The sequence below is a fragment of the Candidatus Flexicrinis affinis genome, assembly GCA_016716525.1.
Classification (GTDB): domain Bacteria; phylum Chloroflexota; class Anaerolineae; order Aggregatilineales; family Phototrophicaceae; genus Flexicrinis; species Flexicrinis affinis.
Genome location: JADJWE010000007.1, coordinates 57,672 through 115,342, shown reverse-complemented (window position 1 = coordinate 115,342; position 57,671 = coordinate 57,672). Strand labels below are relative to the sequence as shown.

The 57,671-nt window shown below is 63.3% G+C and carries 52 protein-coding genes (2 of these 52 cut by a window edge); 22 read left to right on the top strand and 30 right to left on the bottom strand.

All coding sequences use genetic code 11. From position 1 onward, the window contains the following. The 3 genes from IPM16_18075 to IPM16_18065 form a co-directional block, all read left to right on the top strand. Positions 1–955: the 3' portion of a copper oxidase gene (locus IPM16_18075; GenBank protein ID MBK9125008.1), read on the top strand. 83 nt of this gene lie to the left of the window's left edge; 955 of the gene's 1,038 nt are visible here — the last part of the coding sequence; the start codon falls outside the window, past its left edge; it ends in the stop codon at positions 953–955. A 149-nt stretch (positions 956–1,104) separates the two neighbouring features. Beyond that, positions 1,105–2,571, top strand: a complete 1,467-nt coding sequence (locus IPM16_18070) for an SH3 domain-containing protein (GenBank protein MBK9125007.1) — start codon at positions 1,105–1,107, stop codon at positions 2,569–2,571. Positions 2,572–2,629: 58 nt separating this feature from the next. After that, positions 2,630–3,622, top strand: coding sequence for an aldo/keto reductase (locus IPM16_18065; protein ID MBK9125006.1), 993 nt, complete (start codon positions 2,630–2,632; stop codon positions 3,620–3,622). Between the two features lie 375 nt (positions 3,623–3,997). Here the strand turns inward: IPM16_18065 and IPM16_18060 are convergent, their stop codons facing one another. The 5 genes from IPM16_18060 to IPM16_18040 form a co-directional block, all read right to left on the bottom strand. Beyond that, positions 3,998–5,134 (bottom strand): META domain-containing protein, encoded by a 1,137-nt coding sequence (locus IPM16_18060; GenBank protein ID MBK9125005.1) that lies wholly within the window; start codon positions 5,132–5,134, stop codon positions 3,998–4,000. Positions 5,135–5,159: 25 nt separating this feature from the next. Then, positions 5,160–6,131 carry a nitronate monooxygenase gene (locus IPM16_18055; GenBank protein ID MBK9125004.1) on the bottom strand — a complete coding sequence of 324 codons (972 nt, stop codon included), beginning with the start codon at positions 6,129–6,131 and terminating at the stop codon, positions 5,160–5,162. A 100-nt stretch (positions 6,132–6,231) separates the two neighbouring features. Beyond that, positions 6,232–7,668, bottom strand: coding sequence for an aminotransferase class V-fold PLP-dependent enzyme (locus tag IPM16_18050; GenBank protein MBK9125003.1), 1,437 nt, complete (start codon positions 7,666–7,668; stop codon positions 6,232–6,234). 85 nt (positions 7,669–7,753) lie between these two features. Then, a complete protein-coding gene (gene dnaX / locus IPM16_18045; protein MBK9125002.1) occupies positions 7,754–9,322 on the bottom strand; it encodes a DNA polymerase III subunit gamma/tau in 1,569 nt (522 codons plus the stop codon). 108 nt (positions 9,323–9,430) lie between these two features. Next, entirely contained in the window at positions 9,431–9,859 is a 429-nt protein-coding gene (locus IPM16_18040) for a flavodoxin domain-containing protein (GenBank protein MBK9125001.1), read from the bottom strand. Positions 9,860–10,015: 156 nt separating this feature from the next. Here IPM16_18040 and IPM16_18035 point away from each other — a divergent pair, with 156 nt between their 5' ends. From IPM16_18035 to IPM16_18020, 4 genes are all read left to right on the top strand, one after another. Further along, entirely contained in the window at positions 10,016–10,492 is a 477-nt protein-coding gene (locus tag IPM16_18035; protein MBK9125000.1) for a CoA-binding protein, read from the top strand. A 393-nt stretch (positions 10,493–10,885) separates the two neighbouring features. Beyond that, positions 10,886–11,641 (top strand): arsenite methyltransferase, encoded by a 756-nt coding sequence (gene arsM, locus IPM16_18030; protein ID MBK9124999.1) that lies wholly within the window; start codon positions 10,886–10,888, stop codon positions 11,639–11,641. 276 nt (positions 11,642–11,917) lie between these two features. Beyond that, a complete protein-coding gene (locus tag IPM16_18025) occupies positions 11,918–12,457 on the top strand; it encodes a cupin domain-containing protein (protein MBK9124998.1) in 540 nt (179 codons plus the stop codon). A gap of 133 nt (positions 12,458–12,590) precedes the next feature. Further along, positions 12,591–13,079, top strand: coding sequence for a hypothetical protein (locus IPM16_18020; protein ID MBK9124997.1), 489 nt, complete (start codon positions 12,591–12,593; stop codon positions 13,077–13,079). A 61-nt stretch (positions 13,080–13,140) separates the two neighbouring features. Here the strand turns inward: IPM16_18020 and IPM16_18015 are convergent, their stop codons facing one another. Then, entirely contained in the window at positions 13,141–15,774 is a 2,634-nt protein-coding gene (locus IPM16_18015; protein ID MBK9124996.1) for an AAA family ATPase, read from the bottom strand. 233 nt (positions 15,775–16,007) lie between these two features. Next, complete coding sequence (locus IPM16_18010; protein MBK9124995.1) at positions 16,008–16,412, bottom strand: GNAT family N-acetyltransferase; 405 nt, start codon at positions 16,410–16,412, stop codon at positions 16,008–16,010. Between the two features lie 229 nt (positions 16,413–16,641). Between IPM16_18010 and IPM16_18005 the strand changes: the two genes are divergently transcribed. Together IPM16_18005 and IPM16_18000 are read left to right on the top strand one after the other, a co-directional pair. Then, positions 16,642–17,580, top strand: coding sequence for a S1 RNA-binding domain-containing protein (locus IPM16_18005; GenBank protein MBK9124994.1), 939 nt, complete (start codon positions 16,642–16,644; stop codon positions 17,578–17,580). Positions 17,581–17,668: 88 nt separating this feature from the next. After that, positions 17,669–18,232: a DUF2179 domain-containing protein gene (locus IPM16_18000; GenBank protein ID MBK9124993.1), complete on the top strand. Its 564-nt coding sequence runs from the start codon at positions 17,669–17,671 to the stop codon at positions 18,230–18,232. Between the two features lie 6 nt (positions 18,233–18,238). Here IPM16_18000 and IPM16_17995 read toward each other — a convergent pair whose 3' ends face one another. Together IPM16_17995 and IPM16_17990 are read right to left on the bottom strand one after the other, a co-directional pair. Continuing rightward, positions 18,239–19,438, bottom strand: coding sequence for a glycosyltransferase family 4 protein (locus IPM16_17995; GenBank protein MBK9124992.1), 1,200 nt, complete (start codon positions 19,436–19,438; stop codon positions 18,239–18,241). A gap of 81 nt (positions 19,439–19,519) precedes the next feature. After that, the gene (locus tag IPM16_17990; protein ID MBK9124991.1) at positions 19,520–20,116 is read right to left on the bottom strand and encodes a nitroreductase family deazaflavin-dependent oxidoreductase; all 597 of its coding nucleotides are present in this window, start codon (positions 20,114–20,116) and stop codon (positions 19,520–19,522) included. 328 nt (positions 20,117–20,444) lie between these two features. On the opposite strand from IPM16_17990, the gene folE reads away from it, so the two are divergent. Further along, positions 20,445–21,197: a GTP cyclohydrolase I FolE gene (folE, locus tag IPM16_17985; GenBank protein MBK9124990.1), complete on the top strand. Its 753-nt coding sequence runs from the start codon at positions 20,445–20,447 to the stop codon at positions 21,195–21,197. A 182-nt stretch (positions 21,198–21,379) separates the two neighbouring features. On the opposite strand, the gene cax is transcribed toward folE, so the two are convergent. From cax to IPM16_17970, 3 genes are all read right to left on the bottom strand, one after another. Next, positions 21,380–22,468 (bottom strand): calcium/proton exchanger, encoded by a 1,089-nt coding sequence (gene cax / locus IPM16_17980; protein ID MBK9124989.1) that lies wholly within the window; start codon positions 22,466–22,468, stop codon positions 21,380–21,382. Between the two features lie 92 nt (positions 22,469–22,560). Further along, positions 22,561–25,482 carry a VWA domain-containing protein gene (locus tag IPM16_17975; GenBank protein ID MBK9124988.1) on the bottom strand — a complete coding sequence of 974 codons (2,922 nt, stop codon included), beginning with the start codon at positions 25,480–25,482 and terminating at the stop codon, positions 22,561–22,563. Between the two features lie 121 nt (positions 25,483–25,603). After that, complete coding sequence (locus IPM16_17970; GenBank protein ID MBK9124987.1) at positions 25,604–25,804, bottom strand: hypothetical protein; 201 nt, start codon at positions 25,802–25,804, stop codon at positions 25,604–25,606. Between the two features lie 241 nt (positions 25,805–26,045). On the opposite strand from IPM16_17970, the gene IPM16_17965 reads away from it, so the two are divergent. After that, positions 26,046–26,633, top strand: coding sequence for a histidine phosphatase family protein (locus tag IPM16_17965; GenBank protein ID MBK9124986.1), 588 nt, complete (start codon positions 26,046–26,048; stop codon positions 26,631–26,633). Positions 26,634–26,637: 4 nt separating this feature from the next. Here IPM16_17965 and IPM16_17960 read toward each other — a convergent pair whose 3' ends face one another. From IPM16_17960 to IPM16_17940, 5 genes are read right to left on the bottom strand one after another with little or no spacing between them, the layout of a single operon-like run. Then, a complete protein-coding gene (locus IPM16_17960) occupies positions 26,638–28,233 on the bottom strand; it encodes a phosphoglycerate dehydrogenase (GenBank protein ID MBK9124985.1) in 1,596 nt (531 codons plus the stop codon). Then, entirely contained in the window at positions 28,230–28,904 is a 675-nt protein-coding gene (locus IPM16_17955) for an HAD family phosphatase (GenBank protein ID MBK9124984.1), read from the bottom strand. Before IPM16_17955 ends, IPM16_17960 begins: the two co-directional genes overlap by 4 nt. Positions 28,905–28,940: 36 nt before the next feature. Then, positions 28,941–29,792, bottom strand: coding sequence for an HAD-IB family phosphatase (locus tag IPM16_17950; protein MBK9124983.1), 852 nt, complete (start codon positions 29,790–29,792; stop codon positions 28,941–28,943). A 58-nt stretch (positions 29,793–29,850) separates the two neighbouring features. Next, the gene (locus IPM16_17945; protein ID MBK9124982.1) at positions 29,851–30,753 is read right to left on the bottom strand and encodes a tetratricopeptide repeat protein; all 903 of its coding nucleotides are present in this window, start codon (positions 30,751–30,753) and stop codon (positions 29,851–29,853) included. Further along, a complete protein-coding gene (locus tag IPM16_17940; protein ID MBK9124981.1) occupies positions 30,753–31,397 on the bottom strand; it encodes a response regulator in 645 nt (214 codons plus the stop codon). The genes IPM16_17945 and IPM16_17940 overlap by 1 nt, the downstream gene beginning before the upstream one ends. A 193-nt stretch (positions 31,398–31,590) precedes the next feature. Between IPM16_17940 and IPM16_17935 the strand changes: the two genes are divergently transcribed. Continuing rightward, positions 31,591–34,161, top strand: a complete 2,571-nt coding sequence (locus IPM16_17935) for an ABC transporter permease (protein MBK9124980.1) — start codon at positions 31,591–31,593, stop codon at positions 34,159–34,161. Positions 34,162–34,222: 61 nt separating this feature from the next. On the opposite strand, the gene IPM16_17930 is transcribed toward IPM16_17935, so the two are convergent. Next, a complete protein-coding gene (locus tag IPM16_17930) occupies positions 34,223–35,398 on the bottom strand; it encodes a hypothetical protein (protein ID MBK9124979.1) in 1,176 nt (391 codons plus the stop codon). Continuing rightward, positions 35,283–36,284, bottom strand: a complete 1,002-nt coding sequence (locus IPM16_17925) for a hypothetical protein (GenBank protein ID MBK9124978.1) — start codon at positions 36,282–36,284, stop codon at positions 35,283–35,285. The genes IPM16_17930 and IPM16_17925 overlap by 116 nt, the downstream gene beginning before the upstream one ends. Positions 36,285–36,434: 150 nt before the next feature. On the opposite strand from IPM16_17925, the gene IPM16_17920 reads away from it, so the two are divergent. From IPM16_17920 to IPM16_17885, 8 genes are all read left to right on the top strand, one after another. Next, positions 36,435–37,451 carry a DNA polymerase III subunit delta' gene (locus IPM16_17920; GenBank protein MBK9124977.1) on the top strand — a complete coding sequence of 339 codons (1,017 nt, stop codon included), beginning with the start codon at positions 36,435–36,437 and terminating at the stop codon, positions 37,449–37,451. 87 nt (positions 37,452–37,538) lie between these two features. Continuing rightward, positions 37,539–38,096 carry an elongation factor P gene (gene efp, locus IPM16_17915; protein ID MBK9124976.1) on the top strand — a complete coding sequence of 186 codons (558 nt, stop codon included), beginning with the start codon at positions 37,539–37,541 and terminating at the stop codon, positions 38,094–38,096. A gap of 96 nt (positions 38,097–38,192) precedes the next feature. Continuing rightward, a complete protein-coding gene (locus IPM16_17910) occupies positions 38,193–39,512 on the top strand; it encodes a pyridoxal phosphate-dependent aminotransferase (protein ID MBK9124975.1) in 1,320 nt (439 codons plus the stop codon). A 91-nt stretch (positions 39,513–39,603) separates the two neighbouring features. Then, positions 39,604–40,188 (top strand): DJ-1/PfpI family protein, encoded by a 585-nt coding sequence (locus IPM16_17905; protein ID MBK9124974.1) that lies wholly within the window; start codon positions 39,604–39,606, stop codon positions 40,186–40,188. Between the two features lie 50 nt (positions 40,189–40,238). After that, entirely contained in the window at positions 40,239–40,841 is a 603-nt protein-coding gene (locus tag IPM16_17900) for a DJ-1/PfpI family protein (protein ID MBK9124973.1), read from the top strand. Positions 40,842–40,936: 95 nt separating this feature from the next. Next, a complete protein-coding gene (locus IPM16_17895) occupies positions 40,937–41,212 on the top strand; it encodes a hypothetical protein (GenBank protein ID MBK9124972.1) in 276 nt (91 codons plus the stop codon). A gap of 13 nt (positions 41,213–41,225) precedes the next feature. Further along, positions 41,226–42,848 carry a gamma-glutamyltransferase family protein gene (locus IPM16_17890; GenBank protein ID MBK9124971.1) on the top strand — a complete coding sequence of 541 codons (1,623 nt, stop codon included), beginning with the start codon at positions 41,226–41,228 and terminating at the stop codon, positions 42,846–42,848. Positions 42,849–42,881: 33 nt separating this feature from the next. Further along, entirely contained in the window at positions 42,882–43,526 is a 645-nt protein-coding gene (locus IPM16_17885; GenBank protein MBK9124970.1) for a uracil-DNA glycosylase, read from the top strand. A 139-nt stretch (positions 43,527–43,665) separates the two neighbouring features. On the opposite strand, the gene IPM16_17880 is transcribed toward IPM16_17885, so the two are convergent. Further along, a complete protein-coding gene (locus IPM16_17880; GenBank protein ID MBK9124969.1) occupies positions 43,666–43,953 on the bottom strand; it encodes a hypothetical protein in 288 nt (95 codons plus the stop codon). 106 nt (positions 43,954–44,059) lie between these two features. Continuing rightward, complete coding sequence (locus IPM16_17875; protein MBK9124968.1) at positions 44,060–44,860, bottom strand: FHA domain-containing protein; 801 nt, start codon at positions 44,858–44,860, stop codon at positions 44,060–44,062. 214 nt (positions 44,861–45,074) lie between these two features. Here IPM16_17875 and IPM16_17870 point away from each other — a divergent pair, with 214 nt between their 5' ends. Next, positions 45,075–45,755, top strand: coding sequence for a hypothetical protein (locus IPM16_17870; protein MBK9124967.1), 681 nt, complete (start codon positions 45,075–45,077; stop codon positions 45,753–45,755). Here the strand turns inward: IPM16_17870 and IPM16_17865 are convergent. The 7 genes from IPM16_17865 to IPM16_17835 all read right to left on the bottom strand — a co-directional run bounded on the left by IPM16_17865 (position 45,742) and on the right by IPM16_17835 (position 54,320). Continuing rightward, entirely contained in the window at positions 45,742–46,824 is a 1,083-nt protein-coding gene (locus IPM16_17865) for a molybdopterin-dependent oxidoreductase (protein MBK9124966.1), read from the bottom strand. The genes IPM16_17870 and IPM16_17865 overlap by 14 nt on opposite strands. Further along, positions 46,824–47,303 (bottom strand): maleylpyruvate isomerase N-terminal domain-containing protein, encoded by a 480-nt coding sequence (locus IPM16_17860; protein ID MBK9124965.1) that lies wholly within the window; start codon positions 47,301–47,303, stop codon positions 46,824–46,826. Before IPM16_17860 ends, IPM16_17865 begins: the two co-directional genes overlap by 1 nt. Before the next feature lie 35 nt (positions 47,304–47,338). Then, the gene (locus IPM16_17855; GenBank protein ID MBK9124964.1) at positions 47,339–48,409 is read right to left on the bottom strand and encodes a glucose-1-phosphate thymidylyltransferase; all 1,071 of its coding nucleotides are present in this window, start codon (positions 48,407–48,409) and stop codon (positions 47,339–47,341) included. A 124-nt stretch (positions 48,410–48,533) separates the two neighbouring features. Continuing rightward, positions 48,534–49,208: a queuosine precursor transporter gene (locus IPM16_17850; GenBank protein ID MBK9124963.1), complete on the bottom strand. Its 675-nt coding sequence runs from the start codon at positions 49,206–49,208 to the stop codon at positions 48,534–48,536. Positions 49,209–49,362: 154 nt separating this feature from the next. Further along, entirely contained in the window at positions 49,363–51,174 is a 1,812-nt protein-coding gene (locus IPM16_17845) for a methionine--tRNA ligase (GenBank protein ID MBK9124962.1), read from the bottom strand. A 1,229-nt stretch (positions 51,175–52,403) separates the two neighbouring features. Continuing rightward, on the bottom strand, positions 52,404–52,961 hold the full coding sequence (locus IPM16_17840; GenBank protein ID MBK9124961.1) for a hypothetical protein: 558 nt from the start codon (positions 52,959–52,961) through the stop codon (positions 52,404–52,406). Positions 52,962–52,964: 3 nt separating this feature from the next. Then, a complete protein-coding gene (locus IPM16_17835; protein ID MBK9124960.1) occupies positions 52,965–54,320 on the bottom strand; it encodes a hypothetical protein in 1,356 nt (451 codons plus the stop codon). Between the two features lie 203 nt (positions 54,321–54,523). Between IPM16_17835 and IPM16_17830 the strand changes: the two genes are divergently transcribed. Beyond that, a complete protein-coding gene (locus IPM16_17830; GenBank protein MBK9124959.1) occupies positions 54,524–56,230 on the top strand; it encodes an ABC-F family ATP-binding cassette domain-containing protein in 1,707 nt (568 codons plus the stop codon). On the opposite strand, the gene IPM16_17825 is transcribed toward IPM16_17830, so the two are convergent. Further along, positions 56,231–57,133, bottom strand: coding sequence for a cation transporter (locus IPM16_17825; protein ID MBK9124958.1), 903 nt, complete (start codon positions 57,131–57,133; stop codon positions 56,231–56,233). A 40-nt stretch (positions 57,134–57,173) separates the two neighbouring features. Further along, a protein-coding gene (locus IPM16_17820; GenBank protein MBK9124957.1) for an HAD-IC family P-type ATPase crosses the window boundary here: on the bottom strand, positions 57,174–57,671 show its 3' portion. 714 nt of this gene lie beyond the right edge of the window; 498 of the gene's 1,212 nt are visible here — the last part of the coding sequence; its start codon lies off the right edge, out of view — the gene reads right to left on this strand; its stop codon occupies positions 57,174–57,176.

Genomic DNA, 57,671 nt, shown 5'->3' with positions numbered 1-57,671 from the left:
CGGACGCACCGACACCAGCTATGCCCAGACCGACCCGACCCCGGCCGGAGCGCCACTGACTCAAGAACAGCTCGACGCCGTAACCGAGATGGACAACCTGCACGCCGAAGGCGTACAGATCTTCCTCGACAATATCGGCAAGGATGAGCTGTACTGGCACCGTCCGCTTGAATTCACGATGGACGGCGACACCAAGGTCTTCGAGCTGACCTGCCAGATGGTCGATTGGGAGACGCGCGAGGGCGTCGTGTTCCCCGCCATGTCCTATAACGGTATCGTCCCCGGCCCGGAGATCCGCGTGACCGAGGGCGACAACGTCCGCGTGCTCGTGCACAACCAACTTCCGGAAAGCACTTCGGTCCACTGGCACGGCGTGATCGTCCCCAACAACATGGACGGCGTGCCGTTCGTCACTCAGCCTCCGATTAAGCCCGGCGAGACGTTCACGTACGAATTCATCGCCAAGCCGGCCGGATCGCACATGTATCATTCGCACCACAACGCGGCCGAGCAGGTCACCCGCGGTTTGTTGGGCGCATTCATCATCGAACCTGCTGACAAGTCGCGCGAGCCGCAGGTCGACGCCGACTACACGATGATCCTCAACGACTCGTCGCTGGGCTTCACCCTCAACGGCAAAGAGTTCCCGTACACGCAGCCGATTCTGGCGCGCAAGGGCGACAAGATCCGCGTGCGTTACATGAACGAAGGCCTGATGATCCACCCCATGCATCTGCACGGCATTCCGCAGTTGGTGGTCGCCAAGGACGGGTGGAACCTGCCGGTGCCGTACATGGCCGATACGGTCAATATCGCCCCCGGCGAACGGTACGACGTCATCATCGACTGCACTGAACCCGGATTGTGGGCGTTCCACTGCCACATTTTGACCCACGCCGAATCGCGCCATGGCATGTTCGGCATGGTGACCGTGCTGGGTGTCGAGGACGTCTAAGCCGGTTTCGTCTTTCTCACGACAACGCAAATGCCGCAGGCCCCGACGCGCCTGCGGCGTTTTCTTTTGGTGAAGTGCGGTCCCCGGATTTTGCGAACCTATCGTATATTCAGGATATGGAGTCTTTGCCAACACCCAAGGGGCGATTCGTGTTTCCAAAACGACTTGTTGCGATCATGCTGCTTTTTGTCCTGCTCGTGCCGGCGGCCGCTCAAACCGCCACAACGTCGCCGATCCTGACGATCGACGGCGACCTGTACCGGATTGACGGCAGCGCGGTGATCGCGTTGACCAACTCCGGCTACGTCACCGATGCGGTGCTTTCGCCGGACGGCCGGCTCGTCGCGTATGCTGACATCCCGCAGGTCGTGCGCGACGTGTACGAGCGCGGCGGCGGCATGAGCGGCCCGCAGCCCAACGACATCCACGTGCTTGACCTCGAAGCCGGTCAGGTACGCGTGCTCACGCTGCAGCCCGATCCAGCCTATTACGCCGACGAGAGTCAGCCGGACAACGTCTTCGCGCGGTCGGCCCCCGTGTGGTCGCCGGACGGCACAGGGCTGGCGTGGACGAATTATGCGTTCGACCTCGGCGCCGTTACACTCGGGACGTACAACCTGTTCACCGGCGAACTGCGCGAGCTGCCGCTCGACCTGCCGGAGTTGTACGGAATCCCCGGCCCGCTGCGCGTGTTGTGGCTCACCTCCGGCTTCGTCATACCCGCCTACGTCATCGATCAAGCGACCGGTCTCGAACGGCTTCAGATTCGGGTCTATTCGCCCGAAGACGGCAGCCTGATAACGGCCCACGACATCGAACCGGCTAGTGCCGAGCCGCCGTTTGTCGATCTGTTTGTCACGCAGGGCGACGCAGACTATTACGCACAGTACCGTGCGGACAGCGGGTCATGGCTGCTGACCGACATCGGCAGCGGCGAACGGTTCACGACCGCATTCAGCCCCATGCTGGTCAGCCGGGTACAGCCGGAGACGTCCGTGCGCTTTGCGCTTGGCGAATTGGTGCCGTACGAGAGACCGCTCGCCGGCCAGTCGACCACGCACTTCGAAGCGGCGATCTACGATGCGAATGGCGGGATCGTCGTCGGGTCGTACGACATCCTGTTCCCGGACACCGAAATGTCCAACGTGGTATCCGTGTCGCCGGACGGGCAGGCTGCGGCGTACCGTGTCTATAACCCGGACACGCGTGTGTACGACTCGTCGCAGGTGTTCATGACCGATCGAGGCCCGGTCGCCATTCCAGACGGCGCGTTCGTCGATGGCATGACATGGGGCGCGCAGATGTGGTGGTATCCGGCCGACGTCGTGCTGGAACCCTTTGAAGAAGTGGACGTTTTCGACTGTCCCGGGGCGCTCGCGCCGCGGCTGGTGACCGGCGGGCGGGCGGTTGTGCTGCCCGGCGCGCCAAACCGCATCCGCGGGACGCCGTCGATCAGCGGCACGGTTGTGGCGCAAATCCCGTCCGGCGAGACGTTCGACGTGCTGGGCGGGCCGGAGTGCGCCGACGGCATCGTGTGGTGGCGGGTGAGCTACGGCGGCGCGACGGGCTGGACAGCCGAAGGCACCGACGCCTACTTTGTCGAACCGCTGCGGTAGTGCCGCCACTGCGGCTGCATTGAGAACAGGTTCGCAGAGAAAGAAGAAAGGGACGACCGTGATCTACCGTCGGCTTGGCAAATCAGGCCTCAAAGTCAGTGCGATATCCTACGGATTCTGGGCCATGTTCAGTGGTCAGCCAGATATCGACTTGGTCCTGGAGTGTCTAACCGCGGCATATGACGCGGGCTGCAATTACTTCGACAATGCTGAGGTCTACGGTGACGGCCAATCTGAAATACTGATGGGCGCGGCGCTCAAGAAGGCGGGCTGGTCGCGCGATAGCTACATCGTGTCCAGTAAGGTCATGCATGGATCGTACGGGAAAGATGCCAGACCAACGCAACTGGGACTTAGCCGTAAGCACGTTTTCGAAGCCTGTCACCAAGCCTGCCAACGGCTGCAAGTCGACTATCTGGATCTGTATTTCTGTCATCGTCCCGACCCAGAAGTGCCCGTTGAGGAAACCGTGCGGGCGATGACAGAACTTATCTTGCGCGGCGATGTGCTCTACTGGGGTACGTCCGAATGGCCCGCCTCACTAATCATGGAGGCCTATACCGTGGCGCGTCAGTACGGCCTGATCCCACCGACTATGGAGCAGCCCCAATACAATCTGCTGCACCGCTATCGCGTGGAGCAGGAATACAGCCAGCTCTACGAGACGATTGGTTTGGGGACAACGGTCTTCTCTCCATTGGCCGCAGGACTGGTGAGTGGCATATACAACGAAGGCATCCCCGCCGATTCGCTGGCGAACCAGCCGGGTCTGGAGTGGCTTCGAGAACGCCTGGAAGGCCCCGTGGGTGAGGCGCGTCTCAAGGCGATTCGCACATGGGCCAAGATCGCAGCTGAACTCGGTACGACCATGCCGCGTTTGGCACTGGCTTGGTGCCTTCAGAACCCCAATGTGAGTACAGCCATCATGGGCGCAACGCGTCCCGAACAGGTAATCGAGAACATGCATGCTGTCGAATTGCTCCCGATGCTTACGGACGCGGTTATGGCGATGATTAACGCCGTGAGCGTGGAAGGCATCGAGGTGGATTAGGCATTCGTCACTGGGACGACGAACACAATATAGACCCGCCCCAACGTTCTGCCGGGGCGGGGTTCGGAGTGGCGTGCGGCGTTTCTGTACGCCGAATGGCAGGACACTGGCGCGGCTGCGCGTCCGCGTTTGCTCGAGCAATGGAACAATGGCGCCGTCGGCAACGGTGATACTCGGCCGTCAGGCACCTGGGGGCGCAACCGCCGGGGAGACCACGCGAAGCCCGTTCAACGAGACACCATCGCCCCCCCGCGCCGCCCAATGCCCCCCCCCCCCCCCCCCCCCCCCTGACAAGGCCATTTCACAGTCCAGCGACCCCCCCTGCATGTCCAGGCCAGCGCCCCGAACTCCAGCGCCCCCCCCAGGTTGGCGCGGCTACGGCACGCGGACGAGCACCAGTGTCGCATTTGTGCCGGCGCCGCGAGTGAGTACCGGCGCGATCGTGTCGCTGGTGAACCACAGCGCACCGTCGACGCGAATCTGCGCCCGCACCGAGTACATCGCGCGGTCGTCGAGCTGCGCCGGATCGTACGGCAGTTCGAACGTGAACGGGACGTTGGCGCCGCCGCTGACGATCGTCTGCGAGACCGACACCGTGGCTGGCGCGTCCGCGCGTGCGACGTCCTCGATGGTGACTGTTATCTCGGCGTTGGCGGGCAAGGCGATACGTTCACGGTAAGTTACAGTCACCGTCACGACGGGCAGCACGGCGTCGAAGATCAGTTCCTGCTCGTCGCCGTAGACGATCACCAGTTGTCCGTCAGCAATACGGTATGCCGTCGCGGCTTCCAGCGCGGTTAGGAACGCGCGTTCCTGCGCCATGATCGCTTCTGTACACGCCATGCGTGTGGTCACGAACGGGCCGAACGATAGCGTATCGCCGTCGACGGTATAGCTGCCCGAGTAGCGATTGCAGCCCGCGCTGCCGGACACACCCTCGCCGTCAAAGACAAGCGTGATTTCCGTGCCGTCGACCAGCGCCGCGCCGTCGATCGAGACGAGCGTCCATTCAGCGCCTTCCAGCGATAGAGCGGATGCAAACACGAGTTCCTGTCCTTCTCCGTATGTGATCACGAGCTGGCCGTTGGCCCATTCAACGCCGGTTGCGGACTGCAGCGCGGCGAGATACGCGCTCTCCTGCTGCATAATCGACTCTTCGCAGGCCATCATTGTGCTGAACAGCGAGCCAAAGGTCAGCGAGTCGCCGTCGAGGGTGTACTCGCCGCCGTACGAATTGCAGCCAGCGGACCCGCCAGCACGGCCGTCCTCGTCGAAAGTCAGCGTGATTTCGGTGCCGTCTAGGACTGCCTGTCCGTCAATGGACACGAGCGTCCATGCGGTGTCTGAAAGGCTTGGCGCATCTTGCGCCGAAGCGAGCGGGGCTGCTGCGAGGAGCAGCACGACAATGAGAGTGAATACGGCAGCGAGTTGTTTCACGTCTTCCTCCAGAACTGCATACGATACCAACACCATCGTAAACGGTAAGGCGGTCGTGTTTGTTCCGGATTTCACGAAGCTCTCATATCGAACCGTTCATTCACTGTACGGCCTCGCGTGCAAGGCGGCCGAGGATTCGCTCTGCCTCTGCGACGATCTCGCGCACGACCTCCGCTGCGGGTTGAAGCCTGTCGATGCGACCGGCGCCCACACCGGCGAGCAGCGCCATTCGGCTTCGGTCGCCCTCGGCGTATGCGCGCCGGAACTTCTCGCGCTCTTGATCCAAGACTGCGCGCAGTTCGTCTTCACGGCCGATCCAGTCCGCCATCGCGTTGCGGATGGCGCGCACCTGTATGCCGGGCCAGTCATGGCCCCACAGCATATCCCACACACCGTCCTCTCCGCTGGCGACCGTGTCGCCCAGCCCCGCCTTCAATATCTCTTGCTTGTGGATCGCAGACACGGAGCACTCCTCGGTTGCCAGGAAGCGCGTACCCATGAGGACGCCGGCGGCCCCCAAACACATCGCCGCGGCTAGTCCTCGTCCGTCCACGATGCCGCCCGCCGCCAACACCGGCCTTGACCCGGCGGCTGCGACGACCTCCGGCAGAAGGCTCATCAGCGGCAGCAGCCCGACATGACCGCCGCCCTCACAGCCCTGCGCCACCAACACATCGACGCCGACATCACAGGCTTGGCGGGCTTCTTGGACGGTAGTGATCTGATGAATGACCTTCGCTCCCGCGGCATGCGCCTGCTTGACCGGCGTTTCGGGATCGCCGCGAAAGAACGAAAACACGGGGACTTTCTGGTCGAGGCACACGCGAAACGTCTCTTCGTTGCGCAGATGCAGCACGAAGTTGACGCCGAACGGCCGGTCGGTCAGCGATCGAATCCTGTCGATGTCGTCGCGGGCTCTTTCGGGGCTGCGATCGAGGCATCCCAGCACGCCGAGGCCGCCGGCATTGGACACCGCCGCGACGAGTTCCGGGCTGGTGTAGCCGCCCGCCATTCCGGACTGCACAATTGGATGATCGATGCCCAAGACCTGACAGGCGCTGGTGCGAATCATTTTCGATTTCCTTATTAGGCTGCGAGAGGTTGATGGAGACTGCTTTACACAATCTACAGCAGTTTTCGAATATCCGGCGCGCTTGGTCGGATTCATCCCGTTACGGACGCACGGATCGCATAAACAAATGCCCCCGGACTCTGTCTCGAGTCGTGTCGAGCAGGATGTCGAGGTCTGCCGGCGTGGTGCGGAAGTTGACGTGGCAGGCGCGGATGACCACCTTGCCATCGATCATCGTCGTAGTGATGAACGCGCGCGCACTGGCGTTCGTCCATTCCACCACCTGTCGCTGCAGCGTGTCGAGCTGATCCTCCGGCACGCCGGCGGGGACGAAGCGGAAGCACGTCACGCTCAGCGGGCCGGCGGTCACGACCTCGAAGTCGTCGCGCGCGTACAGCTTGCGGCGCAGGTCGTAGGCCGTGTTGATGTCGTTGGTGATCAGTTCGCGGTAGCCTTCCAGCCCGAAATGCTGGATCGTCAGCCACACCTTCAGCGCGCGGAAGCCGCGCGTTTGCTGCAGGCCGTACTCGCTGAACCACGGCTCGGCGCGGTCTTCCTGCAAGTAGGCCGGCACGAGGCTGAACGTCTCGCGCATGGCCGCGCCGTTGCGGACGATGGCACAGCCGCACTCGACCGGGATATATAGCCACTTGTGCGGGTCGACGGCGATGCTGTCGGCGCGCTCCATGCCGGTGTAGAGGCCGCTGGTCTGCTCGGCCAAGATGCCGAAGCCGCCGTAGGCGCCGTCGATGTGGAACCACAGGCCTTCGGCTTCGCACAGGTCGGCGATTTCGTCCAGCGCGTCGATCGCGCCCGTGTTGGTCGTGCCGGCGCTGGCCGCCACGCACACCGGGCGCAGACCAGCCGCGCGATCCGCGGCGATCGCCTCACGCAGTGCGTTCACGTCCATGCGGTATTGGCTGTCGAGCGGGATCGTGCGCAGGTTGCGCGACCCGATTCCCAGCATGTGGACGGCCTTCTCGATACACGAGTGACCGTGCTGCGAGGTATAGATCACCATCGGTGCCGGTTCGTTCATCATGCCGTTCTCGCGGACGCCGCCATCGCTCATCACGTGGCGCATCACGGCAAGGCAGGTCAGGTTTGCCATGCTCCCGCCGCTGACGAGCAGTCCTTGCGCGTCCTGCGGGAAGCCCAGCATCTCCTTGATCCACGTCAGCGCGGCGCGCTCGACGTAGGTCGCGGCTTGATCGCCGCCGGCCGCGCTCGGGCTCATCGCAGAGGCGATCATGTCGCCGAGGATGCCGATGTGCGACGGCGTGCTGTTGACCCACGCGAAAAAGCGCGGGCTGGGGTTGCCCATCGGATAGGCCAGCACTTCGTCTTCTACGCGGTCGAGAAGGGTGAACGGATCGGCCCCGTGTTCGGGTATCGGCTGGAGCTCAAGCCCATGCCGGATATCGGTCGGGACCGGACGGCGCGTCGGGCCGTCGGGGAGGTTAGCGAGCTGTTCTGCGATCATGTCGATCGCACGATAACCCAGAGCGCGAAAACGCTCCGGATCGAGTCCGGCCATCGGGGTTTGCCTTTCTAGCCAACACGGCTAAACGTGGGACGCACGAAGAATCGTCACGCCCGTAACCCAACCAACTATGTGGATGTCATTCGTTTGGGGAGTCCGGCAGCACGTGTGCCCCCAGTTCACGTGCTGTGGTGAGGAAGGGGTCCTCAGCCACCTGACTGTCCGTGATGCCTTGGCGGGCAGCGTCTCCCACGAGTTCGACCTGAATTCTCAACCACAGGCCGTGGACGTCGTTAAGGGCTCGGGAGATGGCTTTTAGCTTCTGGTCTTGCCCGGCCAGTCGCTTATAGTATACGGCATTATCTGTCGCAATGTACAGCAAATTGCCGTCCACTCGCGAAATCCTAAAGTGTTCTAGCACCGCGGGGCCGGTCGAGCTGTAACGCTCGAGGGCCTTGAGCGTCTGGCCCCACTTCTGCGCGATGTCGGCAGGGGGAATGATCGGCGGGGTGCCGGGCGGTGTCGACTCGATGGCCGGATCAGGCTGGGTGGGCTGCTGCGCCGGCGCGAGGCCAGCTTGCGGGCGACCCGCGGCAGGCTCGGCATACGCCACCGGCTCTGGTTCGGCGGCCCGCAGCGTCTCGATCAGCGCCAGTTCAAGCGGCAGTTGGGGCTGCCACCCGCCGCGGCTGTCGTTGACCGCATCGTTGAACGCGCGCACCGCCCGCACCAGCCTTGAACGCGGGATGGCATCGGCGTGATGTGCGTACAACTCGCGTTCTTGCGTCGACGCGTCGATCAAGTCCGGCCCGGCGGTTTGGGTGAGCAGCACCGACCGCAAATGCTCGACCGTCAAACGCGCATATTGGCGGGGGTCGCTGCCGTGGTCGATGGCGCTGTTGAGCACGTATAGCCCGCGCGTGAGGTCTTCGTTGGCGATGGCGTCGATCAACTCAACGACCGCCTGCCGGTTGCCTGTGCCGAGGATTTGCTGCGCAAGGTCGAGCGTAATGACATCGTTCGGATCGCTGACCATTTGGTCGAGCAGGCTGATCGAATCGCGCACGCTGCCGGTGCCCTGCCGGGCGACCAGTTCGAGCGCCGCGCGTTCGACCTTCAGCCCTTCCGCCGACGTGATCTGTTCGAGCCGGTCTGCGACCTGTTGAACGGACACGCGCCGGAACTCGAACTGCAAGCAGCGGCTCTTGATGGTCTGCGGGACCTTGTCGATCTCGGTAGTCGCCAGCACGAAGATGGCATGACCGGGCGGCTCTTCCAGCGTCTTGAGGAGCGCATCGAACGCGCTGCCGCTGAAGCGGTGGACTTCGTCGATGATGTAGACCTTGTAGCGCCCTTCGGCCGGCGAGAACTGGATCTTCTCGCGCAGGTCGCGTACGTCGTCCACGCCCGTGTGGGTGGCCGCGTCGATCTCGATCAGGTCGAGGTAGCGGCCCTCGTTGACCGTACGGCACGCCTCGCACTCGTCGCACGGGCGCGCTTCGATGTCGGGGTGGGTGCAGTTGACGGCTTTCGCCAGCAGGCGCGCCATGGTGGTCTTGCCGGTGCCGCGCGGGCCGCTGAACAGGTACGCGTGCCGGATGCGCCCGGTCTTGAGCGAGCTGCGCAGCGTATGCACGATGTGTTCCTGCCCGACGACGTCGTCAAACGTGGTCGGCCGCCACTTGAGATACAGGGCTTGTTCGGGCACAGCACACCTCCACCGGTTCGACTCGAATCGTAGCATCCGATGGGGGTGCAATCAACCGCTGACGGCCCGACGAAATCGGCGGTCGCCTGCTCTATCGAAGCGTGCCGATCAGGTCGGGCTGAGGGCGGACAGCGTCTGCCGGACAAAGTCCTCCGCACCGTCGCCGGGACGGCTGCGGTGAATCGTGTTCTGACCCACAACCGTCGCCCCGCGTGCCTTCAGCAGATCGCTCAGTCGATCCATGGCGCGGCGCGGGTTGAAGGCGTATGTGCAGAACATGGCCACTGGCTTGCCCGCCAGCGACGGTAGCGCCGGAACCCACAGATCTGCCCCTGCAGGCTTCACGCCAAACAGAATGAATCCCTGAATCCATGTGCCGACAAACAGCAGCTCGGCCTGCTCGACGTCAGCCTGACGCACCTCGATCACCGACTTAGTGGCAACGCTGTGGCCGAGGTTTCGGGCGGCCGCGGAGATGGCTTCTGCCGCTTGGCGCGTGTGGCCGCTGCGACTCTGGTATAGGACGAGGATCTGCATTGCCCCTGCCCCTTTCCGGCTGTTGGTGCGATGTTCCCAAAGAGAATGACAGACATCTCAGAATCTTGTGCATTTTATCACTTTTACGGGTGACTGCCGAAACCGCTCCGCAGTGTGTTCGTATCATCAGGTAAGAGCAGAACAAGCGAGGCAACTATGTCAACCATCACCATGAGTCATCAGGAACGAGTCGAGGACTTTTTGGCCCAGAAACGTATCGCCGTGTCAGGGCTTTCGCGGACCAAGGACAGTGGCGCCGGCGCGATCTACCTCAAGCTGCGCAACCATGGCTATCAGGTTTTTGCACTGCACCCGGAAGCAGAAGCGCTGCACGGCGATACCTGCTATCCAAACTTGAGCGCCATCCCCGGCGGTGTGGACGCCGTCTTCATCATGAACAGCCCGGACGTGAGCGAGAAAATCGTCGACGAAGCGCTGGGATTAGGCGTCCGGCGTATCTGGATGCACAACAATACGCTGATGGGATCAAGCGCATCCGAGGCCGCGGCCGAGAAATGCCGTCAGATCGGGGCAAACGTCATCTCGGTGGGCTGCCCGATGATGTTCTTGGAGCCAGACGTGTTCCACAGCTGTATGAGGTGGTTCATCCGCGCGACCGGACGCATGAAATAACGGGGACACCGGCACCTTTCGTGTGTTTCTGACCCGCGTCGCGCCAGTAGGTGATCGATCCGGGGCATAGCCACCTAGAGTGTCACGACTTCCGGCTTTGCCCCGGTCTCTCGCCGTTAAGTGCATCCGCGCGGGTCATGCCGCGAAGTGTGAGGCACGGGCGGACAGTTCCTCGCATCAGCGATCATCACGTGCTTGACATATTGATACGCGTCGATATAATACGGACAAACTGCGGATACAGGTCCAATCCGCAGAGGCTTTGGCCGATGAAACGCAGTAGGAGAGCGCATGGCAGTTGGCCGGGTTCTGGTCGAATGCGAACGCCGCAGGTGAGGAACGCGTTTTTTGGGGTCATTGTATCGACATGCATCAATATGTGAGGAGCACACTATGAGCAGCAATGTACAGATTCACGACACGGTTCGTGCGCGCTATGCCGGGATCGCTCAAGCGACCAGCTCCAGTGGCTGCTGCGGCGACTCGGCCTGCGGCTGCGACAGCGGCCTGTACAGCGCCGAATTGATCCAGACGCTTGACAAGGAGACGGTCAATCTCTCGTTGGGCTGCGGCGACCCGGTCAGTATTGCCAGTCTGAAGCCGGGGGATACGGTACTGGACCTAGGCAGCGGCGGCGGGATCGACTGCTTTCTGGCCGCGCGTCAGGTGGGTGAGACCGGGCACGTCATCGGCGTGGATATGACGCCAGAAATGCTTGCGAAAGCCAACGCGGCACGCGACCGCATGGGTCTGCACAACGTCGAATTTCGCCACGGGCACATCGAAGCGCTGCCGGTGGACGACAACAGCGTCGATGTCATCGTGTCCAACTGCGTCATCAACCTCGCGCCGGACAAAGTGCCGGTCTTCCGCGAAGCCTTTCGCGTGCTCAAGCCGGGTGGGCGCGTCAGCATCAGCGACATCGTGACCGAGGGGGACTTTAGCGACGATCTGCGTGCGGACGGCACCAAGTGGGCCGAGTGCGTCACCGGAGCCATTGACGCTGCTGTCTACACCGACATGATGGCCGATGTGGGTTTTATCGACATTCAGGTGGTCGATAAAGTGGGCGCCGAGGACATTGTCCCGCGTCAGGAGGGTATGCCGCGCATCTTCAGCGCGCGCATTACGGCTTACAAACCTCTCTAGCGCCCTTGCTCTCGGGCCCCGGTCCACACGCTCAACCGGGGCCCGTGATCGTCATCGGACAAGCGGCACCGATGCAGCGGCGATTGGGCATAGAGTGCAGTGCCAGCGGTGAAATCGAGACGCGCCAGAGAGGCGAGAGGCGCGGCGCCCTGTAGGTGGTCAATCAACGGCTGACGGCGGCCAACGCAAGCGGTGTAGCTGACGGTGTCGAACCTTGACTCGCGGTATACTCCGCCCGTAATGCGGTTCGAAATCTTTCTGCCTAAGGAGGCGACCATGAGCCGTGCGTTCACCGATCCGAAAACCGGTGACTCGATTCGCTTTCTGCGCACGGCCGACGAAACCGGCGGCGCGCTGTTCGAGGTGGAGGTGACCTACAACCCGCACAGCAAGCGGCCTCCCACCCACTATCATCCACGCCAAGAGGAACGGTTTGATGTCGTGCAGGGCCAGATCACGGCCGAAATTGGTGGGGAGACACGGACCTATCGCGCGGGCGAGTACTTCATCGTGCCGCCCGGAACGCATCACGCCATGTGGAATGCGGAACAATCGCCGGTCGTCATGAACTGGCAGACCCGGCCTGCCCTGCGGACGCAGCAGCTTTTCGAATCTTTGTGGGGATTGCAGCAGGACGGCAAGCTCGACAGCGCCAAACCGAACCTCCTGCGTATCGCTGTGATCTTGAACCACTTCCGTGATGAGTTCCGGCTCGCAGGGCCATCGCAGATCGTTCAGACCCTCCTATTCCCGATACTGGCCGTCGTTGGCCGGCTTGCCGGGCACCGCGCACACTACGAGGAATACAGCCAGTAGTCGGCTCGGATGCCCCGCGGGATCGGCAAGGTTCAAACCTTTTCCTACCCGACTCCATACCGCAGTGAGGTGACTCTCAAACCCGGCGTCGCCTAACGTGTGTTTATCGCCCACGAGGGAAGGACACACGATCATGCGACACGATGTTGAGTATCAAAATCACAAGAATCGTCGGACTGAGCTGATTCACGAAGCGGCGAACGAAAGTCTCGCCGGCATGCAGTCGCTGCAGACCAGCGGCCTTTCGGGTAACGTCAAGCGCGTGGGCATCGTCATCATGCTGGCGGCCGTACTCCTGACCGGTTCGCTGGCGTGGGCGCAGGCCGACAGCCCGCCTGCGCCGCAGTGGGTCTGCGACCGCCAGCAGTACGAAACCCGTTACGTGTACTTGCCGGACGCCGAGACAGTGCCGTATGTTGCCTCCAGCGCGCCGCAATGGGTGCGTGACCTTCTGCAGTACGAGGTTCGGCAAACCGAGTCCCGCGCGGCGGGCGCCCTTCGCGAACCTGCGTCCGATCCGTCACAACGCGTGCAGGGCAGCCCGCAGTACGCGACGCCGTGCCGTTACCGTGAGCCGCGCACCGAACGGACTTACGTAACGCCCATATATGGTCCGCAGTGACGATCGCAGCAACCCCAACTCAACGCGCGCCGCATTTCGACCGAATGCGGCGCGCGTCGTGTTAGGCGCTCTCGTCAAGATAGCGCGTCACCAGTTCCACCGGATCGAGCGCTGCACCCTCATTCCACATCCTTTCGAAGTCGTCGTCGCCAAGCGCCGCCCGCAGACGAGACTTCAACTCGTCCATCAGCGGCCAGTTCTTGAGCCATCCCGTGATGCTCTTGGGATGGTTGAACGCCAGCGACAGGAGCTTCGCCGCGAGGGTGAGGTTGCCGCGCTGCGTCTCGATCAACGCCGTGGTCGGAAAACACCAGAGCATACGCCCAATAGCGCCGATCTTCAGCGACGACGACAGCGCATAGCGGTTAGCGGCGGACGCGCGCACATTGTCGTTCGTTCCGTACGCAGCCAACGCGAGAAGCCAGTTGAGGAAGTACATGTAGCGCGGGTTCGGGTTGGTGCTCGATGCAATCTCATAGAGATCGAGCGCGACTGCGTATTTGCCTTCTACGGCCGCGATCATTCCGATCTTCAGGTGAGAGAACCCTCGAACACGCTGCTGACGAATCGTCGCGTACGCATTGATCGCCGCGACCGATTCCTCGCGCGCGGTTTGAAAGTCGCCCCGGAAGAACGCCACGTCGCCAACCACCAGCGATGCCCACGAGTAGCGCACACGCGCTTGCGTGAATGACAGCACTTCGTTCGCGCACGCCTCGGCTGCATCGAGATCGCCCAGCTCGAGTTCGCTGATCGCGACGTGCAGGAGCGCCAACGACAACCCGTACGGTCCGGCGAGCTCGCGCCGCAGCGCTAAAGCGTCCCGCTGATGGGCCAGCGCGCGTTCCAGATCTCTGCTCTCCCAGTAAAAGTACAGGAAGTGGAGCGTCCATGCGGCGTAGAACGGGTCGTCAAGTCGCTGAAAACGCGACAGGCTCTCGTCTAGCGCGGAGAGCGCGTCGTCCCGCTGATCGAGACCGGCGACCGTACCGATAAAGCAGTGGCATATCGCGATGTCGGTCTCGTTGCCCGAGTCGATTGCGATATCCAGCCATCGTTTCGCCCGTTCCAGCGCCTGCGAAAACGGCTTGGCAATTCCGTAGAGCCATATTTGCACCCAAAATAGGCGAAGCTGGAGATGACACCAGACATGCGCCGATTCGCGATCGTCCAGCCGAAGTTCCAGCGAGCGGCACGCGGCACTGAAGATCTGTTCGCCTTCCGTCAGGTACAGGGCGACGTGGCAAAACCAGCACAATGTATCGGCGCTGCGGTAGAACACGCCGTAGCTGCGCGTGCCGATCGCCCGGTACCACATCATGCGGATGTTCTCGAAGTCGGCTTCAAGTTCCTTCGCGGCGGTATTCTGGCCGGCGCCTTTGAGCGCCGCGTTACGCTGATGGACGAAGTCTGCGAAGTATTCCGCGTGGCGATCCAGTGTGGCATGAAGCGTTCCCGACTCAGTGAGCTTCTCTTCGGCGTACTGCCGCAGCAGCGCGTGAACGTCGTACCGCTCGCCGCCTACGCGGGTAACGAGCGCCTTGGCGACCAGCGTCTGCAGCGCGCGCGGCGATGCCTGCGCAACGGCTTGCGCGGCCTGCAATGTGAATCCGCCCCGAAATACGCCCAGCGTCATAAACACGCGCTGCTCGGGCTGCGATAAGCTGTTCCACGCATAGTCGAAAATGGCGCGGATGCTGCGCTGACGTTCCGGGATGTCGCGCATTTCCGTCTCCAGAAAGTCGATGCTGCGCTGAATCTCGGAGGCAATTTGCTCGACAGTCAGCGTGTCTAGCCACGATGCCGCGAGGATGATGGCAAGCGGCATCCCCTCCGTGACGTGACAGATTCGCGCGACATAGCCGAGGTGTTCAGGCGTGGCTTGCCAGTTCGGCTGCTCCTGTTGAGCAGTGCGGATGAACAATTGCACGGCCTCGTACTGCGCCACGGCTTCGGGCTCGTTTCCCGTCGGGAACTCCATACCGGTCAGGCTGAAGATCGTCTCGCCGGTCAGGTTCAGGCGTTCACGCGAAGTTGCGAGCACGCGGACGTAGGGCGCCGCGGTGAGGATGTCCGGCAGCAGCGTCGCGCCGTCCAGCACGTGTTCCCAGTTGTCCATCACGAGCAGCAGGCGCTCTTCGGCCAGCGCATCTACAAGCTGCTGCCGCGGGTTGGGACTCTCCCCCATCAGCGGAATGCCGAGGCTGTTGGCGATCTGAAAGACGATATTAGCCGCGTCGGTGGTCGGTTGCAGCGAAACAAAGAAGACGCCATCGGCAAACTCGCCGTACTTCTCTGCGACTAACTGCGCAGCAACCTCCAGCACAAGGCGGGTCTTGCCCATGCCACCCGCGCCCAAGACGGTGATCAATCGGATGCGCCGGTCGTAGAGCAGCTGTTTGAGCGCTGCGACCTGTTTGTCACGCCCGATGAACGGTGTCGCCTGCGCCGGGATGTTGTTCGGGATGGACTCGACTTCCGGTGAACGGTCGAGGATACCTTGGCGTTCGGCGACAGCGACCGCCTGATCGCGGTTGTTCACGCCGAGCTTGCTATAGATCTGCGAGTTGTACCACTTGACGGTGGAAGTGCCGAGATGCAGGCGCGCAGCGATTTCGGCGTTGGTCAACCCTTCGACAAGGCCCGCCAGAATCTCGCGTTCGCGGTCGGTCAATGTGAATCGATGGTCCGCCATGCGCCGTGCTCCCGCGTTTCCCTAGGGCCAAAGGCCAACTGTGGACGCCGCAGCGGGGGTAGTGATTTCGGACCCGAAGGTGTTCGGCCGGGCGAAACGAATGGAGACCGGGCGACGCCGACATCGTGCGTGAATGGTGCTGGACTTTATCGTGTGGCTGGCACCATTGTAGCGTAGGTTATGTGCTGGCCCACCCGCCCTACCAGTCCGGGTCGTCCTCGAAGGCGGACGGTCTAGATTGCAGACGATCGTACGTTGATCAATCCTGCATCCGTAGACCTGAACCCGCATCGCTCATAGAACGACCTGAGATGGGGTTCGAAGTCAACATGCAGCCACTCGATGCCATGCTTCCTTACTGCTTCGACGGCGGTCTGTACAAGTGTTGTCCCAATCCCCTGCCGCTGAAACCGTGGATGGACGGTTGTATCGAGCAAGAAGGCATGGACGCCTCCATCCCATGCCACGTTCACAAAACCAATGAGATGATCGTGGTCGTAGGCACATACGTAGAGCAGACTGTGCCGCAGCATCTGTTGAAAGTCGGTGGCCTTGTGATCTTCCCACGCGGCCGCAAACAAGGTGTTGAGTCGATCGTTGGAAACGGGAGGACTGATCTCCCAGACTATCTCGTTCATGATTCCCCCGTCTCTTTCGTGACTCAATTATGGCGCGATGACCAATACCGGAAGACCTCTCGGATCGGGCGCAGTCAACCACTGCGCGTCGCCCCGTTTGACATCAACCTCCGAACGGCTCATAATTCACTCAGGATTCTCCCAGCGTACTCGCCATCTAGCGCCGTGGATCGCCGCCTATCCCTATGGGTGTCTGACTGTATCGTATGATGTTAGAGGGCTTTTTGTTATGTCACATGAGCCGCCGCGCCACGACGGAGCGCCGCCGGTGGACGAGGGCTACTGGTCGTCGCTGTTAAGCGACGGTGAACCCGCAGCCCATTCAGCCTCCACAGTCCACGAATCCGGCCAAATTGCCAACCTGCACGGAGAAGCCGCCGATTGGCAGGAACTAGTTCGGATTCAAAATGCCGACGAGACGCTCGAACTGCCGGTGATCGGCTACAACCGCGGCGGATTGTTGGTCGAGTGGCGATCGCTGCGCGGTTTCGTGCCGGCCAGTCAGTTGGTGGAATTCCCGGTGCAAGCGTCCGAACAGGCGCGCCGCAGCGCCATGACCGAATACATCGGCCAAGTCCTGCCCCTCCGCGTGATCGAACTGAATCCGGAACGCAACCGGCTTATCCTGTCCGAGCGTGCGGCGCAAGCCCAGCCCGGCGGGCGCGAGGCGATCCTCAACCGCGTGCAGGCCGGGATGATCGTGCGCGGAGTCGTCACCAACCTGACCGATTTCGGCGCATTTCTCGATCTGGGCGGGCTGGAGGGCTTGATCCATATCAGCGAGCTGAGCTGGGGCCGCGTTTCGCATCCGAGCGCCATTCTCGAGCGCGGGCAGGAGGTCGAGACACTTGTGCTGGAGGTGGACCGTTCGGCCGGCCGCATCGCCCTCAGCGCGAAGCGCCTGCGGCCTGATCCGTGGCGCACCGTCGAGGAACGGTATACGGTCGGCAGTATCGTCGATGCGGTGATTACGAACGTGGTCGACTTCGGTGCGTTCGCCAGCCTCGAGGAGGGACTGGAAGGGTTGATCCACATCAGCGAGCTAGCCGAGGGCCACTTCCTGCATCCGCGCAACGTGGTCACCGAAGGGCAGCCAGTCCGGGCGCGCATCCTCAGCATCGACGGGCGCGCACGGCGAATGGGACTCAGTTTGCGTTCCGCCGAGTAACCGTTGGACGACTGTCTCTTTTGTGCGGCAAGCGGGTTCGCTAGAATGCTGTTGTAACCGCGCCCGGAGTATTCAGTAAGGCAATACCATGACAATCACAGTCGATATGCTGCTTGCGGCAGGAGCGATCTTCCTTCTGCGCGTCCTCAACTACGCCATCAGTACCATCCGGATGGTCGCGATAACGCGCGGCCGCCGGCTGCTGGCCTCGGGCCTCGCCTTTATTGAAGCGTTTCTGTTTGCCGTCGTTATTGCCAGTATCGTGACCGATATTTCGAGTAACGTACTCAACCTTGTTGCGTACTGCCTCGGCGCGGCAGCAGGCGGATGGGTTGGCATGTCGCTGGAGTCGCGCTTCATCACCAGCTACATGACCGTCAGCATTATCCCGCATGTCAAAGAGGCCGGCCACGCGATCGCCGTTGCGCTGCGTGACGGCGGCTACGGCGTGACCGAAACGATGGGCGAGGGGCTTCAGGGCGCGGTTACGCTCGTGCGCAGTGTCGTCAGCAAGCGTGATATGCAGGCTGTGCTGGCGATCACCAAGAAGGTCGACAGCAACGCGTTCGTCTCGGTCGAGGAAACGCAGGCGATCTACCGCGGTTGGCAAAAGCGCCGCAATAAGCCGGGTGCGCGGGTCGTGGAGGCGTAACGTCGCCTAACGCTTAAGGGACGCGGCATAAACGATCTCGACCTGTCGCGCAATTTCGCTCCAATCGAACCGCCGCACGAACGCCAACCCGTGTTCGGTCATCCGGCGCCGCGCCTCGGTGTCGTCCACGAGTCGTAGTATCGCAGTCGCCAACGCGTCCGGGTCGTCCTTTGGCACCAGCAGGCCGTTCTGCTCGTGCTGCACGATCTCAGGGATACCGCCGGCATCCGACGCAATCACCGGCAGGCCCGCCGCCATCGCTTCGGCGTTGACGAGGCCGAACGGCTCTTCCCAAGTCGACGGACACACGAAAATGTCGCCCGCGCGGTAGAACGCCCGGATCGCCTCGCGGTTTAGGCCGCCGAGAAAGCGGACGCGTTCTGGGGGAAGCGCGGCGGCTAGCTGTTGGACATCGCGCTCGTAGGCGCTGAGGGCCGAGAATTCGGTGTTGAAGCGATCGTCACTGAGGTGCTGCGGCGTGCCCAAACCCAGCCGTGTCGATCCGGCAACGGCCAGCACAAGGTTCCGATCGGGACGCGCTTGCAGCACGCGTTGCCATGCCTTCAGAAGTACGTGAAAGCCCTTTTCAGGCACGACGCGCCCAGAGAACAGCACCACGAGCGCATTCGGATCGATACCGAACTGCTGTCGGGCATGCGCTGGCTCGACCGTCTGGAACGCGTCGGCGTGGATTCCGTTGTGGATGGTCACAAGCTGCTCGGCCGGGTAGTTTACCTCGGCGGCCACTCGCCCCTTGATGTAGTCTGAGCAGCAGATGGCGCGGCCCGCTCGGCGCATGAACACGTCGTAGACCGATGACCCACGCAGCGGCGGGTTCTGAAACTGCATCACCGCAGCGCGCGAACGCCGGTGGATCAGCAGATACGGGTTGTTGTGCACATGATGGATGTCCGCCGTAGGCGCGCGCAGGTTGTCGATCAGCAGCGGCAGGAACAGTCGCAGGTCGTAGCGCGGAAAGCGCGCGCGATTCCACAGCGGAAGCCATCGGATCGCTACGCCCTCGACGGTCGCGCTGTGTGCATGACCGTCCTCGGACGGGGCGACGATCTCGACGCGGTGGCCGGCGCGGGCTTGCAGCAGCGCGAGGTTGAACGCAACGCTGAGCAGCCCGGTCAGCGCGCCGCCTAGCGGATCCAGCGGCAGTACGCCCTGTTCGGGTTCGGGAAGGATATGGCGGATGTGCATACGAAGCTGGCTCTCCCGCGGGGCTGAGCCCCGGTGTGAAGATGGGTGATGGATGGAAAGGGCGCTGGGGCGCGCCTGAGTTTAGTCGCGCTTGGACCGGGTTGCCAGTCGCAGCAGCACGAACGCGGCGATCACGAGCAGGGTCATCCACGCTCGATCGGCCGACACCGGCGGAAGCGTCTGGCGCTCTTCCGGAATGCGCTCGAGACGGACGAAGGTATACCGTTGAGCGTTCGACTTGAGTACGTGTGGCCGGACGACCTCGCGGTTGCGACCCGACCAGTAGATCCAGCGCAGCGGGATCGGCGCATTCATCCTAAACAGATACAACACGCGCACCGCTTCGCCGGCATCTTCGACGCGGCTGGCCTGTGCAGGGAAAACCTGAGTGCCGATGCGCACGGTAACGTTCGGGTCGCGGCTGATACGGTCAAGCCACTGCGCATCCTGACTGGTCGCCAGCACGTAAATCCGCGAACCCTGCCGGCGAAACTCCAGCGGGGTGTAGTGCGGCCCGCCTGTCGACCGGCTGCGCGCGGACATAATCAGGATCGGCATGATACCGAGCGGTGGCCCGAAACCCAAGCGATACAGGTAGACCGGCAGGCGGCGGATAAAGCGCTTACGGGCTCTGACGATCTCTTGGTCTGCGGTTAGCGGCAGCTCGGACTGAGACATCGATTCCACGATCATTGTTATCTGCGACAAATCCTTTCTATCCGTACTTTACAGCCGATTCGGGGCGGCGGCAAACACCAGTTCTTGTGACTAAACCGGTGGTGAGTGTTCAGTGTCGAATTGCTGAGATATGGCCGATGAGGAATCAAAACGCCCATATAATCCAATTCGTCTCACATTGGTGGCATGGCGGTTTGAACCATCCATGTGGACTATGCGGGCAGCCAATGTAAGTAGAATGCCCGTTCAATCGTCTAATCGAGACACAACATATTGAGAAGGGAGATGCGCGGCACGAGGTTGTAACCGCCGCGCGTAGAGACAACCGATGGGATCGAACAGTACAGTGTCCAAGAACGGCAGCAGCAACGGCCACAACGGCAATGGTAACGGCGGTCATCATTACTACGATGACGCCGAACGCGAAGACGTTCTGAGCGTTCTACAGGAGAAGTTCACGTCTGAGGAGTTCTTGCGGACGTTCGAGTTGGATTTGCCGGATGTGGACACCGACGCGATCGAAGACGCGACGCGTTCCATCCTTACTGCGGTCGGCGAAAACCCGGATCGTGAAGGCTTGCAGCGCACGCCGGTTCGCGTCGCAAAGGCGCTGACCGAAATGCTCTCTGGCTATCGCACCGACCCGAGCGCGCTTATCAATGAAGCCCTGTTCGACGTGGAATATGACGACATGGTGATCGTGCGCGATATCCCCTACCAGTCGTTGTGCGAACATCACATGCTGCCGTTTCTCGGCCGTGCGCATGTCGCGTACATCCCCAACGGCAAGGTGATCGGCCTGAGCAAGATTCCGCGCATCGTGGATATGTTCGCCCAGCGCCTGCAGGTGCAGGAACGCATGACGCATCAGATCGCCGAGTTCATCCACGAAGTGCTTCAGCCCAAGGGCGTGGCGGTCGTGCTGGACGGCGTGCACATGTGCTCGATGATCCGCGGTGTGAAGAAGCACGGCAGCGGTATGACGACCAGCGCAATGCTTGGCGCCTTCCGCGAGGACGAGCGCACCCGCTCGGAGTTCATGGCGCACATCCAGCGTGCCAGCGGGCAGTCGCTGTTCTAGTGTGAGCTCATTGGGGCGCTGCCCCAAACCCCGCCAGAAGGCTTGCGCCCTCTGGACTCCCTGATTCGCAGGAAAGGGGTCAAGGGGTGTAGATCCCTTGTGGAGGTGTGGAGGCGAAGCCTCTGCAGATAAAGAGAACAGGCTCCTCATGATGCGAGGGGCCTGTTCTGTTTTGGTGCAAGTTAGCCGCCTGCGGCGTGCAACGCGCCCTCCGCGGCAGGCAGCACGAGGAACGCCATGCCGAGGATGAGGTAGACCCCGATGAGCAGTGCCCCTTCGAGCCAGTTCGACTCGCCGTCCATTGCGATAAAGGCAGCGACGAACGTCGCGCCTGCCAGCGCCACCAGTTCGAACGTATTGAACACCAACAGCATCGGGTTGCCGAACAGCAGGCTGATGAACACCAGCACCGGCGCCACGAACAGTGCGATCTGGAGGCTGCTGCCCAGCGAGATGGCGAGGCTGAGTTCCATTTTGTTCTTGTAGGCGACCTGCACCGCGACCAGATGCTCGGCGACGTTGCCGATGATCGGGATGAGGATGATGCCGATGAAGAACTCGCTCAATCCGAGTGTGACGGTCACGGCCTCGACCGCGCCGACGAGCGTCTCGGACATCAGGACGATGCCGAGCGTGCTCAGTGCCAGCACGATGAGAGAAGTCCGAACACTCCACTTGGCGTGGTGGATGTCTGCGGCCGCCGATTCGCGAGTCGTTACGCCCTTGTCTGCGGTGAAGCTGTAGTACACGCTCATACCGTAGAGCAGGATCATGATGATCGCTGTGACTTCGCTGAGCGGAATTTCAGCCGACAGCTCGCCCACGATCGCGGCGTCGAACAGCGACGGGATAATCAGTGCGACGAATGCCATCACCATCAGCGTTGCGTTCATGCGGGCATTACGTCCGTTGAACGACTGCGTACCGTGCTTGACGCCGCCGGCGAATAGGCTGAGGCCCAGTACCAGCAGCAGGTTGCCAATGATCGACCCGGTGATCGACGCGCGTACGAGGTCGACCAGCCCTTCACGCAGTGCGAAGATGGTGATGATGAGTTCGGCTGCGTTGCCCAGCGTCGCGTTCAGCAGACCGCCGAGCTTCGGCCCGGTATGGACGGCGAGTTCCTCGGTCGACTCCCCGACCAGCTTGGCCAGCGGGATGATCGCCGCGCACGACAAGCCGAAGATCAGCAGAGGGTCCATGTGCAGGACACCCTCGCCGAGCAAGGCGAGCGGTATGGCGACAAGCAGCCAATACAATGGATTGCGCAAGTATGCGGTCACAGCGCCTCCCCTCCCTCAGGCAGACTTGAAGATGTCCTATAGTGTACTGAGGATTACGAATTCTGCCGCAGATTCACGTGTTAGTTGGGCGGCGGGCGGCGCCGCTTGAGCAGGCGCGCACCGATGTTCTCGCTGGAGTCTTCGTCGGTTGCGACCGCCTCGCGATTGGGTGCGGCTGGTTTGGGCGCAGGGCGCGGAGTTGGCTCCGGCGCAGACACCGCCTCCGACCGGGCCGGTGCGACGGTTGCGGCAGGTTCGGCACGGCGGGGCTCCGCATCGCGGACGCGCGTGCGCAACGCGCTTGCCGTCGATACCGCCGAGCGCGTGACATCCTCGGACTCGATGGCCTGACGAGCACGCTCGCGCGCGTCCATGAGCGCAGCCATGCGCCCGGTGGCGGCCTCCGCGGCGGGGCGCGACCGGGCCCGAATGGCGGTAGCAAGGCGGGACAAGTCGCTGCGGTTGACCAGCACGCGCCGAACCGCAATGTCGACCGGCAGCAGCACCAGCGCCACGATCAGCAGGAACGGAAACACCGGCGCCGCGCCTCCGCGAGCCGTCAGCGTACGGGCGAATGCGCTGGCGAGCCCGTCGGTCAAGCGGCCGCCGCCGGTAAGGGCAGCAGCACGGGGCAGGATCGACTCGGATCGGCCGGCGGCGTACTCGCGCGAGTAACTCATCACCCATCCGCTGGTTTGCGTGACGGCCGTACCGTCGGAACCCTCGCCGTTAACCGCCAGCAGGTACGCGCCTTCCTGTGCGGGTAGGAACGTCGCTTCATATTGGCCCGGCGCGGTCTGTCGCAGAGGGATCAGGCGGGCGGTAAGGCCGGGTTCGACGACCGACACGTTGAGCGCGAGGCCGTTGATGAATCCGCCGGCGTCGTCGCGCGCATCTACTACGACGCGCGCCACCGTCTCCTCCATCGTGACTCGTGTCTCGAGCGTATCGCTGCCGCCTTCGGTCATCGTCCAGCGTACGGCTTGGTTCCAGAATCGGGTGAAATCGTCCCACGTGACCCACGCCGTGCCCCAGCGTGCTGTCGCGTCGCTGGTGAAGGCGACCGCCCGGCCGAGGCCGAACTGCCATGATGCGAGGATCGGATCGGCGTAGGGCTCCGGCCCGCGCAGCACGGCCTGTGCGGCGTCCTTCAGCGATGTCCCGACATAGCCGCGCAGTTCAGGCAGGCCGGCGATCCCTTGCAGGATCGGGCTGCGGCTGGATACGCCCGGCACAAACGGCGACTCGAAGATGTAGGATCGGGTCGCCAGCACGGTCTCCTGCGCGAAGATCGTGGGGATGGTCGATGGATCGGCCGCGACACGATACGTCCCGCCGCCCGCTTCCGACATATCGCGCATCAGTTCGCTGTCGTCACCGAGCGCCACTGACGTCAACGTGACGCCAGCTTCCGCATACAGCGCGCCGGCCAGCTCGACGAGGCCTGTGCGGTTGGACAGACCGTCGGACAGGACGATGATGTGCTTGAGCTGCGACGGCTCGGTGACAATGTCGCGTGCAACGAGTTCGAGGCCGGCGCGAATGTCGGTGCCGCCGCTGGGCCGCAAGGTGCCGACCAATCTCCGCAGTTCCTCGCGGTTGGCGACCTCTTGGATTTCAGCGATCCAGTAGGCCGCGCTGTCGAACGTGGCGACACCGGCGCGGTCCGTGGGCTGCAAAAAGTCGATCGACCGGTCAATGGCCGCCTTGGCAAGTTCGATCAGCGGTTGGCCGCCGGGGCCGAGCGTCGCCATCGAGCCTGAGCGGTCGATGACATACGCGATGGTGAGCTGCGGCTGGCGCTGCTGGTCTTCAAGCTGCATCGACACGGGCAGCACGGTTTCAAGCGGTGTTTGGAAATAACCGCCCGGCCCATACGCCTCCGGCCCGCCGAGCGAGACCAGCCCGCCGCCCAGATCGCGCACGTAGGCAAGGATCGTCTGCATCTGCCGGTCGGTCAATCGGTCCGCCGCGACGTTGGCGAGGATCACGCTTTCGTACGGCACCAATCCGGCCGCAGTGATCGGCAGGTCTTCCGGCGCGACGACGTCGACAGTCAATTCGGCCTCTTGCAGCGCGGCCGCGATGTACTGCGTCTCGTCTGCATCGCCGACCGCCAGCACACGGGCCGGGCCGATCACTTGGCTGAACGTCGCCAGTTGGTTGTTCTGGTAGTAGCCGTCGATTGACTCGGGCTGAACGATGACGGTGAAATCGCGGAAGCCGCTGTCTTGGGCGACAAGCGTCAGCGTGCGGTTGTTGACGCCTTCGCGCAAGTCGGTCGTCTCGCTGGTGATAAGCTCGCCGCTGGCGAAGATGTCGATACGCGCTTGAGTCGCTTGGTCGGCCTGTACGGTCAAGCTGAGGTCGAACTGCTGGCCCTGCGGGACGGCGGCTGGCGCGTCAAAGCGGGTGACCCGTACGTCGGGCGCGTCGAGCGTTTGCAGCGGCAGGTACGTGATCTCAACCCCGGCGGCGGCGGCGAGTTGTGCGGCGGCTTCGGCATCGCCGATCGTCTGTTGGCCGTCACTGAGGATGACGATACGCCGTGCTGCATCGCTCGGGAACATCGCCAGCGCAAGGCGCACGGCCGCGGCAATATCGGTGTTGCCGCTTTCTGGCGACGAGCGCACAGGCCCGAGGCTTCGGCTGTCCGAGACGGGGCGTTCGACCAGCGGGCGCTGCCCGAATACCACGAGGCCGGCCAGATCCGCGTCGCCCATCGCGCCGATGGTTTCGCGCACTTGGCCGAGCGCCGCATCGCGCAAGACCGGGTCCACGCTGTCGGACGTATCCACGAGGAAGACGACGGCCAACCGATCGGTGTCGCGGACGATCTGCATGCCTGCCAGAGCAAGCACCAGCAGCACGATGATGACCGTGCGAAGGATCAGGCTTACGGTATCCCGACGGCGGCGAAATCGCTGACGCGGGTAGCCCAGCCAGATCGCAGCAGGAACCAGTGCCAATAGCAGGAGTGCAGGGGGAAAGCTAAATGACATCCGCGAGTCCGGACAATGTTCGACACGCGTATGGTATCATGCCGGCCGGGGCGGCGCATAACCCTAATCGGAAACAAAAGAGGGGCAGCCTTGGCTGCCCCTCCTCACGTTCGTGGTGCGACTACTTCTCGATGTCGACCTTGAGCTTGTCCCACTCCGCCTTGCTGACGAACTTGGTCAGCGGGCGGCCGTCGGAGGTCTTGGCGCGCAGGCCGTAACGCTCCTGACCGTTCTTGGTCTTGAACACGGTCTTCTTGACGTTCTTTTGATCGACTTTCACTTTGCTGCGGGTCTTGACGTCATAGAATTCGATGCTGGCCACTGGAAGTCTCCTTTGTAAGACAAGTCGAACCTGCGACTCTTTTTGCGTAATTGCCCGGTAACTTATTCCGCTCAATTAGCCGAGCGCGACGCCTCGCCTACTCCTAATATAACCAGTTCCCGTAGTTTGGCAAGTACCTACGGGAAAATTCGTGTGAAATTGAGGGAAAATGAGGGAAACTCTCGTAAAAAGTTGGTTTCTAGGCCAGAATTTCCAGCAGCGATTTTGGGTAAGGACATCGATGGGAACCCACTACATCACGATGGTGCGGCACGGTCAATATGACCGCATGTTTGGTGACGAGGGGGACTTGAACACGACCGGCCAGCTTCAGGCGGTGCTGACTGCAGACGCCCTTCGGGGCCATCGTTTCGACGCGTTTCTATGCAGCCCAATCCTGCGGGCGCGCAGGACGGCCGAGCGAATCCTGCCCGCGCTCGAAGGGGTGACGATCCGGTACGATTCGCGCATCGAAGAGTGCGTGCCGAGCATCCCCCCGGCGATGGAGCGTTGGTTCGGCGAGAACCGCCCGCACATCAACGGCGAACACACGGTGGTGTGCCGGCGTCGTGTTCAGGACTTTTACGGCGAGGTATTCCGCGGCGTGTCGGCGACGGCAAACGACCGGCACACGCTGGTCGTGGCCCACGGCAACGTGATCCGCTTCTTGCTCGCCCATGTGCTCAGCCCGGATCAACACGCGTGGACGAACATGCTGGTCTATCACTGTAGTCTTTCGCGTGTGATGATCGAGGCCAATGGCGATCCGATGGTGATCGGGATCAACGACATCAACCACCTCGCGCCGGAGTTTCGCAGCGAGCAGTGAAGCGCTAGAACAGCGCGACCTGGTGCGCGTGGCGCACGAAGTCCAACGCCATCAGTTGATCGAGGACGGTGTCGCTCAACGGTTGATCGAGCGTAAGCACGGTCAGCGTTTGGCCGCCGGGGGTGGCGCGGCCGGTGTACCAGCTAGCGATGTTGACCTGATTCTCGGCCATCAGCGTTCCGACACGCCCGATCACGCCGGGCTGGTCGTAGCTGCCCATGATGAGCAGATGACCGCTCGGCACGAAATTCATGCGATATTCGTTGACCTGCACGATGTGCGCTTCCTGCCGGTCGAGCAGCGTGCCCGAGATGATGATGTCCTCGCCGTCGTCGAGCGTGACCTGCGCGCTGACCAGCGTGGAGTACTCGCCGGTCTTGAGTCCCTTCGTCTGCATAAGCTGAATGCCGCGCTCGGCCGCCAGCAGCGGCGCGTTAACGTAGCTCACGCCATCGCCGAGGATCGGCGCAAGCAGGCCCTTGAGCAGTGCGACGGCCAGCGGTTTGATCAGGCCGGTCAACTCGTTTCCGCGATACTCGACCGCCACCCGCCGCACCGCATGGCGTGCCAAGACGTGCAGCAGCGTGCCCATCCGCTCGGCCAGCGTAAGGTACGGCCGGATCGTCTCGTAATCGGTGCCGGGCAGGAACGGCATGTTGATGACGTTGCGGTAGTCGCTGCCGCGCAGCGCGTCCATCACCTGACTGACGATCTGGATCGATAGGTCCTGTGTCGCTTCGATCGTGTTCTCGGCGACGTGCGGCGTATGCAGCACCGACTCCTGCCCGATGAGAGGCGAGTTGTACGGCGGCTCCTCGGCATATACGTCGAGCGCCACGCCGCCCAGATGTCCTTCTTTGAGCGCCGCGGCCGCGGCTGATTCGTCGATCAGGCCGCCGAAGGCCGTATTGATCAGCTTGGCCCCGGGCTTCATGCGGGCGATGAACTCGGCGTCGACCATGCCGCGCGTCTCGGCCGTTGGGGGGACGTGCAGCGTGACGAAATCGCTCCGGCTCAGAAGCTCCGGCAGCCCGACCAAATACAGGCGCGGGTCGTCGATCTGATCCTCGGAAATGTACGGGTCGCAAGCCAGTACGATCATCCCGAAGGCCAGACATCGGTGCGCGACCGCGCGCCCGACCCGCCCCAAGCCAATGATGCCGAGGGTCTTGCTGGAAAGCTGGCTTCCGGCTTGCCGGCGGCGATCCAACAACCAGTAGCCGTCGCGCAGGCTTTCGTGCAAGCTGACAAGCCGTCGCGACAGACCGAGCATCAGCGCGACGGTGTGTTCGGCTGCAGCGATGGCGCTGGTGCCGGGCGTATGCGTGACGATGATGCCGCGCTCGCTGGCAGCCGGGATGTCGATGCCGCTCAAGCCTGCGCCGACGCGTCCAACCACCTTGAGCTTCGGCGCGTGGCTAAGCAATTCCTTGTCGATGGTAATGTCATCGCGCGCAATGAGCGCGGTGGCGTCCGCTATCGCATCTTGAACCGCGCGCAGGCGCGGCGTAACGACTGCAACAGTCGTGTCTGAACGGCTGCGCAGTGTTTCGAGCGCGTGGTCGGTGAGATCGGTGGCAACGACGACATGATGGGTCACGACAGATCCTCCTCCAGCCACGTCCGGACATCGTCGAGGCTCTCAAAGATGTGGGGCGTAATCTCGCGGAACGCCTCGGCCTGCGTGTAGGTCACGTCCGGCACGACACCGCAGGTCATCCCTGCCGCCACCACAGCACGCGCGCCGTTACGGCTGTCCTCCAGCCCGACCGTACGCGCAGCTTGAATACCCAACCGGCGGGCCGCCGTGAGGTAGACGTCCGGCGCGGGCTTGCCGGCCTGCTCGTCGTCACCGGTACAGCGAACGCGCAGCACGTCGTCCCAGCCCATCGCTCGCATCGTCACATCGATGATGCCGGCCGACGAGTTAGACGCGACCCCCATCGGAATGTTGTGAGTCAGCAGAAAGTCGATCAACCGGTGCGCGCCGGGCTTCTCTTTAACCATATTCGGAATGCGCTCTGCCATGCGCGCGTTCAGATCGACGATCATGTGTTCAAGCGGCTCGGTCAGGCCGTAGTGCGTGCGCAGCAGATCGAGGAAGTGATCGACACGCAGGCCGATCACGAGCTGGCGATCTTCGTCGGTGTAGGTCACGCCGCGGTCGGCGAAGAACTCCGCCTCGACGACGTGCCACACCGTCTCGCTGTCGACCAGCAGACCATCCATGTCGAAGATTACCCCGGCGAATTCGGTCAGTCGTTTAGGCACGGTGTCCTCGCAGTGACGTTGAATGCGTGAATCGGCTTAGGTGCTGGAATGAAAAGCGGTGGCGAACGCGGAGCGGAAATCGTCGGTTCTGAAGGTCAACCCGCCGTCCAGTGCAAGCTGAATGCCGCGGTCGAACACGGCTTGATGCGGCGTGCCGAGCACGCGCTGGTACCCGGCAGGGCCAGCGGACAGCGGCAGCACCGGCGCGATCGAGGCGGTGTGGACAAACGCGTCGGAGCCTTGACGCACCGTTTCGCGGGTCACCACCCCGCCGAACCCGACGAACAGGTCGACCACCGAGCGCGTCGCCAAATCCGACGACCCGTCGCCGACCATCAGCCGGCGGCCGGCGCGCTTGCCCGCCAGATCGGTGATGATCTGCGGCTTGCCACTGCTCACCGTCAGCGGCCCGTTGTCGTGATCCATAAACCGCTGCGCATTGCGATTCTGAGGCTCGTCGTAGCGCCACCATTCGCCGCTGAGCTCGTCGTATTCGAGTTCGACGGCGCGGATGTTCTCAAGCGGGATACCCAGCCGTTTGCCGAACCCGCGCACTGGCTCGGCTAGCCCGCCGCTGATGATGAACACGGTCTTGTTCAGGAAACGCAGCGCGTCGAAGACCGCTTGCACGTCGGGGACGATCGTCTGCATGTAAAGGTCTTCGATCGCCTTGAGCTGGCCGCGGGTCGGGCGGATCGCTTGTAGGCGCTTGCCGTAAACCTGCGCCAGATCGAGCTCGCCGTTCATGGCCTTGTGTGTCAACACGCCCACTCGCAGTTCCTTGCCTTTCAAACGGGCGAGTTCGTCGATTCCCTCGATGGTCGACAGGGTGCTGTCGCAATCGAAGAAGATCAGGTCGTAACTGGTCCAGCGGGTTTGCGGTGTCATAGGGCGATCGAGCTTCGGTGGCAGTCACAGGCTAGTATAGACCGATTTCAGCGGGGCGTCATGGTTCAAGTGGCGGGTCGTCCTGCGTGCGCCTGCCGCGCGCGAGCATTTGCGCCTGCCGTGCCCAGAAGTCGGCGGTGGCCATGTCGCCCAACAGCCCGTAGGTGGTCGAAACCTCAGCGTTAATCTCCGGGTTGAGCGGGTCGCGCGATAGAGCGTTCAAGAACATCTCTAGGCTGATGAAGTCCTGCCCGACGGCACGATAGTACAGCCCGGCAGCGACGTACACCTGTGCCGACTCGGAGCCCAAACCCAACGCCTCATCGAGCCACGGCTTGCCGTCCTTGCCCTGAATGGCGCGCACGAGCGCGACCGACGCCAACGCCTGCGCGGTGTCCGGGTCGAGCGCGACGGCCAGCTCGAAGGCCCGTTCGGCATACCCGTACAGCGCGGCATCGGTCATCACCGCGCCCACGGCAAGCGGCAGACCGGACCGCGCCGCTGAGAACTGCTCGAGCGTTTCGATCAACTCGGCCGGCGGAGCCATGCCGGTCTGTGCGGCGCGGCGCAAGAACGTCAGCGATTCCTGCGGTGCGGCCGGGGCGAGGATCAAGCCCAAATGCAGGTTGGCCCATGGATCGTCCGGCACCAACTCGATCAGCGTGCGGAGCGCGTCGGCGGCGTGATCCCAGCGGCTGTTCTGCACCGCCAGTTCGGCGGCTCGGCGTGCCGTGAGTTCGTCGTGCGGGTCGATCAGCAGGGCGGCCTCATAATGGGCGATCGAAGCGTCTACGTCACCCAATGCCAGTGTCAATTCGGCGGCGTCGCGGCGTCGGTCGGCGGTCCAACCGGTTCGGGCGGCTTCGGCGAGGATCGGATAGAGCTGTTCGGCAGGTGATGCGGGTTGTGCGGCGACGGCATTCGCCAGCAGCACGACCGCAAGCAGGACGGCCGCGCGCATCAACGCTCCGCGAGCGCCTCGCGGATGACCGCCTGAAGCTCGAGCGGGGTGGTAGTCTTGACCAGAAAGCGGAAGACTTCCTGAAGCTTTCCGACCAGCCGGTTGGCGGGATCGTTGTAGGCGGTCAACACGATCACCTTGGGGAGTTCGTTGTCGGGACGGCCCGCGTACGAGGACTTGATGAATTCGAGGATGCTCCAACCGGTCATGTCCGGCAAGTTGAGGTCGAGCAGCACCAGATGCGGCATGTTGGTACGGATGTAGTCAGTCGCCGTGCGGCCGTCTTTGGCGTGGAAGACATCGACCTTGATTCGGCGCAGCGTCTCGCGCACGATAGCGGCGAACTCGACCGAGTCTTCGACCAGCAGGACGCCGGGTTTGCCGGGCGCAGGTACGGACTGATCGCTGCGGACAGCGCGCATCTCGGTCGTCGAAAACGCGACATCGTGATGCTCGATGCGATCGGGCAGGTCGTCCAAGCGCACTTTGGGGGCGAGGCCGGTCATCGACGGGTCGCGCGCCAACTCGGTTACGGATGGCGTGGGCATCGGATCGCTAGGACGTTCGTGCGCCAGATCCGGTTGTTCTTCTCGATCGGGGCGCCCTTCTTGCGCGTCCAGATCGAAGTTGTCCGATGACGTCATTACCCCTCCGAGGGCCGGAGCGAGGGCGTGTTTCGCCTCGCCATGCAACCGATTATAGCCGGTTTCAGCGTGCGGTAAACATTGACGTCCCGTGCGCTGGGGCGCCGATTGCTCACCGCCCGCTCATCGCGGGGCAATCGCGTGCCCAGCCGGTCGCGCTATATTTCACAAAGTTTGAGCATGGGGTTTCGCAATGAGCCTTTTGATTCGGCTGGGTATCCGCGATATCACGCGCCGGTTCATCCACAGCGCCCTGTTTGTGCTTGGCGTGGCGCTGGGCGTAGCGATGGTGATCGCCATCGACATCGCCAACGGGTCGTCAAGCCGGGCGTTCGAGCTGAGCACGATCAGCGTGACCGGGCGCGCTACGCACCAGATCGTCGGCGGGCCGGTCGGCTTGCCGTCGGACCTCTACCGCATCGTGCGCGTCGATCTCGGCATTCGCGACAGCGCGCCGGTGGTGTCCGAGTTCGTGCGTGTGGACGGCGCCAGTCAGCCTCTACGTCTATTAGGTGTCGACACCTTTGCGGAACCGCCCTTTCGGTCGTACTTGAGCGAGGTCGAGGTTGACAGCGGCGAGGGCAGCGCGTTCGACGCGATCGCCGCGTTCATCGCGCGGCCCGGCAGCGTGCTTATCTCGGACACGCTCGCCGCGCGCCTCGGCGTAACCAGCGGCGGCACGCTGACCGTCCAGACGGGCACACGCACATCCGAGGTGCAGGTGGTCGGCATCCTCAGGCCGGAAGATCGTGTCAGCGTGCAGGCGCTCGACGATTTGATCCTGACCGATATCGCGACCGCCCAAGAGCTGCTTGATCAGCCCGGGCGCATTACGCGGATCGATCTCATTCTGCCCGAGCAGGACGCCGAAGTGTCGGTCGCTTCGATCGAGAGCCGCCTGCCGGAAGGCGCGCAGATCGTCGCCACCAGCGAAAGCGGCGACACGCTCAGCCAGATGACGGCGGCATTCGAACTCAATTTGCAGGCATTGAGCCTGTTGGCGCTGGTGGTCGGCGTCTTCCTGATCTACAACACGGTGACGTTCAACGTCGTGCAGCGGCGGCCGACGCTTGGCATCTTGCGCTCGCTCGGGACGACGCGCCGGCAGGTCTTCGCCAGCATCCTCGGCGAGTCGCTGACGTTGGGCGCGGTCGGCACGCTCATGGGCGTCGGCCTCGGCGTGATCTTCGGACGCGCAGCGGTCGGCCTCGTCGCGCAGACGGTGAGCAACCTGTATTTCAGCGTCAATGTGCAGGGGATTACCGTCGAGACATTCACGCTGGTCAAAGGCGTGGCGGTCGGCCTGATCGCCAGCGTCGGCGCGGCGGCCGTGCCGGCCTTCGACGCGACCCGCACGCCGCCCGCCGGTACGATGCGCCGCTCCGATCAGGAGCTCGACATGCGCCGGTTGGTGCCCAGCATCACGGTCCTCGCCGCCAGCATGATCGCCATCGGATTGATCCTGCTGGCCCTTCCAACCAAGAGCATCGTCGTGAGCTTCGCCGCGCTGTTCTGCATCGTCGTCGGCGGGGCGTTCTTCACGCCCGGCGTGCTGATCGTCGCCATGCGCATCGCCGAGCCGGTGTTGGGGCGACTTTTCGGCGTTGTCGGTCGGATGGCCCCGCGCGCGGTCGAACGGTCGATCAGCCGCACGGCGGTGGCGGTCGCTGCGTTGACGATCGCCGTCAGCGTGATCGTCGGCGTCAGCGTGATGATCTCGTCGTTCCGCAGCACGGTGGCCGACTGGCTCGGGACGACGCTGGGGGCGGACATCTATATCTCGTCGCCACTGCTGGCCGCCAACGGCTCGACCGTGGATGTCGATCCCGAGGCCGCAGAGATCGTCGCGCAGGTGCCGGGCGTCGCCGAGGTCTCGACCAGCCGCGCGACCAGCGTGCTGTCGCCGGATTATCCCGACATGCTGCCGGTCAACCTGCAGGCTGTGACGTCCGACATCGCCCCCAACCGCGGTTACGTCTGGAACGTCGCCCCGAACGGGGACGTGCCACAAGCGATGCGCGACGGCGCCGTGATCGTCAGCGAACCATTCGCCTTCCGTCGCGATATCACGACCGTACGCCGCGAAATTACGCTCACGACCGACCGCGGCCCGCAGACGTTCCCGATCGCTGCCGTGTTCTACGACTATTCGACCGATCAGGGGCAGGTGCTGATCCTGCGCGAGGTCTACGACCAGTACTGGGACGACCCGTACGTGTCATCGATCGCCGCGTTCATCACGCCGGATGCCGACCTCGATACCGTGATCGCGGACATCCGCACGCGGCTTGACGGGTACGATCTGGGCGTCCAAGCCAATCGCGAACTGCGTGCCGGCGTCTTCGAGGTGTTCGACAACACGTTTGCCATCACCATCGCGCTGCGCCTGCTGGCGACGATCGTGGCATTTATCGGCATCCTGAGCGCGCTGCTGTCGCTGCAATTGGAGAACACGCGCCAATTCGGCGTGCTGCGCGCCACCGGCATGAGCCCCGGCCAGTTGTGGCGCTATACGCTGCTGCAAACCGGCCTGATGGGCGGCGTCGCCGGGCTGCTTGCGCTGCCGATCGGGTTGGCACTGGCGCTGGTGCTGCTGTTCGTGATCAACGTGCGCAGTTTCGGCTGGACGATGCAGTTCTACCTGTCGCCGGAAGAGTTTGCGCTGGCGTTCGCGGTGGCGGTCGTCGCGGCGGTGCTGGCCGGCATCTATCCCGCATACCGCATTTCGAGGCTGCAAACCGCCCGCGCCCTGCGCAGCGAATAGCCGGAATCACAGGCGCGCGGACCGGCCGCGCATCTGTGACGTGTGTCGTGCAAAGGTAAACCTATCCGACCTTGAGCTTCTTCAGGACAAGCCGCTTGGCCGCGTTGAAGCGCTTGATCTCACCCTGATCTGTCAAGTCCTCTTGCGGGTCCTTCTGCTGACCCTCATACCACTGCTTTCCGACCGTGTTGATATCCGCGATGATCTTGTTCGCGTTCTTCGGATCAAGGTCGTTGATCAAGTTCGAGATTTGTGTCTTGAGCTTGATGTTCTTGGGCGGTTCGGGCTTCTTCTTGCGCTTCGCTTCTGACAGGTTCTCCCACTCGGTATGCTTGGGATTGGGAACGTCTTGCTGACCCTCGGTACCATGGAAGGCGTCCAGCACGCCGTACCATATGGCGTCACCTGCCGCCTCGACATCGTACTTGCCGAGGTACTCGGTAATGTAGTTTAGGCGAGCCTCCATCGTCTGATTCGGATCGCTCTTGCTGGCCTTCTTCGACGGCGTGGTCGGGAATGCGGCTCGCTGCCACTGTAATGCTTTGCGATCGTCAACCGACTTGGTGTCTGCCGCCGGATACTGTGAAGGTACGGCGCCATTGACCTTGCCGGTTGCAATGAACGTCTCAATCAGGCCCTTTTCAGACCGCATGCGCTTCACGTTGTTGGCGCGGATCTTCTTCTTCACGGCGGTGCCGATGAGCACGCCGACGCCCACGGCTAACAGCAAGCCGCCAATTGCCCAACCCACCGGTCCGAGAACGGCTGCCGCGGCCGTTCCGGCGAGGATTAACCCGGCGATCCCGACGCCGCTTCCGATCAGGCCGACGATGCTGCCGGCGATATTCACACCTTTGAGCGCGTTCCCCAGCTTGCGATCGACGACCCCGAGCGCAACACCACGTTCCTTGTAGCTCTTGACGGTTTCGAGCAGTTGATCGGACTCGGTCTTGAGGTCTTTAGCCTGATCGTCATTGTCTTGAACGTTCTGCGTGAGCTGTGTGACTTCGTTCTGCAGCGCCGTGAGTCGCGCTTGGATCTTCTCGACCTTGGCTTTCTGCTTGTCCCGGTCCTTGACCGTGCGATTAAGCGCGCGCAGCTTCTTGTTGAAGGTGGAAATATCATGCCGCCGCTCTCGCGGGTTCAGATCTCGGGAGTCTCGGCAGCATGTGTAAGGTATTCTCGACGCGCTGTTTCTCGAACTGTTCGTCCTGAACCTGCGTGTCCATCGTGTCAAGCGAGGTCTGCTCCGAGTCCAATTCGTTCTGGACGTCGTCGATGTCGTCCGTCTTGTCCTGAATCTGTTGAGTCAGGCCATGATTGGCGGTTTGCAGCGTCTGCACCTGCTGCTGTTTTCCCGCAACCTCGGTCGTCAACGCTTGCTCGCGCGCTTGATAGCTGACGACGACCTCCGCGACCTTCTTCTTGCGTTTGTTGCGCTTGTGGATGTTGACCGAGTCACGAATGATCGAGAGCAGGCTGAACGCTGCACCAATCCCAGCGCCGATCACACCCAGTACCGTCGCCGTGCCTTCAGCAACTGTCTTGGCGATAATCAAGGAATTAGAAACGATCGAGTAGATGTTTCCTACGCTTTGCGCCGTGGAATCAACGGTGGCTTTCGTCGCCTTGTGGTAGTCCTGTGTGAGGACGGCGTGTTCAGTGCCGGTTTTGCTTGAAAGTCCGGAGCGCTCTTTTCGGATTCGCTCTGCCTTAGCGCCCTGAACGCCGGTATTGATGACGTTCATCACAAGTGCCGGCGACGAGACTGCAACCCCTGCGATTGCGGCGTTCTGCGCATTGGCGTCCGACGCTGTCTTCTTTGCCGTGTCCGTGCTGTCTTTCGGCTTAACGTACTCGATCGACCCGAGCAGACCGCCAGCCTCCAGAACCTTGTCCGAGCCGCTCTTGACGCCCTCCCACGTCTCCTCCGGGTCGCGCTGAACGGTATCCTTCCGGATCAGTGCATTTGTAGCGCGGTTTCCGATGAGGCGTTGGAGATGAATGACGTCGCTCGCTTGCGAGGTCAGAGGGCGGTGCGGATCTGAGGTATCGCGGGCGGTACGTTGACTCGGCGTGCGGGGGGCAAGGCGCCGCTGATCTGCGCTGGTTTCATTTCCCATAGCGTGCCCTCGGAAGCGTCGCTATCTGATCATAACAGTGTATGTATTTTTGTCGCGGCCGCAACTAATCCAACACCTTATGTGGTCCGGCATGCGCTATAATCCTCGCTGCACATACTCGGCATTGCTCTCGTTCTGAGTAAGACAACCATGACTGTATTGACTCGCTCGAGCGCCCCTCATTGGGGCGTTTTCGGCCACGATTGGGCCGTCGAATATCTGCGTAAAGGGCTGCGCCACGGGCGCACGCGGCAGGCGTACCTGTTCGCCGGCACTCCGGGCATCGGCAAGTCGACACTGGCGCATGCCTTCGCCGCCGCGCTCAACTGCCAACACCCGGATGTCGATGCGCGCCCGTGCGGCGAATGCCGGTCGTGCCGGGTGATCGCCAGCGGCAACCATCCCGACATCCTGTACGCCGAGGACGACGAGTCATCTGGAACGCTCAAGATCGAGGCCCTGCGCGACCTGATGCGCCGCCTCGCCCTCAAGCCCTATGACGCACGCTATCGGGTCGCCATCGTGCCGGGCTTCGAGCGCGCGCGCGGCCCCGCGCAGGACGCTATCCTCAAGACATTGGAAGAGCCGCCCCCATACGCCGTCCTGATCCTGCTGGCGAACGGCATGGAGAACACGCTGGCGACGATCCAGAGCCGCTGCCAGATCGTCTATCTGAAGCCGGTCGCGGCTGAGATCATTGCCGAAATGCTGCGCGAGCGGCACGGCACCGAAGACGAACGTGCCATGTTGGTCGCGCGGTTGAGCGGCGGGCGTATCGGATGGGCGGTGCAGGCCGTGCACGACGACTCGGTGCTTGAGCAGCGCAGCACAGCGCTCGATGTGTTGGAAGCGCTGCTGAGGCAATCGCGACGCGATCGTTTCGCGCTGGCCAATGATTATGCGGGCGACAAGCCGGCCCTGCTGCGCCTGCTCGAACTGTGGCAGACGTACTGGCGCGACCTGCTGCTGCTCTCGGTCGGCAACAGCGTTAAGCCGGTAAACATCGATCGCCTCGAAACGCTGGAGCAGCTCTCGCGCGTACTGCGCACGGAGTCCATCGAACTCGCGCTGCGCCAGACGCAGAAAGCCCAGACTTTGATTCAAGGCACCAACGTCAACGTGCGGCTGCTGCTGGAAGTGCTGTTCCTCGACTATCCGACGGCCTGACCGCGGCCGCGATTTGGCCCCTTAACGGGCGCGCATTTCGTCTGCTATACTGCCGCCATACCACACAACAAGGCAGCTTTGAGGCCCATGATCGATGTAAATCAGCTTCGCAAAGGGACGACGTTCACCGAGGACGGACACTTGTTCAAGGTGATCGACTACCAGCACATAAAGCCGGGCCGTGGTTCGGCGACAATTCGCGTCAAGGTGCGCAACCTACGCACAGGGTCGATCGTCGAAATGACGTACCCGTCCGGCAACACCGTGCAGGACATCCGCCTCGACAATACCGAAGTGGAATATTTGTACGACGACGGCGAGTTCCTCAACTTCATCGACAACAACACCTACGAGCAGCCTCAGCTCCGCAAGGACATCTTCGGCGACGACTTCGAGTACCTCAAAGAGGGCATGGTCATCAAGCTGAGCAGCTACGAGGGTGAAATCCTCGACTACGAGCTGCCGACCAGCGTCGATCTGGAAGTCGTCGAGAGCGAGATGGCCGTTGCCGGCGACACAGCCAACAACCCCACCAAGAAGGTCAAGGTTGAGACCGGTCTTGAGGTGCGCGTACCGATGTTCGTGAACGTCGGCGATACCATCCGAATCAAGACTGAGGACGGCAGCTACATGACCCGCGTCTAGCGGGTCGAAAGCGCCGCAGCCAGACCGCGAACCCACTTGTTTCGACGGCCCCTGTCTGAACGGCAGGGGCTTTTGTATACCGTGAGGAGCAGCACTGTGACCGAGCAGGACAACCCCGTATACGCGCAAGACGCCCAGTACCGGATTCCGGTCAACGACTATCCGGCACACCAGACTCCGATCCCGCCCTCGCGCATGTTCGAACTGAAGAAGGCGCTCGATCTGTATAAGGCGCGCAACGGCGCCGATGCCCCGGTCTACGATGCGTCGCAGGGGGACGGCGGCGCCAGCCTGCCCGGTGTGCCGGCCGACATCCTGATGCGTGCCGCCGAGCTGCAGGTCAAGCACGGCACCGGTTACGATCAGCCGTTCGGCACCAAGCAGTTCCGCGACGTGGCCGCCAACAGCTACTGGAAGCTGCAGGCCAACAGCGGCTGGACGCCGGAGAATATCGTGTTCGTGCAGGGCGGGCGCGATGGGCTGAACAAGGCCTATCAGGCGATGGTCTCGCTCGGTCACGGGCGGGTCGGCGATTTGTTGATGGTCAGCCGTGTACCGTGGATTACGTACTCTTGGGGGCCGTACGGACTGGGCCTGAACGTGCTGTATGCCCCCGGCCACGAGGACGAGAGTTGGAAGTACACCGTCGACGGTATTCGTTCGGCGGTCGATTTCGCCGGGCGCGACGGGCGCAAGATCGCCGGCATGGTCATCACCTCGCCGGACAACCCGACCGGGCGCACCACGCCCGTCGAGGAGCAGATCGAATTGGCGCATGCCGCGCTGGATGCGGGTGTCGCCTACGTGCTGTTCGACTGGATGTATCACTGGGTCACCGACGGCGGCCCGACCGACATCAACACCGTGCTGCAGGCGTTCGAGCCGGAGAAGCGCGAACGGGTGATGATCCTCGACGGCCTGACCAAGAGCCTCGGCGCGTCGAACATCCGCAGCTGCCAGCTCGTCGCCGGGTCGAAGGTCGTCAAGCACATCGTCAGCACAGCCTCGCACGGCGTCGTCCCGAGCTACTACGCGCAAGCCGTGGCGATCGCCGCCTACGAGGGCGACTTCGCCAAGTCCGCGGCCAGCATCATCGAGCCGACCAAGCAGAGCCGCAAGGTGCTGCGCGCCGCGCTCGAGAAAGCCGGTGTGCGCTTCGTGATGGGCGACGGCTATTACGCCTTCATCGACCTGTCGCGTTACATCGCCGACGGCAAGCGGCCCGACGGCACCAGTTTCACTGACAGCGCCGACCTCGGCGCGTATCTCGGTGAGACGTTCGGTATCACGGTTGTCCCGGGCGTGTACTTCAGCGATGCCGGCAAGAACTGGGCGCGCTTCAGCTATGCCCTGCCGCCGGAAAAGACGCAGAAGGCGATCGACCGCTTCTTCGAGGGTCTCAACAGTTTGGTCTAGCGATCCCGAAGGACGCTGACGGGCGGCCCGATGCCGCCCGTCTTTGATTCGCGGTATAGTTGTGCCAGCCACCGCCCGAGCAGGAGCCGCCGTGCGCCGCAAAATCGCCATCCTCATCTTCGACGAGGTCGAAGTCCTCGACTTCGCCGGCCCGTTCGAGGTATTTTCCGTGACCCGCGACCCGGACACGCGCGAGCCCCTGTTCGACGTGATGCTTGTCGCTGAGACGCAGGAACCGGTGGCGGCACGCGGCGATTTCCGCGTTGTGCCGCACTATACGCTCGAGAACTGCCCAACCCCGGACATTATTCTTGTCCCCGGCGGCAACACGGCTGTCGTCCGCGAAAGCGCGCGCGTTCTGGACTGGCTGCGGGCGCACGCCGGGATCGAACAGATCCTGTCCGTCTGCACTGGCGCAATGATCCTCGGAAAGGCCGGGCTGCTCGACGGACTGTCGGCGACGACGTACCATACCGCGTTCGAGCGGCTCGCCGAGATCGTGCCGAGTGTCACACTCAGGCGCGGCGAGCGCTGGGTCGACAACGGACAGGTCGTGACGTCTGCGGGTGTCTCGGCCGGCATCGACATGGCGCTGTATGTCGTCGAGAAGCTGTGCGGCAAGCCCACGGCTGAGCGTACGGCACGCAGCATGGAATACGATTACTACCCGCGCTAACCGCAGACCCTACAGCGTGATCGCTGCAAGCCAGATCGGGAGGAGACGCTATGCCCCGCAAACTTGCGATTGTGATGTTCGATGATGTCGAGGTGCTCGACTTTGCCGGCCCCTACGAAGTGTTCGCCGTGGCGCGTGACATGCAGACGGACGAGCCGCTTTTCGACGTGTACCTCGTCGCTGAAGACCTGCGGCCGATTACCGCGCGCAATCGTCTGAGCATCAACCCGCACTACACGTTTTTCACCGCGCCGGAACCGGACATTGTGCTGGTGCCGGGAGGGGATGGGCGCCGCCGCGAGATGCACAACCCGGCCACGTTGGAGTGGGTCGCCAAGCGCGGCGAAGCGGCTGAACACGTGCTGTCGGTGTGCACCGGCGCGTTCATCCTCGCTGGCGCGGGTCTTCTGCACGGGCTGGCCGCGACGACCTATCATCGGTCGTTCGATGAACTGGCGGCTTTCGCGCCGGATGTGCAGCTTCGCCCGGGACAGCGGTGGGTCGACAACGGCAAGGTCATCACCTCCGCCGGTGTTTCGGCTGGGATTGACATGGCGCTGCACGTGATCGAGGTGCTGCACGGCCCGGATCAGGCGCTGCATACCGCACGCTATATGGAGTACGAGTACTACCCGCGCCCCGCGGCGGACTGACTTGGCTTCCGGCATCGCGTGAACTTTGGCGGGCGGATGCGCTACACTCTGTTCGTAATTGTCAACAGAATGTTATAGAACGGAGTTCCGTCCTTATGGAACAGCGCCCGCCCACTATCACGCGTTGGGAATATCTCGTCATGGAGGCCAGTATCAATTACGGCGGTTCGAAGTTCACGCTCAACGGTGAACTGAACAACCAGCTCAAGAACGCCACACTGCCGGCGGTGCTGAACCAGCTTGGTGCGGTCGGCTGGGAAATGATTGCGGCACAGCCCGTCAACGCCAACATCACGATCTATACGTTCAAACGGCCGGCCCGCGTGCCGCTGCAAAACTTGCAGAAGACAACCGATTCGGCAGGGCAGTAATCGCATGCGACGCATGAACTACGACTTCAAATCGCGCCGTTCGATGGTGCTGGGGCAGGGCGGTATGGTCGCCGCCAACAACCCGCTGGCCGCGCAGGCCGGCCTCGACGTGCTGCGGCGCGGCGGAAATGCTGCCGATGCGGCCGTCGCGACGGCCGCGATGCTCAACGTGACCGATCCGGCGTCGACCGGCATCGGCGGCGATATGTTCGCGCTGTACTACGACGCCAAGACCCGCACGGTAACGGCGCTCAACGGCAGCGGGCGCGCCCCTGCCGCGGCGAGCATTAGCGCGCTGGCCGAGCGCGGCGTCACTGGCGCGATCCCCGACCGCAGTGTGTATGCGATCACCGTGCCCGGCGCGTGCATGGGCTGGCACGACCTGCTGGCGCGTCACGGCCGGATGGGGTTGGCCGACGTGCTGCGCGATCCGATCCACTATGCCCGTGACGGCTATCCGGTGCATCCGGTTTTCGGCAACCTGTGGGCCGCGCCGCGCAACGCGCGTTTCCTTGCGCAAAGCCCCAATACCGAGGACTACTTGCCGGGAGGTCAGCCGCCTAGGGTCGGGCAGGTCGTCAAACTACCGGGTCTGGCGCGCACGTTCCAACTGGTTGCCGAAGGCGGGCCGTCCGCTTACTACGAGGGCCCGATCGGCGAGGCGATCGTCTCGACCGTGCAGTCGCAGGGTGGCCTGCTGACGATGGACGACCTCAAGGCGCATCATTCGACGTGGGACGACCCGATCAGCACGATTTATCGGGGCGTGACGATCCACGAGTGTCCACCGAACGGGCAGGGACTGACTGCGCTGATCGCGATGAATATCGCTGAAGGGTTCGATCTGGCGGCGATGCCGTGGGACAGTCCGGAGCGTCTGCACTTGATGATCGAGGCGATGCGGCTAGCGTTTGCCGACGCACGCCAGTACATCGCCGACCCGTCGCGTGCCGACGTGCCGACGGACGGTTTGCTCAACAAGGGCTATGCCGCTGATCGGCGTGCGCTGATCTCCGCCGACCGCGCGATGCAGCCTCCGAGTTTCGGCATGCCGCCGGACAGCTCCGACACGGTCTACCTGTGCACCGCCGATGGCGAGGGCAACGCGTGCTCTTTCATCAACAGCCTGTACATGGGCTTCGGCACCGGCATTGTCGCCAAGGGCTACGGCGTGTTCCTGCAGAACCGCGGCGCGAACTTCGTGCTCGACCCCGGCTATCGCAACGCGCTGGAAGGCGGCAAGCGGCCGTACCACACGATCATCCCCGGCATGGCGACCCGCACCGACGGTTCGCTGTTCGGCCCGTTCGGTGTGATGGGCGGATTCATGCAGCCGCAGGGGCACTTCCAAGTCATTAGCGGCATGATCGATGACGACCTCAACCCGCAGGAGGCGCTGGATCGGCCGCGCTGGTGCTTGAGCGACGGCACCGGCGACAGCGTGCTGGCGTTGGAAGACGGTATTTCGTTCAAGACTGCGGCACGGTTGGCGTCGTTGGGTCATAATGTGAGGCCGGTAGCGGGCGACGAACGTCTGCTGTTCGGCAGCGGGCAGATCATTGTGCGCGACCCGGAGACCGGCGTGCTGCACGGCGGGTGCGACCCGCGCAAGGACAGCGTCGTCGCCGTGTTCTAGCCGGGCTGCGAAGGAGTCAACGGGGGAGGACGCATGCAGCAAGACCGAGCCACCGCGCTAAAGGCGATCGCAGATCGCGTGGCGGCGTGCCGGGCCTGCCGCCTGTACGAACGGGCGCGCAACCCGGTTCCGGGTTCGGGCGATCCGGACGCGGAGATCGTGTTCGTCGGCGAAGGGCCGGGCGAGCAGGAAGACATTCAGGGCCTGCCGTTTGTCGGCCGGTCGGGGCAGTATCTCGACTATCTGCTAAACCTGATCGGGCTGAAGCGGTCGCAGGTGTTTATCGCCAATGTCGTCAAACACCGCCCGCCGAACAACCGCGATCCACAGCCTGACGAGATCGCCGCGTGCGAACCGTTCCTCAACGAGCAGCTGGCGGCGATCGACCCGCTGATTATCGTCACGTTGGGTCGGTTCAGCATGGCGCGCTACTTCCCGAACGCCAAAATCAGCTCGATCCACGGCAAGCCGCGCTACGAGGGGCGGGTCGCCTACTACCCGCTGTATCATCCGGCGGCCGCGCTGCGTAACCCGGCCCTACGCTACGACATGGAAGACGACATCAACCGCATCCCGGCGATTCTGACAGAAGTGCGCCGCCTGCGCAGCATCGCCGCGGGAATCCCGGATGCGCCGCCGCACGAGGACGACCCGCCGCGTCAATTGAGTCTATTCTAGGCGGGTTTTGGCTGCATTTTCAGTCAGTGACCACGACTTGATTCCGGTGAGCATTCCGAGTCTGGCGTTCTGGTGTCACTGCGTCTCGTGAGAGAGTCCCTCAGCGGTTTCTCAGCACTCAGCACTTTCAACTCGGTTTCTAGCACGCGCGCAGTTTGGGCACCAGTTCGTTTTGCGCCAGATCGACGCAGTCCGCCCATGCCGTGCGAATCACCCAGTCGTCGTCCATCAGCCGATCGAGGTCGGGTTCTTCAAGATCGTCCAGCCCGAACCCTAGCCTATCCTCAAAGATGTCGGCCGCCATAAAGACGACTGCCGAGTCGTATGGCCCCGTGCTGGAAGTCATCTCCTCGTCAAGACGGTTCAATTCGACAATTGCGTCGAGCAATTCCAGCTCAAGCAAGGCCAGCAGTGCGGGGCTCCACATCGAGATCGCATCCTTCTACTGCTGCCGAGCAGCAGTCACACAAAGCGAAACAGCAGGGTGTCAGCCTGCTGTCTCGGAAAGTCACACGGTTGTCGCGGCGCTCACGCTAACCGCAGTTGGCAAACATACACGCGATGTCGCGTAGGATGGGGACACTGTCCCACAGGCGCAGCGTGTCGATAATCACGAGGCCGATGCCGCCGACACACGCGCAGAACACCAACAGCACGGCACAGCCGATGGCGATCCAGCGCAGCGCGCTGCGGGGTTCCTCCTCGCGCACGGCATACGGGTCGTAGTCGTACCCGGGCGGAACTTGCCCCGGCGGGGCATAGCCGGGCTGCTGTTGTCCGTAACCTGGCGCCGAATACTCCTGCGGATAATAGGGCTGCTGCTGCCCGTACCCTTGCTGCTGCGGATATTGGGGCTGCTGGGGCTGTGCGTACTGTCCGCCATACCCGCCGTCGGCAGGTGGCGTATACGGGGGCGTGTCCGGCCGTCCTTGCGGGGCATACGGCGACTGTGGCTCCGGACTTGGCGCGTACGGTGTTGGTCCCGGCGCGTAGGTCGGCGCATCGGACCCGCTGGGGGCACCGGCGCGCATGCGCTCGTAGCCGAGCGTGACGGTCTCCCCGAGGCTCACCATGTCGCCGTGGTTGAGCGGGCGGCTGCCAACGAGCCGCTGACCATTAATGAACGTGCCGTTGGTCGATCCCAGATCGGCAATCGTGAAACCGTCGACACCGCGCTGGAACCGCAGGTGATGGCGGCTCACTTCTGCGTCGTTGATCACAATGTCGTTCGCGATGTCACGGCCCAAAGAGTGAACGTCTTTGGTCAGTTCGTAAACGGTATTTGGCTGTGGCCCACGCCGCTGCACCAGACGAAACGTATCGCTGCCCTGCATCGCGTTTGCTCCCGATCGAAGAAACTATTCGAGATTATACAGAACAGCTTGCGTTAGGCGCAATGTACCTGCAATTACGCCTACCCGCCGCGCGGTATTCGGGTACCCGATTGCCCACACGTGCGGTGGACTGAAATTAGGATTTGCAATCCATTGACAATGTATGGTATATTTGTACTATCTCAATGAATCACCAATTTATGCAGGGTTTATCATGTCGCCAGTCAGCCATACACTCCCCAATTTCACCGCCATCGCCAAGTCGCTGCACGCGCGCATCGCTAACACCCGCCTCCCGCTTGAGCCGCTGTCCCTGCCGGATGCCGCCAACGGCGAAGCACGCCGCACGGCGCTTGTCCGGGTGAACGGCGAGGCGCTCGCGGTACAAGCCCGCATCGGTCTGAGTGGGGAAACCCTGCGCCATGAGTACCATCCGCGCATCGAGCTGCGCCTCACCACAAGCGATCTTGCGCTCGAGTTCATGCTGCCGTCGCAGGCGTGGTGGGATCAGCGCAATTTGGCTGGCAAGCTCAATGTGCGCCGTTACCGCGACGAGTTCCGTCAACTGCTGTTGAGCCTTGACCTTGAGACGTGTGTGGGCCACTGGCACGGCCACAGCCTGTGTGATGAGCACTTCACCGTGGAAAACTTGATGCGCCCGCGCCTCATGGAAGCGTGGATGCAGACCTTGACCGAAGGCAGCGAACCGCTGCGAATTGGCCGCTGGTACAGCGTATCCGAGTTGAACGGCGATGTAGTTCCAGCACTGGCGCGGCAGGTCGAAAAGCTCAACGCGATCTACCGCTTCGCCGCGTGGACGAGCCGTAACGACTTCGTCTCGATGTACGAGCAGCGCTTCTCAAGCTGGGCCGGTGAGGCGTCTAACTGGCGCTAATCGCCACGCGGTGCCACGCGAAATTCTGATAACCCCGAAAATTCCAGAGGTCTTCGACCGCCGGCGGCTGAGTGCTTCCGGCGTTGTCGTTTGCGCGCACGATGATCGTGTGTTCGCCCGCCGGCAGCTCGACCTCGGCTCGCCACAGCGTCCAGATCCACTGACGCGGCTCGGTCGTTAGGTCGGCCGCGCGCCACGACTCGCCGCCGTCGAGCGAAATCTCGACACCGTTGATCATCGAGTCGCCGCCGGCCATGGCATAACCTTCGAGCGTGACCTTGCCAACGTCCACCGCGTCGCCGTCTACCGGAGACAGTAATGCGGCGTGCGTGCGCTGCTCACCGAGCATTTCGCCCGCCTCCCACTCGACGTTGTCCTCGGTCACGTCAGGTGGAAAGACCTTGTAGTCGTGCGACTGAAAGTGGTTGTCGCTCGGCCCGTCCTGCACCGTGATGCGGTTGAGCCATTTGACACTGCGCGCGGCGTAGTAGCCCGGCACGACGACCCGCAGCGGCCCACCGTGGATGGGCTGGAGCGGCTCGCCGTTCATGGCCCATGCCAACAACACGTCCTTACCCTGTGCCTTGCTCAAGGGAATCGATCCGCCGAAGCCGTCGCCGTTAGGTGACGCGCCGCGGTCTGCGCCGAGGAACGCTACGTGTGAAGCCTCGTCCTGCACGCCGACGCGCATCAGAATGTCGGACAGCGAGACGCCGGTCCACGTCGCGTTGCTGATGGCTTCGGTCATCCACAGCAGCGCGTTGGGCTGCATCGGCTTGACGTTGTGCAGTTCGGTACGGCGGTTGCCTGCACACTGCAGCGTAACCTCGCTCGTCTTGACGGGGAACCCCCGCTGCAGGTCGGACAGGCGCAGCGTAAGCGGGTGCGACACCAGTCCATCCACGACGACCGTACAGTCTTCCGGCGGGATCTGTGGCACGGGGGCGTGGCCGCGAACATAGAACAGGTCGGCTGGCGTGATGGCCTCCCGAGCGAGTACGCGCGGATCAGGTCCGCCGTTGAACGGGTCGGTCTGGTGGATGATGAAGGCATTCGCTTTGCCGTGCATCAGGCGTCAATCCCGAGTGCCTTGGCAATGTCCTGCGCGTGCGCTTGTTCGTGCAGCGCCTGTATGCGGAGCATCTTGCGCACTGGCATGATTGGCCCGGACGCGTGCCGCCCTTCCATGTCGAGCTTGTCCTCGTCGACGGATTCGAGCCACGCGAGCAGGGCGACGCGCGATTCACGCAGTTCGTTCCACGCCTGCTGGGCCGGCTTGTCAGCGAACTTCTCGGTCGTGCGGGTGTTGTACCGCTGTACGTCGAAATCATCCGGGATAACCTTCTCGCCCGCCGCGTAGCCCATCGCCTGCCGGTTATGTCCGCGGTCGGCGTCGGCGACGTGGATCAAGACCTGCCGTACGGTCCACTGCAAGCCGTCGGAGTACACCTGCTGTTCCCAGCGGTCGCCGACAGCCTCCAGCACGCGCTCGAAATAGGCGCGCACTTCGTCCAGCTTGGCCTTGATCTGGTCTTTGGACTTGCTCATGTATCGGTTTCCTTCGTGTTGTCGCGCAGCAGGCGCTAGAGCTGGACGTAGCTGTTCTCGGCGAGGATGAAGCGGTGAACCCGCGGCATCGAGCGGCCCGACGATAGGACAATCGAGCCGTCGGCCATGAGGCTGCTGTCGATACGCCCGTCGATCCCGCGCAGCGTGCAGTCCTTCATCACGATACTGGCTTCGATCTCCGCATGTTCCAGCGTCACGTTGTCGCCGATCGCCGTGTACGGACCGACGTAGCTGTCTTTGATCGTCACGCCTGTGCCGACGACCACTGGCCCGCGCACCGTGCTGTTGATGATGCGGCTCCCAGCGCCGATCAGCACGCGTGCCGACACCTCGGAATTCTCGATGGTGTCGCCTTCGGGCGGGGGCGAGTACGGCATGTCGCCCATGACGAGCTGGTTGGCGCGCACGATCGCGTCCGGCTTGCCGGCGTCGATCCACCAGCCTTTGATCGTGTAGTAGCTGACCTTCTTGTTGTGCGTCAACAAGTCTTGAATTGCATCAGTGATCTCAAGCTCGTTGCGCCACGACGGCGTGATTCGGCTGATCGAGTCGAAGATCGACCGGCGGAACAGGTACACGCCGCTGATGGCGAGGTTGCTCGGCGGGTCTTTTGGCTTTTCGACCACGCGCAAGATACGGTCGCCCTCGACCTCCGCGATCCCGAAACGGGTCGGATCGGCCACTTCGCCGAGGGCAATAGCCGCTTCGGCATCGGACGCCTCGAACTCGGTCAGCATCTTGGTCATCTGGTCTTGGAAGATGTTGTCGCCCAGCAGCATGGCGAACGGCTCGTCACCGACGAAATCGGCCGCCAGCGAACATGCGTGGGCGAGTCCCTTCTGTTCCGACTGTACGAGATATTCGAGGCGAACGTTCTGCTTCGTCCCGTTGCCGAGCATGGGCACGATCGGCGACTCGAGCGAGTTGACGATAATCCCGATATCGTGGACGCCGGCAGCCTTCAGCAGATCGACGGCATACTCGATCAGCGGCTTGTTGGCCACCGGCACCATCGGCTTTGGCATTGTGAGCGTAACTGGGCGTAGACGTGTCCCTTGGCCAGCGGCCAAGATAATCGCTTTCATGAAAGGCAGTCCTTTCGATTGTCCAACAGAGTAAATCCACCTGAGCCACTATACACAGGTGGCGATATCAAGTCCTTATTCAACCAGTGTACCGCAGGGCACACGCCGTTAGAACACCCGGTGATCACGCCCCGATGCGGAATGGGTTGAAGTCGGTATCGACGTCGTAGTAGTCCTCGTTCTCGGCGCGCTTGAGCACCGCCACGACACGCACCGTGACCGGCGTGAAGGCCGCTTCGATCCCGCACTTGAGTAGGTAGTTGGTGAGCATCAGCGACGGTAGCGCCTCGAGCGGGAACACCCCGAGGGCCGTTGCGATCAGGAAGAACGCGACGGTGTCCAGCGCCTGCCCGACCAGCGTGCTGGTCACCGTGCGCAGCGGAAGCCAACGGCCGTTGGTCGCCACTTTCATCTTCGCCAGCACGTAGCTGTTGGAAAACTCGCCGAGCCAATAGGCGACAAGGCTTGCGACAACGAGACCGCTGATCCCGCCCAGCACGGCATCGTATGCCGATTGGCCGACCGCCTCGCTCCACCACGCGGGTGCGGGCAGCACGCCGGTCAGCCACACGAAGAAGCCCATCAGCGCCGTCGCAAGGAAGCCCATCCAGATCACGCGCCGCGACCGCTTGTACCCGTAGACCTCGGTCAGGATGTCGCCGAAGATATAGGAGATCGGGAAGACCAGCGTTCCTGCATCGAACTCGAGCGGAATGCTGCCGATGATGAGGCCGGTATCGATGATCTTGGCGCTGCTCAACAGGTTCGACAACAGCAGCACCGTCACGAACAGGCCCATGACGAAATCGAAGTATCTGTACGGTTTCACCCGATTGCTCCTCGTCCACGGCGGCAGAACAGGCCACCAGACCGAATACGATGCGCCCTACTGGACTGCGGCAGCACAAGCCGCCCCTGATAGGGTCGCACCGTCATTATAACAGCGACGCCGGCTAAGCCTCGATCGGGTGCTCTTCGCGGGGCTGGCCCAGCCGCCCGCGCTCAAGATCCACGATGTCTGGCTCGAGCTTAACGAACAGCGCTGCCGGCTCACGCAGGATTTGACCAGGCTGTAGCGTCGACTTGGTCCAGGTGCCGGTTGCGTTGGACGGGTCGTAGATCAGCGCGGTGTGCGCGCGCGTCGATTCTTGATATTCCACGATGCGCTGCTCGCCGAACAAGTTGCCGTCATAGCCCAGATACTCGTGCAGCTTCTGCGCGCTGAACGGCAGGAACGGCGCCAGCACGACCTTGAGGTTGTCGATCACGCGCAGCACCGAGTAGACCGCCCGGGCGGCATCGGCCGGATCTTCCTTGATCGATTTCCACGGCGCGCGCCGGTCGATGTACTGATTGGTGTCGCGCACGGCCTGAAACGCCGCGCTCAGTGCTTCTTTGAGCTTGACCCGTTCGAGCAGACCGCCGACCTCGTCGAACGCCGCCTCAGCGCGCGCAATGATCTCGGTGTCGAGGTCGGTGAGCGTGTCATACGCCGGCACCTTGCCGTCGAAGCGTTTGAACGCAAACGTGAGCATCCGGTTGACGAGATTGCCCCATGCTGCCACCAGTTCGCCGTTCACGCGGCTGAGAAAGCCGTCCCACGCAAAGTCGGAGTCGGCGCTCTCGGGGAAGGTCATCGCCACGTAGTAGCGCAGGGCGTCGGGCTGATACCGTTCGAGGATGTCCGGCACCCAGATCGCCCAGTTGCGCGACTTGCTGAACTTCTCGCCTTCGATGTTCATGAACTGGTTGGCCGGGACGTCGTACGGCAGGTTGAGCGCCGCCGGTGCGTCCGCCTCGTCAAGCCGTTCGACGCCGATCAACTGCGCCGGCCAGATCACCGTGTGGAACGGTACGTTGTCCTTGCCGATGAAGTAGTAGGTCTCGGCCTCGGGGTTGTACCACCACTGCTTCCACGCGTCCGGCGTGCCTTGATTCTTGGCCCACTCGACGCTGGCGGTCAGGTACCCGTTGACCGCCTCGAACCACACGTAGATACGCTTGCCTTCCCAACCTTCCAGCGGCACCGGCACTCCCCAGTCGATGTCGCGGGTGTAGGCGCGGCCGCGCAGGTCTTCATCGACGCCCTGCTGGATCATGTTGCGGGTGAAGTTGATCACGGCGGGGCGCCAGCGGTCTTGATTGCCTTCGAGGTACTTGAGCAAGCGGTCGGCTGTTTGGCTGAGGTCGAGGAAGAAGTGCGTCGATTCGCGCACGATCAGGCGGTCGGTGGCGTCGTTGCGGTTGTGCGGGTCGACCAATTGCGTCGCGTCCAGCAAATTGCCGCAGTTGTCGCACTGGTCGCCGCGCGCTCGCGCATAGCCGCAGATGTAGCACGTGCCTTCGACGTACCGGTCGGGCAGGAAGCGGTTCTCCTTTTCGCTGTACAGAAGCTGCTGCGCTTCTTCGTACAAGTAGCCCTTCTCATGCAGCACCGTGAAGATGCGCTGTGCGATCTCGTGATGGTTCTCGGTGTCGGTGTGCGTGAACAGATCGTAGCTGATCCCGAGCTTCTTCTGCGCCTGCACGAAGCGCGCGTGGTAGTGTTCGAAGATGTGCAGCGGAGATACCCCACGCTGGTCGGCTTCGATACTGATCGGCGTGCCGTGGCTGTCGCTGCCGGAGACCATCAGGACGTGATTGCCCTTGAGCCGGTGATACCGCGCGAAGATGTCGGCTGGCAGGTACGCGCCCGCGAGATGGCCGACGTGCAGGTCGCCGTTCGCGTATGGCCACGCAACCGAGACGTTGATGTACTTGGGCATAGGGCTTCAATTCCTCCGTGAGCGGGCGTGATTATAAACAAAAAACCGCCTGTCGTGAGGACAGGCGGTTGACGGCCGATGCTGTACGTGTCGATCAGGCACGCAAAGCACCCCGTCGCCTGTCCCGGCGCGGGCTGCGCATGACCATCGACATCGCGTGAATCGGCATTGCGTTCATAGTGCTGAGTGTAGGATCACATGCGCTTGTCGTCAAGCACTTGGGCCGGAATCACTTCAGCGACTCGTCAAAGGCCCCCCCCCCCCCCCCCCCCCCCCCCCCCCCCCCCCCCCCCCCCCCCCCCCCCCCCCCCCCGCCCCCCCCCCCCCCCCCCCCCCCCCCCCCCCCCCCGGCCCCGGCCCGACCCCCCCCCCCCCCCCCCCCCCCCCCCCCCCCCCCCCCCCCCCCGGGAAGGGGGGGGCCCCCCCCCCCCCCCGCGGCGGGGGGCCCCCCCCCCCCCCCCCCCGGCCCCCCCCCCCCCCCGCCGGGCAGGCCAAAAACCGCCCCCCCCCCCGGCGGGGGGGGGGGGGGGGCCGGCGGAGGCCCCGGGGGGCCGACGCCCCCGCCCCCCCCCCCCCCCCCCCCCCCCCCCCCCCCCCCCCCCCGCGGGAGGGCGGGGGCCCCCCCCCCCCCCCCCCCCCCCCCCCCCCCCCCCCCCCCCCCCCCCCCCCCCCCCCGCGGCGCCCCCCCCCCCCCCCCCCCCCCCCCCCCCCCGCCGCCCCCCCCCCCCCCCCCCCCCCCCCCCCCCCCCCCCCCCCCCCCCCCCCCCCCCCCCCCCCCCCCCCCCCCCCCCCCCCCCCCCCCCCCCCCCCCGGGGGCCCCCCCCCCCCCCCCCCCCCCCCCCCCCCCCCCCCCCCCCCCCCCCCCCCGGGGGGGGGGGCCCCCCCCCCCCCCCCCCCCCCCCCCCCCCCCCCCCGCGGGGCCGCTGGTGCCCGGCCCGGGGCCCCCCGGCCCCCCCCCCCCCCCGCGGGGCCCCCCCCCCCCCGGCCGGGGGGGGCGCCGGCCCGGCCCCGGCCGGGCGGCGGGCCGACCCCCCGCCCCCCCCCCGCCCCCCCGCCGCCCCGAACCCCCCCCCGCGAAGGCCCCCCCCCCCCCCCCCGCTTGGGCCCCCCCCGCCCCCCCGACCCCCCCCCCCCCCCCCCTTCCCCCCCCGCGGGGAGGACCAGGCCCCAAACCCGCCCCCGGGGGAGGGACAGCGCGGATCAATCAGGTCGCTGCAGATGGGAACGCGCTAGAGCGCCGTGAGGACGTCTGCCAGCACGTCGTCAGATGTCGTCCACTGCATCTTGAGCGGGTGCGTGTCGCTCGGTACTTTGAGCTTGAGCCACTGGCTCCCGATCAGGGAGTTGTCGATGACGACGAAGTAGTCATGCGCCCCCAGTCGCCCGTCCGCGCGGGCCTGCTGCACCGCGTCGATCAGCTTGGCCGCTGCGTCAAACCGTTTGCGCATCGAGGTCGCCTCGTATTCGTTGTCCATCAATGCGCCGCCCCATGGGTATTCGAGCAGCAGCACCAGCGGCCGAAACACGATCGTGCAGCGAATTGCCCACGAGTTGATGCCGTGGCCGACCTGTGCCAACAGCGCATAATCCGGCAATGTGTCGCGCTGAAGCAGTTCGAACAGCGCCAGCTCGCCCTTCTCGGTGATGTCTGGATTGGTCGAGTAGTACCAGTCGCTGATCTTCGCGAGCTTCTCAGCCAGACTGGCCGGCACGGGAGGAAAGGGTAGCCCGGCCTCGCTGAACTGCCGCCGGGCCTTCTCGACGGCCGATATTGGGTTTTCTGTCATGTGCTATTCCCACTTGGTCTTGATGCGTTGGTCGCTGCCGTTCACCAGCGGGCGTAGGAAGTTGGCCAGCGAGAGCAACCGGCCTATAGCCGCATCCACCTCGCTGGAACTGAGCAGGCCGCTCAGGACGGCGCGCAGGACTTGCGGCTGACCGGCCAGCGTGATAATGCGTTCGGCCATCTTGCGGTCGATCTCGGTGAGCTCGGTCACGTCGCCGCCCGCGCTGATGTAGTTCTTGAAGATATGCTGGTTGCCGATCTTGTTCCCGCCGTAGGTCGTGTCGGTGTACTTGTCGCCGAACGAGAGGTCGTTGTCGATGCCGTGGACGGCAATCACTTTGCCCTCTTTGCTTGTCTCGATCATGTAGTTGCCGGGATGGCGGTCGACCTGCCCGCAGATGAAATCCAACAGCATGAGTTTTGACATCTGCTGCCGGTAAATCGGGTCGTTCTTATACACGTCGAAGGCGTAGTCACCATCGACTTTCGTCGAACCGGTCACGCCCTCGACCTTCTTCATGATAAAGCCGTCGACCAGTTGGTTATCACGCTGGTGCTTGGCCATGAAGGTGGGCGGGATGATCGACGGGTCGAGCAGTTTGGCGACTTCGTACGTGGCGACCGCGCGCTCGGCGAATTTCGGGTTGTCGGTCGGGATGCCGGCGGGTGCGCCGCGAGTCTGGGCGACCATCGGGTCGCGGTCGACCTGTGGCTTGAAGTAGGCTTCCAGTTCGCCACCCTCGACCTTTTTGTCGGTCGTGACGCCTTGATCGTCCGTCTCTTGCGTGACGCCGAAACTGTACTTGATGTAGTCCAGCTTGTTCATCTGACCGCCGAGCACTTTGTCCTTGCGCTCGGTGACGTTGCCCTCGGAGAACTCGCCGCCCACAAAGTCGACTTTGATCTTGTTGATCTCGGTCAGGAGCTGCTGCTTGAGCGTGATCACGCCCGCGCGGCGCTTGCTCGTCTGGCGGGTCGGATCGGTCAGGTATGCGTCGCACAGTTCGACAAGCTGCTTGAGCCGGACCAGCTTGTCGTTGCCGTTCAGGCCCGACTCCTGCTTCATGTACGCTTTGTAGGCGACATCGAGCGCCCGAATGTGGTCGCGCTTGCCCCACGCGGACGTGCTCTTCTTGTAGCTCTTGTAGGAAGTCAGCCGCTGCACGACCGGGTCGGTCGAAGGGCTGTCGAGAAGTTTCTGCGCGGCCTTGTTACCCACCGTGCGCTGCAGCTGAAGCATATCGCTGACCGGCGAGTGGTCCGTGCTGCGGTTGACTTTCGCGCCGAGCGGAAGCTCGTTGTCGCTGTCACTGCGACGTTTGCGACGGATTCGGCTGCTTCGGGGAGCAAAGAACGTCATAATTGAATCTCCGGTCGCGAGCGCGAACGAGTCGAAAGGGTTTAGACACTGGGATCTCCTAGAGTCAACCACGAAAAGCCGTGTTTGGCAAAGAAAGAAGCGCAATTACCCCACCGATGGTGGTTGACGAAACGCGCAAAGCGCGGTTAGATTGGTCAGTATTGGCATTTCGTGACCCATAGTGGTCTGTAGTGAGCTGTATCATGTCCATCATCTCCTTCTCGGGACTCTCCCAGTCCTTCGGTCACTTCGACATCTTCGCCGGGGTCACTGGCCGTATCGAACACGACAGCCGCATCGGGCTTGTCGGGCCGAACGGTGTCGGCAAGACCTCGTTGATCCACATTCTTGCCGGTCTCGAGCCGCCGCCGACCGGTACGTTGAGCGTCAAGCGCGGCCTGACCGTGGGTTACCTGCGGCAGGAAGCGATCGAGGCGTTCGCCGATCACGAGGCGAACCTCTACGATTCGATGATGGAGGTGTTCGCGCCGCTCAAGGCAATGGAAGCCGAACTGCGCGAGCTCGAACACAAAATGGCTGAGGACGCCTCCGAAGCGGTGCTTACCACGTATGGCGACCTGCTCGACGAGTTCGAAATGCGCGGCGGTTACGACTACGAGCTGCGCATCGAACAGACATTGACCGGCCTCGGGTTTGACGTCGACGACTTCTTTACCTCCGTTCGCCGGCTCAGCGGCGGTCAGAAGACCCGTGCCCTGCTCGCGCGCCTGCTGCTTGAACAGCCCGACCTGCTGATCCTCGACGAGCCGACCAACCACCTTGACATCGAAGCGATCACGTGGCTCGAAGGCATGCTCGGCCGTTGGCCGAAGGCCGCACTGATCGTCAGTCACGACCGGCGCTTTCTCGACCAGACCGTTAACACTATCTGGGTGATGACGCCGTTTGGGATCGAGCCGTACAAGGGCAACTACAGCGCCTACGTCAAACAGCGCGAGGAGCGCGAGGCCCGTGCGATGGACTTGTACGAGGCCGAGATGGAGCGCATGTGGAAGGAATTCGACTTCATCAAGCGTTTCAAGAAGGACGGTGACGCACAGGCGATCGGCCGCTTGCGGCGCTTGACGCGCGACCTCGTAGCGATCGACCAGCTCGGCTTGGTGCAGTATCTCGGCTACAAGAAGTGGAGCGATACGGGCGTCGGAAACATCCGCATGTTTACCGTTGCGGAAGCGGAAGCGGCGCTCAAGGCTATCGAAGCCCCGGTTACGCGTGCGCCGTTCCTCCGGATGCGGCTGGCCGACGGCGGGCGCAGTGGCGAACGCGTGCTCTCACTGCACAAGCTGACCGTGGGCTTTCCGGGCCGGACGCTGTTCACCGCCGACGACCTGCACGTATACCGCGGCCAGATCGTCGCGCTGACCGGCCCCAACGGCGCCGGCAAGACGACGCTGCTGCGCACGCTGATGAACGAACTGCCGGCGCTGGCGGGACGTTTCAGCCTCGGGCACAACGTCAAGGTCGGCTACTTCGCGCAAGCGCACGAGTCGCTCAACCCGGAATTGTCGGTGCTGGACAGCCTGATTGCAGCCGGCGAAGCCATCGGCAAGGCGCTCGGCCTGCGTGAGGCGCGCACCCGGCTTGGCACGTACCTGTTCCGGGGCGACGACGTGTTCAAGCGCGTGGGCGACCTCAGCGGCGGCGAACGGGCACGGCTGGCGCTGGCAATGCTTGCGCTGGACGGTGCCAATCTGCTGCTGTTGGACGAGCCGACCAATCATCTCGACATTCAGGCGCAGGAGGCGCTGCAAGACGTGCTGCAGGCGTTCGAGGGCACGATCATGCTGGTCAGCCACGACCGCTATCTGGTCGATGCGCTGGCTACGCACGTCTGGCACATCGAGGACGGCGCGGTGACGGTTCGCGAGGCCGTGCCTGTTCTTGCGTAACTACTCGGGGCGATCGAGGCCGAGGTCGTCAAAAGCGGCCGGGTCGCCCTGCGGTTCCAAGTGCGTGAACACGCGCGAGTGGGGGACGACCGCGCGCATCTCGCGTTCGATGTCCTCGACCACATCGTGCGCGCGCTTGACCGTCCAGTGTGGCGGCACCAGCACGTGCACCGAGATGAAGCGGCGCGCGCCGGACTGGCGCGTGCGCAGCGCGTGGAACTGGATTCCCGACTCCTCGAACTTGTGGATCACGGCGTCGACCGCCCGGCGTTCAGCCTCGGGGATCGGCGTGTCCATCAGGCCGTCGAAGCTCTTGCGCAGCAGCACAACCCCGATCCGCATGATGTTGAGCGCGACCAGAATCGCGATCACCGGGTCGAGCCACGTCACGCCGCTGATGCCGACCACGGCGATGCCGATGAGCACGCCGGCGCTCGTCCACACGTCGGTCATCAGGTGGCGCGCGTCCGCTTGCAAGGTCATTGAATCGCTGGCCTTGCCGACACGATCCAGCACCAGTGCCACGCCGAGGTTGACCAGTGACGCCAGCAGTGACAGCCCAAGGCCGATCCCCAACTGCTCGACGGGCTGCGGGCGCAGCAAGCGGTCGATGCTGGTCGCCATAATGCTGATGCCGGCGACGAGGATGAGCATGCCTTCGATGCCGCTGGAGAAATACTCGATCTTGTCGTGACCGTACTCGTGCGACTCGTCGGGGGGGCGTGCCGCGATGATCAACGCGATCAGCGCGACCAGTGCTGCGGCGAGGTTCACCAGCGACTCGACGGCATCGGACAGCAGGCCGACCGACCCGGTGAGCAGATACGCGAGGCCCTTGAGCCCGATCGTCACGACCGCCGCGCCGATCGACAAGTACGCGTAGCGATGAAGGTTGTCCCGCACGCTGAACCCTCCTTTTCGGCTCAGTCGCGCCGACAGGCGGCTATTCCGTCGTCTGCGGCTTGAAGATGATCTTGTCGGCTTCGGTCGCCAGCAGCACCACGAATGCGAGGACGGTCGCCAGCAGCAGATCGCCGACGCTGAGCGGGAACGTGTTCAGCAGGCCGCTGAGGAACGGCACATACAGCACCAGCAGTTGCAGCACGAAGGTCGACAGGATCGCCCACAGCAGCAGACGGTTCTTGCGGAACCACACGCGGAAGAACGACACGCCGTCGCCCGGATGGATGCCCGCGACGTGGAACATCTGCCCGAACGCCAGCACGGTGAACGCGATCGTCCGCGGGATCGACTCGAGGATGCCGATCAAGCCCTCGCTGCCGCCGTGCCCGCCGCTTTCCTCTTCGCCGTCGAGCGTGCCGAGCGCAGCCAGTCGCTGCTCAATGGTCAGCGAGTCCCAATCCGGGTCGACGTTCTCTGCGCCGGCAAGCGTCACGAGCTGATCGTACGAGAGGTTCTCGGCGCCCAGCGTGCGGCTGAA

Coding starts and splice junctions, on each gene's coding strand:
- IPM16_18055 (MBK9125004.1), bottom strand. CDS start 6,131: ATGATTCGCACCAGCGCCTGTCAGGTCTTGGGCATCGATCATCCAATT.
- IPM16_18050 (MBK9125003.1), bottom strand. CDS start 7,668: ATGGCCGGACTCGATCCGGAGCGTTTTCGCGCTCTGGGTTATCGTGCG.
- IPM16_18040 (MBK9125001.1), bottom strand. CDS start 9,859: ATGCAGATCCTCGTCCTATACCAGAGTCGCAGCGGCCACACGCGCCAA.
- IPM16_18035 (MBK9125000.1), top strand. CDS start 10,016: ATGTCAACCATCACCATGAGTCATCAGGAACGAGTCGAGGACTTTTTG.
- arsM (MBK9124999.1), top strand. CDS start 10,886: ATGAGCAGCAATGTACAGATTCACGACACGGTTCGTGCGCGCTATGCC.
- IPM16_18025 (MBK9124998.1), top strand. CDS start 11,918: ATGAGCCGTGCGTTCACCGATCCGAAAACCGGTGACTCGATTCGCTTT.
- IPM16_18020 (MBK9124997.1), top strand. CDS start 12,591: ATGCGACACGATGTTGAGTATCAAAATCACAAGAATCGTCGGACTGAG.
- IPM16_18015 (MBK9124996.1), bottom strand. CDS start 15,774: ATGGCGGACCATCGATTCACATTGACCGACCGCGAACGCGAGATTCTG.
- IPM16_18010 (MBK9124995.1), bottom strand. CDS start 16,412: ATGAACGAGATAGTCTGGGAGATCAGTCCTCCCGTTTCCAACGATCGA.
- IPM16_18005 (MBK9124994.1), top strand. CDS start 16,642: ATGTCACATGAGCCGCCGCGCCACGACGGAGCGCCGCCGGTGGACGAG.
- IPM16_18000 (MBK9124993.1), top strand. CDS start 17,669: ATGACAATCACAGTCGATATGCTGCTTGCGGCAGGAGCGATCTTCCTT.
- IPM16_17995 (MBK9124992.1), bottom strand. CDS start 19,438: ATGCACATCCGCCATATCCTTCCCGAACCCGAACAGGGCGTACTGCCG.
- IPM16_17990 (MBK9124991.1), bottom strand. CDS start 20,116: ATGTCTCAGTCCGAGCTGCCGCTAACCGCAGACCAAGAGATCGTCAGA.
- folE (MBK9124990.1), top strand. CDS start 20,445: ATGGGATCGAACAGTACAGTGTCCAAGAACGGCAGCAGCAACGGCCAC.
- IPM16_17975 (MBK9124988.1), bottom strand. CDS start 25,482: ATGTCATTTAGCTTTCCCCCTGCACTCCTGCTATTGGCACTGGTTCCT.
- IPM16_17965 (MBK9124986.1), top strand. CDS start 26,046: ATGGGAACCCACTACATCACGATGGTGCGGCACGGTCAATATGACCGC.
- IPM16_17950 (MBK9124983.1), bottom strand. CDS start 29,792: ATGACACCGCAAACCCGCTGGACCAGTTACGACCTGATCTTCTTCGAT.
- IPM16_17945 (MBK9124982.1), bottom strand. CDS start 30,753: ATGCGCGCGGCCGTCCTGCTTGCGGTCGTGCTGCTGGCGAATGCCGTC.
- IPM16_17940 (MBK9124981.1), bottom strand. CDS start 31,397: ATGACGTCATCGGACAACTTCGATCTGGACGCGCAAGAAGGGCGCCCC.
- IPM16_17935 (MBK9124980.1), top strand. CDS start 31,591: ATGAGCCTTTTGATTCGGCTGGGTATCCGCGATATCACGCGCCGGTTC.
- IPM16_17925 (MBK9124978.1), bottom strand. CDS start 36,284: ATGGGAAATGAAACCAGCGCAGATCAGCGGCGCCTTGCCCCCCGCACG.
- IPM16_17920 (MBK9124977.1), top strand. CDS start 36,435: ATGACTGTATTGACTCGCTCGAGCGCCCCTCATTGGGGCGTTTTCGGC.
- efp (MBK9124976.1), top strand. CDS start 37,539: ATGATCGATGTAAATCAGCTTCGCAAAGGGACGACGTTCACCGAGGAC.
- IPM16_17900 (MBK9124973.1), top strand. CDS start 40,239: ATGCCCCGCAAACTTGCGATTGTGATGTTCGATGATGTCGAGGTGCTC.
- IPM16_17895 (MBK9124972.1), top strand. CDS start 40,937: ATGGAACAGCGCCCGCCCACTATCACGCGTTGGGAATATCTCGTCATG.
- IPM16_17890 (MBK9124971.1), top strand. CDS start 41,226: ATGAACTACGACTTCAAATCGCGCCGTTCGATGGTGCTGGGGCAGGGC.
- IPM16_17885 (MBK9124970.1), top strand. CDS start 42,882: ATGCAGCAAGACCGAGCCACCGCGCTAAAGGCGATCGCAGATCGCGTG.
- IPM16_17880 (MBK9124969.1), bottom strand. CDS start 43,953: ATGTGGAGCCCCGCACTGCTGGCCTTGCTTGAGCTGGAATTGCTCGAC.
- IPM16_17875 (MBK9124968.1), bottom strand. CDS start 44,860: ATGCAGGGCAGCGATACGTTTCGTCTGGTGCAGCGGCGTGGGCCACAG.
- IPM16_17870 (MBK9124967.1), top strand. CDS start 45,075: ATGTCGCCAGTCAGCCATACACTCCCCAATTTCACCGCCATCGCCAAG.
- IPM16_17865 (MBK9124966.1), bottom strand. CDS start 46,824: ATGCACGGCAAAGCGAATGCCTTCATCATCCACCAGACCGACCCGTTC.
- IPM16_17860 (MBK9124965.1), bottom strand. CDS start 47,303: ATGAGCAAGTCCAAAGACCAGATCAAGGCCAAGCTGGACGAAGTGCGC.
- IPM16_17855 (MBK9124964.1), bottom strand. CDS start 48,409: ATGAAAGCGATTATCTTGGCCGCTGGCCAAGGGACACGTCTACGCCCA.
- IPM16_17850 (MBK9124963.1), bottom strand. CDS start 49,208: ATGGGCCTGTTCGTGACGGTGCTGCTGTTGTCGAACCTGTTGAGCAGC.
- IPM16_17845 (MBK9124962.1), bottom strand. CDS start 51,174: ATGCCCAAGTACATCAACGTCTCGGTTGCGTGGCCATACGCGAACGGC.
- IPM16_17840 (MBK9124961.1), bottom strand. CDS start 52,961: ATGACAGAAAACCCAATATCGGCCGTCGAGAAGGCCCGGCGGCAGTTC.
- IPM16_17835 (MBK9124960.1), bottom strand. CDS start 54,320: ATGACGTTCTTTGCTCCCCGAAGCAGCCGAATCCGTCGCAAACGTCGC.
- IPM16_17830 (MBK9124959.1), top strand. CDS start 54,524: ATGTCCATCATCTCCTTCTCGGGACTCTCCCAGTCCTTCGGTCACTTC.